The organism is Bradyrhizobium oropedii (assembly GCF_020889685.1).
Lineage (GTDB): Bacteria > Pseudomonadota > Alphaproteobacteria > Rhizobiales > Xanthobacteraceae > Bradyrhizobium > Bradyrhizobium oropedii.
Genome location: NZ_JACMYO010000017.1, coordinates 1 through 57,671 on the forward strand (window position 1 = coordinate 1; position 57,671 = coordinate 57,671).

Annotated in this window: 43 protein-coding genes (1 of these 43 running past the window's edge); 10 read left to right on the forward strand and 33 right to left on the reverse strand. The window is 64.5% G+C overall.

The features are described from left to right. Positions 1-1,362, reverse strand: a 1,362-nt coding sequence (locus H8A95_RS07380) for a DUF5801 repeats-in-toxin domain-containing protein (protein WP_229182565.1), incomplete at its 3' end; no start/stop codon positions are given. An 88-nt stretch (positions 1,363-1,450) separates the two neighbouring features. On the opposite strand from H8A95_RS07380, the gene H8A95_RS07385 reads away from it, so the two are divergent. Further along, complete coding sequence (locus H8A95_RS07385; protein WP_229182566.1) at positions 1,451-2,038, forward strand: hypothetical protein; 588 nt, start codon at positions 1,451-1,453, stop codon at positions 2,036-2,038. Positions 2,039-2,110: 72 nt separating this feature from the next. Here the strand turns inward: H8A95_RS07385 and H8A95_RS07390 are convergent, their stop codons facing one another. Together H8A95_RS07390 and H8A95_RS07395 are read right to left on the reverse strand one after the other, a co-directional pair. Further along, on the reverse strand, positions 2,111-2,701 hold the full coding sequence (locus H8A95_RS07390) for a DUF3617 domain-containing protein (protein ID WP_229182567.1): 591 nt from the start codon (positions 2,699-2,701) through the stop codon (positions 2,111-2,113). Positions 2,702-2,920: 219 nt separating this feature from the next. Further along, complete coding sequence (locus H8A95_RS07395; protein WP_229182568.1) at positions 2,921-3,472, reverse strand: DUF3617 domain-containing protein; 552 nt, start codon at positions 3,470-3,472, stop codon at positions 2,921-2,923. 304 nt (positions 3,473-3,776) lie between these two features. Between H8A95_RS07395 and H8A95_RS07400 the strand changes: the two genes are divergently transcribed. After that, positions 3,777-4,151, forward strand: a complete 375-nt coding sequence (locus H8A95_RS07400) for a hypothetical protein (protein WP_229182569.1) — start codon at positions 3,777-3,779, stop codon at positions 4,149-4,151. Between the two features lie 62 nt (positions 4,152-4,213). On the opposite strand, the gene H8A95_RS07405 is transcribed toward H8A95_RS07400, so the two are convergent. The 5 genes from H8A95_RS07405 to H8A95_RS07425 form a co-directional block, all read right to left on the reverse strand. Then, positions 4,214-4,477 carry a hypothetical protein gene (locus H8A95_RS07405; protein WP_229182570.1) on the reverse strand — a complete coding sequence of 88 codons (264 nt, stop codon included), beginning with the start codon at positions 4,475-4,477 and terminating at the stop codon, positions 4,214-4,216. A gap of 196 nt (positions 4,478-4,673) precedes the next feature. Next, positions 4,674-5,444 carry an SDR family NAD(P)-dependent oxidoreductase gene (locus H8A95_RS07410; RefSeq protein WP_229182571.1) on the reverse strand — a complete coding sequence of 257 codons (771 nt, stop codon included), beginning with the start codon at positions 5,442-5,444 and terminating at the stop codon, positions 4,674-4,676. A gap of 53 nt (positions 5,445-5,497) precedes the next feature. Then, entirely contained in the window at positions 5,498-6,295 is a 798-nt protein-coding gene (locus H8A95_RS07415; protein ID WP_229182572.1) for an SDR family oxidoreductase, read from the reverse strand. Then, entirely contained in the window at positions 6,295-7,683 is a 1,389-nt protein-coding gene (locus H8A95_RS07420; protein WP_229182573.1) for a transaminase, read from the reverse strand. The genes H8A95_RS07415 and H8A95_RS07420 overlap by 1 nt, the downstream gene beginning before the upstream one ends. Further along, on the reverse strand, positions 7,680-9,164 hold the full coding sequence (locus H8A95_RS07425) for an aldehyde dehydrogenase (protein WP_229182574.1): 1,485 nt from the start codon (positions 9,162-9,164) through the stop codon (positions 7,680-7,682). The genes H8A95_RS07420 and H8A95_RS07425 overlap by 4 nt, the downstream gene beginning before the upstream one ends. A 224-nt stretch (positions 9,165-9,388) precedes the next feature. On the opposite strand from H8A95_RS07425, the gene H8A95_RS07430 reads away from it, so the two are divergent. From H8A95_RS07430 to H8A95_RS07440, 3 genes are all read left to right on the forward strand, one after another. After that, positions 9,389-10,651 carry a Tm-1-like ATP-binding domain-containing protein gene (locus tag H8A95_RS07430; protein WP_229182575.1) on the forward strand — a complete coding sequence of 421 codons (1,263 nt, stop codon included), beginning with the start codon at positions 9,389-9,391 and terminating at the stop codon, positions 10,649-10,651. Further along, positions 10,648-11,313: an HAD family hydrolase gene (locus H8A95_RS07435; RefSeq protein WP_229182576.1), complete on the forward strand. Its 666-nt coding sequence runs from the start codon at positions 10,648-10,650 to the stop codon at positions 11,311-11,313. Before H8A95_RS07430 ends, H8A95_RS07435 begins: the two co-directional genes overlap by 4 nt. Before the next feature lie 119 nt (positions 11,314-11,432). Further along, positions 11,433-12,785: an aminotransferase class III-fold pyridoxal phosphate-dependent enzyme gene (locus H8A95_RS07440; RefSeq protein WP_229182577.1), complete on the forward strand. Its 1,353-nt coding sequence runs from the start codon at positions 11,433-11,435 to the stop codon at positions 12,783-12,785. Here H8A95_RS07440 and H8A95_RS07445 read toward each other — a convergent pair. The 10 genes from H8A95_RS07445 to H8A95_RS07490 form a co-directional block, all read right to left on the reverse strand. Next, positions 12,771-13,055 (reverse strand): hypothetical protein, encoded by a 285-nt coding sequence (locus H8A95_RS07445; RefSeq protein ID WP_229182578.1) that lies wholly within the window; start codon positions 13,053-13,055, stop codon positions 12,771-12,773. The genes H8A95_RS07440 and H8A95_RS07445 overlap by 15 nt on opposite strands. A gap of 26 nt (positions 13,056-13,081) precedes the next feature. Beyond that, positions 13,082-15,094 (reverse strand): copper amine oxidase, encoded by a 2,013-nt coding sequence (locus H8A95_RS07450; protein ID WP_229182579.1) that lies wholly within the window; start codon positions 15,092-15,094, stop codon positions 13,082-13,084. A 65-nt stretch (positions 15,095-15,159) separates the two neighbouring features. After that, positions 15,160-16,158 (reverse strand): branched-chain amino acid ABC transporter permease, encoded by a 999-nt coding sequence (locus tag H8A95_RS07455; RefSeq protein ID WP_229182580.1) that lies wholly within the window; start codon positions 16,156-16,158, stop codon positions 15,160-15,162. A gap of 26 nt (positions 16,159-16,184) precedes the next feature. After that, on the reverse strand, positions 16,185-17,051 hold the full coding sequence (locus tag H8A95_RS07460) for a branched-chain amino acid ABC transporter permease (RefSeq protein WP_229182581.1): 867 nt from the start codon (positions 17,049-17,051) through the stop codon (positions 16,185-16,187). A gap of 16 nt (positions 17,052-17,067) precedes the next feature. Beyond that, the gene (locus tag H8A95_RS07465; protein ID WP_229182582.1) at positions 17,068-17,766 is read right to left on the reverse strand and encodes an ABC transporter ATP-binding protein; all 699 of its coding nucleotides are present in this window, start codon (positions 17,764-17,766) and stop codon (positions 17,068-17,070) included. Beyond that, positions 17,753-18,484, reverse strand: coding sequence for an ABC transporter ATP-binding protein (locus H8A95_RS07470; protein ID WP_229182583.1), 732 nt, complete (start codon positions 18,482-18,484; stop codon positions 17,753-17,755). Before H8A95_RS07470 ends, H8A95_RS07465 begins: the two co-directional genes overlap by 14 nt. A gap of 1 nt (position 18,485) precedes the next feature. Continuing rightward, on the reverse strand, positions 18,486-19,799 hold the full coding sequence (locus tag H8A95_RS07475; protein ID WP_229182584.1) for an ABC transporter substrate-binding protein: 1,314 nt from the start codon (positions 19,797-19,799) through the stop codon (positions 18,486-18,488). Between the two features lie 45 nt (positions 19,800-19,844). After that, positions 19,845-20,933, reverse strand: a complete 1,089-nt coding sequence (locus H8A95_RS07480; RefSeq protein ID WP_229182613.1) for a CobW family GTP-binding protein — start codon at positions 20,931-20,933, stop codon at positions 19,845-19,847. Next, a complete protein-coding gene (locus H8A95_RS07485) occupies positions 20,933-22,600 on the reverse strand; it encodes an amidohydrolase (protein ID WP_229182585.1) in 1,668 nt (555 codons plus the stop codon). The genes H8A95_RS07480 and H8A95_RS07485 overlap by 1 nt, the downstream gene beginning before the upstream one ends. A gap of 320 nt (positions 22,601-22,920) precedes the next feature. After that, positions 22,921-24,498: a gamma-glutamyltransferase family protein gene (locus tag H8A95_RS07490; RefSeq protein ID WP_229182614.1), complete on the reverse strand. Its 1,578-nt coding sequence runs from the start codon at positions 24,496-24,498 to the stop codon at positions 22,921-22,923. Positions 24,499-25,000: 502 nt separating this feature from the next. Between H8A95_RS07490 and H8A95_RS07495 the strand changes: the two genes are divergently transcribed. Continuing rightward, positions 25,001-25,930, forward strand: a complete 930-nt coding sequence (locus H8A95_RS07495; protein ID WP_229182586.1) for a D-alanyl-D-alanine carboxypeptidase family protein — start codon at positions 25,001-25,003, stop codon at positions 25,928-25,930. Positions 25,931-26,574: 644 nt separating this feature from the next. Here H8A95_RS07495 and H8A95_RS07500 read toward each other — a convergent pair. Beyond that, complete coding sequence (locus H8A95_RS07500; RefSeq protein ID WP_229182587.1) at positions 26,575-27,249, reverse strand: helix-turn-helix transcriptional regulator; 675 nt, start codon at positions 27,247-27,249, stop codon at positions 26,575-26,577. A gap of 223 nt (positions 27,250-27,472) precedes the next feature. On the opposite strand from H8A95_RS07500, the gene H8A95_RS07505 reads away from it, so the two are divergent. Together H8A95_RS07505 and H8A95_RS07510 are read left to right on the forward strand one after the other, a co-directional pair. Beyond that, entirely contained in the window at positions 27,473-28,675 is a 1,203-nt protein-coding gene (locus tag H8A95_RS07505) for a serine hydrolase domain-containing protein (RefSeq protein WP_229182588.1), read from the forward strand. Positions 28,676-28,697: 22 nt separating this feature from the next. Continuing rightward, positions 28,698-30,287 (forward strand): ABC transporter substrate-binding protein, encoded by a 1,590-nt coding sequence (locus H8A95_RS07510; protein ID WP_229182589.1) that lies wholly within the window; start codon positions 28,698-28,700, stop codon positions 30,285-30,287. A 108-nt stretch (positions 30,288-30,395) separates the two neighbouring features. Here H8A95_RS07510 and H8A95_RS07515 read toward each other — a convergent pair whose 3' ends face one another. From H8A95_RS07515 to H8A95_RS07555, 9 genes are all read right to left on the reverse strand, one after another. Further along, positions 30,396-31,799, reverse strand: coding sequence for an amidase (locus H8A95_RS07515; RefSeq protein WP_229182590.1), 1,404 nt, complete (start codon positions 31,797-31,799; stop codon positions 30,396-30,398). A 16-nt stretch (positions 31,800-31,815) separates the two neighbouring features. Beyond that, positions 31,816-32,577 (reverse strand): SDR family NAD(P)-dependent oxidoreductase, encoded by a 762-nt coding sequence (locus H8A95_RS07520; RefSeq protein WP_229182591.1) that lies wholly within the window; start codon positions 32,575-32,577, stop codon positions 31,816-31,818. Positions 32,578-32,640: 63 nt separating this feature from the next. Beyond that, a complete protein-coding gene (locus tag H8A95_RS07525; protein ID WP_229182592.1) occupies positions 32,641-33,351 on the reverse strand; it encodes an ABC transporter ATP-binding protein in 711 nt (236 codons plus the stop codon). Then, complete coding sequence (locus tag H8A95_RS07530; RefSeq protein ID WP_229182593.1) at positions 33,341-34,060, reverse strand: ABC transporter ATP-binding protein; 720 nt, start codon at positions 34,058-34,060, stop codon at positions 33,341-33,343. Before H8A95_RS07530 ends, H8A95_RS07525 begins: the two co-directional genes overlap by 11 nt. A gap of 3 nt (positions 34,061-34,063) precedes the next feature. Continuing rightward, positions 34,064-35,137: a branched-chain amino acid ABC transporter permease gene (locus H8A95_RS07535; RefSeq protein WP_229182594.1), complete on the reverse strand. Its 1,074-nt coding sequence runs from the start codon at positions 35,135-35,137 to the stop codon at positions 34,064-34,066. Between the two features lie 13 nt (positions 35,138-35,150). Continuing rightward, a complete protein-coding gene (locus tag H8A95_RS07540; protein WP_229182595.1) occupies positions 35,151-36,017 on the reverse strand; it encodes an ABC transporter permease subunit in 867 nt (288 codons plus the stop codon). Between the two features lie 94 nt (positions 36,018-36,111). Then, positions 36,112-37,326 carry an urea ABC transporter substrate-binding protein gene (locus H8A95_RS07545; RefSeq protein WP_229182596.1) on the reverse strand — a complete coding sequence of 405 codons (1,215 nt, stop codon included), beginning with the start codon at positions 37,324-37,326 and terminating at the stop codon, positions 36,112-36,114. A gap of 57 nt (positions 37,327-37,383) precedes the next feature. Further along, positions 37,384-38,379 carry an acetamidase/formamidase family protein gene (locus tag H8A95_RS07550; RefSeq protein WP_229182597.1) on the reverse strand — a complete coding sequence of 332 codons (996 nt, stop codon included), beginning with the start codon at positions 38,377-38,379 and terminating at the stop codon, positions 37,384-37,386. Positions 38,380-38,396: 17 nt separating this feature from the next. Beyond that, a complete protein-coding gene (locus H8A95_RS07555; RefSeq protein ID WP_229182598.1) occupies positions 38,397-39,797 on the reverse strand; it encodes an amidase in 1,401 nt (466 codons plus the stop codon). A gap of 420 nt (positions 39,798-40,217) precedes the next feature. Between H8A95_RS07555 and H8A95_RS07560 the strand changes: the two genes are divergently transcribed. Together H8A95_RS07560 and H8A95_RS07565 are read left to right on the forward strand one after the other, a co-directional pair. Next, the gene (locus H8A95_RS07560) at positions 40,218-41,381 is read left to right on the forward strand and encodes a transporter substrate-binding domain-containing protein (RefSeq protein WP_229182599.1); all 1,164 of its coding nucleotides are present in this window, start codon (positions 40,218-40,220) and stop codon (positions 41,379-41,381) included. After that, positions 41,378-41,965 (forward strand): ANTAR domain-containing response regulator, encoded by a 588-nt coding sequence (locus tag H8A95_RS07565; protein WP_229182600.1) that lies wholly within the window; start codon positions 41,378-41,380, stop codon positions 41,963-41,965. Before H8A95_RS07560 ends, H8A95_RS07565 begins: the two co-directional genes overlap by 4 nt. 55 nt (positions 41,966-42,020) lie before the next feature. Here the strand turns inward: H8A95_RS07565 and H8A95_RS07570 are convergent, their stop codons facing one another. The 5 genes from H8A95_RS07570 to H8A95_RS44105 form a co-directional block, all read right to left on the reverse strand. Then, positions 42,021-53,819 (reverse strand): filamentous haemagglutinin family protein, encoded by an 11,799-nt coding sequence (locus H8A95_RS07570; protein ID WP_229182601.1) that lies wholly within the window; start codon positions 53,817-53,819, stop codon positions 42,021-42,023. A gap of 296 nt (positions 53,820-54,115) precedes the next feature. Further along, positions 54,116-55,111 carry a FecR family protein gene (locus H8A95_RS07575; RefSeq protein ID WP_229182602.1) on the reverse strand — a complete coding sequence of 332 codons (996 nt, stop codon included), beginning with the start codon at positions 55,109-55,111 and terminating at the stop codon, positions 54,116-54,118. A 94-nt stretch (positions 55,112-55,205) separates the two neighbouring features. Next, positions 55,206-55,709 (reverse strand): RNA polymerase sigma factor, encoded by a 504-nt coding sequence (locus H8A95_RS07580; RefSeq protein WP_229182603.1) that lies wholly within the window; start codon positions 55,707-55,709, stop codon positions 55,206-55,208. Positions 55,710-55,719: 10 nt separating this feature from the next. Then, positions 55,720-56,391 carry a TonB C-terminal domain-containing protein gene (locus H8A95_RS07585; protein WP_229182604.1) on the reverse strand — a complete coding sequence of 224 codons (672 nt, stop codon included), beginning with the start codon at positions 56,389-56,391 and terminating at the stop codon, positions 55,720-55,722. Between the two features lie 213 nt (positions 56,392-56,604). Beyond that, on the reverse strand, positions 56,605-57,671 hold the 3' end of the coding sequence (locus tag H8A95_RS44105) for a nitric oxide reductase activation protein NorD (protein ID WP_229182605.1). The gene runs 1,222 nt beyond the window's last position; only the last 1,067 of its 2,289 coding nucleotides appear in the window; its start codon lies off the right edge, out of view; the stop codon is at positions 56,605-56,607.

Consider the following 57,671-nt stretch of genomic DNA (forward strand, 5'->3'; position numbering starts at 1 on the left):
GGTCACATAGCCTGAGATCGTGTTGCCGCTCTGGTCCAGCACGACGCCGAGACCGGAGGCGCTGTCGATCAGATTGGTCGCGGTGCCGTTGGCGGCGATGCTCAGCGCATAGGCCGTCGTTCCGCCGTCGGCACCGGTCACCACATTGAACGCGCCGGCGAAGTTTTCCTTGCCCAGCGTATGCCCCTGCGTCGGCGACGCATCGGGCGTCGAGCCGTTGACGCCGGCGTTGGTCGCGGCCGACAGATAGGCTTCGAACGTGTTCAACGAGCTCGTCGTCCCGCTCAACGAGATCGCCGGACCATCGTCCAGGAACGTCAGATGCGGACCGACATCGGCGGTCGCGGTACCGGTGTGGTTGTTGTTATCCGTCACCGTCGCCGTCAGCGTGACCATCCCGGCGGGCAAATGCACGCCTTCGTTGATGTCACCTCCGACCTCGCCGGTACCCTCGTGCATCGAGCGCAGATCGGTGAGCGTGATATGGCCGGTCGCGTCCACGGAGATCGTGAAGTTGGCGAGGCCGTTCTGACCTCCTTCCCTGCCGACGACCTGTCCGTTCTCCAGGAACAGGAACACATGGTTGCCGGTCTGCGAGTCGATCAAACCGGAATCGACGCCTGGCGCGCTGATCGACAGCGCGAAGGTCAGCGACTTCTCGCCACCGGGCACGGTGATCGAGAACGGGATCAGCCCCGTCGCCACGGTCGAACCTGCGGGTCCGAGCCCGGAGCCAGCGATCCCGTTGGTCGCAACGGTCAGGAAGCTCTCGTCCACGGCCAGATCCGGCGCAGCGCCCAGGGAAATGGTGGGGGCAGCAGGAGTAGACGACTGCGGGAGGTTGGTACCGGTCGGCGGCGTGTCGGTGAAATTCGGCAGCGTTTCCGGCCCAGCCAGAACGTTGGTGGGAACGGGACCGAGATCATCCACCGCAAACGGACGGAAGTTCGCGCCGCTCGCCTGCGCGTTGCCGGTCGCGCCACCATTGTCGGCCGCCGGCAACACGGACGAATCCGTGCCGATCGGAAACAGGCCTGCAAACTCCTGGACCGAGACGTCGCGACCGGGCGCCATCTCAATCGTAACGTTGCTCTGCCCATCCGCACGGGAGTCGAAGAACGGCTCAACCGTGACGGTCGACTGGTTGTCGAACAGGATGATCAGCTTTTCGCCGATATGAACCAGCGTGATCTTTTCATTGGCGATCGACGAGAAGTCGACCTTCGCTTTCTGGTCGTATCCAAGATTGACGACGACCGCCTGATCGGTCAGCGGCTTGGTCAGCTTGTAAATTCGTACGGGAGCCGAATTGGTGGAATTGCCGGTGCCGGTAGCCTGAGCGACCTGAAACGAACCCTGCATTATCGACTCCGCAAAAAATGCGATTAGAGGAAAAATTGTAGAAAAATTTACTTTTAGGCTATTGTTAACCCTCCCCTCCGGTCAAGAAATGTATTTGGTTAATCAATGCTTTCCCTGCGAGTGTGGTAAAGATCGAACAGGTCGGGGCTGCAAGAACAATGGTTTAGCCCGCCTGACTTGGTCGAAAGGCAGTATTTGCCCGGCCCTGTTCGTCCTTGCCGGCGATTTGGAGCGGTCGATGCGGGTGATTCTACGGGGATGCGCCGCGGTTTTGCTTTGGGGCTCGATCGGCGCGGCATCCGCACAAGCCCCAACACCGGTCCCGCAGCAAACCACGGTCGAACGCCAAGTTCGCGCCCTGGCCAACCGGGAGACTCAAACCGGCATCTATCTCAACGTGTTACCTGATTGCACGTCGGGGCCGCTGCCGACCATCCGTCTGGTCACGCCACCAGCCGCCGGAAAGGTCGTGGTGAAGACAGCGAACGCCAAGACGACCAATTACAAGGCCTGCCTGGCGCTCGAGGTGCCGGCCTATGTCGCCTTCTACAAGGCGCCACCCGAATTTCTCGGCGACGACGCGCTGACCATCGAGGTCAAGTATCAGGGCGGCCGCACCGAAATTCAGAAGATCACAGTCAAGGTGAGCGGACCTGGCGGCCAGCAAAAGATCTAACGCGACGCGCGACCTTGCCCACGCTCTCACGGGCGCATCCATGTCCAGCCGTTCCGGGCCTGAAACTCCGCCTCAGAGCGGATCGCCTTCAGCCGTCTCCTGCTCCAGTTCGCGCGAGACCTCGCTCGGTGCTGCGGCTGGCTGGCCAAGCGAAGCCTTATCCTCGTGGCAATCGCTGATCCGACGGGCGACCACCCGGTCCATCCTCGGCGCCTGCCCGTGAACTTCATTGACCTCGGTGTAGGCCTCGTCGCTCAAAACCGTGATGACGGTGCTGACCGGCCCCATATAGTCGCAGCGGTTGGAGAAGACGTATTTGTTGCTGATCTTCTCCGGCCTCGAAGAATGGCAATTTCCGATCGATGGGGACGAGAACGTCGCCTTCATCGCCTGGGTCGGGTCAACACAGCGGGTCATTTCGCGCTCGAGCAGCTTTTGCCGCACGTTCGACGGCGACACGAGCTCCATCGTCCGCACGAAGCGCCACATGCCTTTCCGGAATGTCGGTCCGTTGAAGCCGTCGTCGGCCACCGCGCCATGGGAGGCAAGCAAGGATACGGAAAGCGCGATCACGACGCCAAGCATGCATGCGAAGACCTTCGACTGCCCGAAGCCCTCACGCGAAGTCATTTGTTGAATCCTTATCGACCGCATGATGCGCATCGCGTGCCTATTACTTGAAGCACGCCCAACCTCACTTCATTCCAGAACACTTCGCGTTAAGGTCGAGTAAATACTCGCCCTTTTGGTTGAGGTTCTCCGCTGTGGGATGCACGTCGCCATGAGCCGGTCCAGGCCGGTCGCAAATCAAGCCCGCAGCTCAGCCGCTCACGAGCTGATGCAGGCAAGCTTGCCTGCCAGCTTCCCTGGCTGATCGCCAACCTAGTGCTGCAAACGCGCCGGAGCCGACTTTTCGGAGTTGGCTGCACCTCCGTCATCGCAGTCGCCGATCCTCGTCGCGACGACCGTGTCGGTCTTGGGATGTTCTCCGGTGCTGACCTCGTTCAGCTCGGTATAGGCCTCGTCGCTGCGTACGGTAATGACGGTGGTGACCGCGCCCATGTAATCGCATCGGCGCCCGAAGGTGTACTGATTGCCGACTTTTTCGGGCTTGTCCGAGACGCAGTTTCCGACCGGATCCGGCGAAAAGGTCGCCTTCATCGCGAAGGTCGGGTCGACACAGCGCGTCGTCTCCGCGTTGACCACGCGATACTTGAAATTCTTGTTGGCGGTCCTGACGACGTCGAGCGTTCGGATAAAGCGCCACAAGCCCTTGCGGAAGCTGGGGCCGGAGAAGGGTTGAGAGGGCTGGGCCGCTGCGTCCCCGCCGCTCGCCGGTTGGGGAGATGGTGCCTGTGCATGCGCCGTCAGCGACGACGCCGGGATAAACATCAGGGTGAGCAACGAAACTGCAATGGCACCACGGAAGTTCATTCCCACCCCCGATGTTCGTCCGAAACCCGTTCGCGATGCGATCCGGTCAGGCTCGCGAAGCAGTCCCACGAAACGACTTAACTGCCCCACCACTTGCAGGCCAATTGTGGCCAGTAAAGGCACGTTGTCGCAGCACGACGGCCCTCAACCTAATTCCGCTCCATTGCAGCAAACTTGCAACACTCGGCGCTCGAACCCTGTGCCTACCGCTGCCGCAGGTTTGACCTTGGAGACTTTTTTTGCTCATTTGGCACGAGATATTTTTTCTCAATTACTTTGCCTATCGCTGGACGAGGGGGCGCAGATGCGTATTCGAATTGGCTACATGGTCGCGGGCATTTTGGCTTTGGGCGCAGCGCTGTCGGGCACTTCCCGGCAAGCGACTGCCGCGGATCTCGGCCTGGTCACGAAGGCACCAGTCGGCACCTGCACCGAGATCGTGTTCACCTGCGAGAACGGCCATCAGTATCCGCTGTGCCCGCGCGCTGTGTCGGTCGAGGGCGAAGTGGTCACCGCCTCACTGCTCACCGGCCGCGGCGGCATCCATGTGCGGCACGTGCCGATGGGCGTCGGCTATCGCTATGCCGGCCGTGGCGTCTGGCTGGATGGCTTCCGGGAAAATGCGCTGCTCAACTTCGGCAAGCACCACCAGGTGGCGTGCAGCATCGCGCACTCATGAGTGTGCGCTCTGCGTCGCTCCAATTGGCGTGACGCAGAGCACTTCAAGCAGCTGAGCGCTCTTCACCCCTTGGTGTGGAGCACGACGCGCGATGAGCGCGAGAACATGTAAGCCTTCGGATAGACGTAGACCGGGCAGTGGTCCTGCCACTGGTACAGCTGCCAATTCCATTTCCAGCAGCCCGATTCGATCTGAGGCTCCTGCACGTAGTCCAGCCGGTACGGCGGATCGCCAAATGGGTAAATCTCGCCAGATCGCGCCGCCGTCGATGACAGGACGACGATTGAAGCGGCCGCCGCAATGATCACAGAAAACGACTTGTTCATAACGCCCCTCGATCGAATGACGTGACGGCACAAGAGTGCCAAATCCACCGGTCCCTATCAAGGTGCCGGCCGCCACACTCCGGCGCCAATCGACCGTTCCAGAGCGTTTTCGAGCGAAGTGGGTCCCGGTTCGCATGAAGAAAACGCGTCAGAACAAAAATCTGGAGCCTCGTTCCGATTTAATCGGAAGGAGGTTCTAGACCGCGCGATTCTGTGTCGGCGAGCGGCCGCCGCCGTCGGCGACCAGCACCGCACCGGTCACGAAGGACGCCTCGTCGGAGGCCAGAAACAGGCAGCACGCCGCGATCTCGGCCGGCTCGGCCATCCGTCCCAACGCGATCCGCCGTTCGACGCCGCGAAACTCGGCATCGGGTGTGGTGCCGTTCTGGTCTGCGAGCAATTGCATTTCATAGGCGCTCATCGGCGTACGCACCCAGCCGGGCGCGACCGCGTTGGCGCGGATGCCGTCGGCGCCGTGTGCGTAAGCCAGCGAACGCGTATAGGCGACCACGGCCGCCTTGCTCGCAGCGTAACTTGCGCTATCCGGGCTGGCATTGAACGCGGCAACGGAGGCGACGTTCACGATCGCTCCCCCGCGCTGCCGCAGCAGCGGCAAGGATGCGCGACAGACCCGCATGGTGCCGGTGAGGTTGACATCAAGCGTCCTGGCCCAGACCTCGTCGGAGACGGTCGCGGGCTGATCCGGCACAATCAGGCCGGCCGCGTTGACGACGATGTCGAGCCACGCGCCGCAGGCGTTGACGGCCCTGGCGACGTCGTCCGGCCGGGTGACATCACCATGGAACGCCTGCCCGCCGCACTCGGCCGCAGCGGCCTGAAGCGCAGCGTCGCCGAGGCCGAACAGCACGACGCGCGCGCCGCTCAACGCCAGCAGCGCAGCCGTGGCCCGGCCGATCCCGGTGGCTGCGCCGGTCACCAGCGCCGTCTTTCCGTCCAGCCGCGGCATCAGAGCGTGATCCGGAAAAGTGGAAACCGGTCTTCCGAAAAGCTCATGCTCATCTAGACTCCCCACTGCCGTTCGACGGCAAATCCGGTCTCCGGCAGCGTCGAGCCGCCGTCGACGACGATGGTTTGCCCGGTGACATATCTGGCTTCGGCGGAGGCGAGATAGAGCATCGCGCAGCCGATGTCGTCGGCACTCCCCATGTGTCCCATCGGAATGAAGCGTTCGAGTTTCGCCTTGCTCTCAGGCGCACTCATGGTGCCGCAGCCCGGCTTCTCGATGAAGCCCGCCTCGACGCCGTTGACCGTGATGCCGTCGCGCGCGAGCTCGAACGCGGCGCCACGGATGAATGCATTGACGCCGGCCTTTGCTGCCGAGTAATGCGCGCCGCCGCCCATTGCGACACGCGCGGATACCGAGGACGTTATGAGAATGCGCCCGAACCTGGCGGCGCGCATATGCGGAGCTGCGGCCTGCGCGAGCCAGATGCTGGCGTTCAGGTTCAGCGCCAGCGTCTCGTCGAGCTTGGCTTCATCAAGCTCCTCGAGCGAAGCCCACGGGCAACCGCCGGCGTTGTGCACGACAATATCGAGTCGGCTGTATTTGGCTGCGACACCGTCAACCATCGCACGCAAGCTACTCCGGTCGAGCCGGTCGAACGGGATGCAATGCACCGACCGTCCATCGGCCGCCAGTTCACGCGCCAGCGCCTCGGCCACATCGAGCGTCCGGTTGGCGATCACCACGGTCGCGCCGGCCTGCGCAAGCCTCGTCACGATGGCTGCGCCGATCCCCCTGCCGCCGCCGGTGACGATGGCAACCCGGCCGTCAAGATTGAACGGAGGCGCCTGCATCAGATTGCTCCCGCCCCTTTCACGAGATCGATGAACTGCGCGAACACCGCCGTGTGCTTGTCCACGTCCCGGGCCGACGTCGCCGGACACATCAGCAGCATGGTATGAAACGGCGTCACCAGAATGCCTTCGTTCATGTAGAACGCATGCAGCAAGGTCTCGAGATCGGGTTGTCTCCCGGCAATGACGTCGGCGCCGCTGCGCGGCGGCTTCGGCATGAACATGATCTCGGCGCGCGCGCCGATCTGGGTGACGTGCCAGGGCAGACCGGCCGCTTCGATCAACCGGCGCGCTTCCTGCGCGAGCCACGTTGCGGTTCCGATCATCCGCTCGTAATTCGCAGAGGTCAGCACCTTCTCCAGCACCGCGCGCATGGTGGCAACCGTCAAGGCGTTGCCGGCGAGCGTGCCGCCGAATCCAAGATGCGCGGACTGCCGCTGGCGCGGATTAACATGGGGAACGAGCTTCCAGAGCCGCTCGGCGATCTCCTCGTTGAGGCCGAAGACGCCGGCCGGGATGCCGCCCGCGATCGCTTTGCCCGCGACGAGAATGTCGGACTCGAGTCCATACGCCTGGCTATAACCTCCCGGTCCACAGGACAGCGTATGGGTCTCGTCGATGATCAGGACAGTGCCGGCGCGCCGGGTCAGGTCGCGCAACGCCTGGTGAAAACCAGGATCGACCGGGATCATGCCGAAATTCGTCATCAGCGGCTCGGTCAGCACGCAGGCGACGTCGCCATGCGCAAGCGCCGCCTCGAGCGCGGCAACATCATTGAACTCGACGACCCGGCTCACGGCATCATGGTCGATGCCGTTAGGATGGATCATGTTGCGCAGGCCGACCCGACCGTCGCGGATCTCGACATGCGCTTCCTCGACGCCGCCATGATAGCAGCCGGAGAACACCAGCACCTTGCGCCGGCCGGTGATCATGCGCGAGATACGGATCGCAGCGCGGTTGGCGTCGGTCGCCGACGTCGTCAGCGTCCAGTATTTCGGACCGAAACGGCGCGACAGCTCCGCACCGACCCAGATACTGTCCTCTGTCGGCAGCATCATGGTCGCACCACGCTTGAGCTGAGCGAGCGCAGCCTCCGTCACCGCCTCGGGCGCGTGCCCGCACATGCCGCCGGTGTCGCCGAGACAGAAATCGATATAGTCGCGTCCGTCGATGTCCCTGATATGCGCGCCATTCGCTTGCTCGGCATAGACCGGAAAGCCACCGGCCCAGCGCCGCATCCAGTGCGATGGGCCGCCATACAGGTAATGCTGCCTGCCTTCCTGCCACGCCGCTGCCGATCGCGGATGCAGCGCCCGAAAGCGCTCCTGCTCGGCGTCGAGCAATCGATTCAGAGTGCCGGTGCGTTCAGCGGTTGCAGATGTCATAGCGCGATCCAGGCGGTCTTGAGGTCGGTATATGCGTCGAGGGCGTGGAGCGACTTGTCGCGTCCAAAGCCGGATTGCTTGAAGCCGCCGAGCGGCACCGTGATGTCGGCGCCGCCATAGGCGTTGACGTGCACGACACCGGCCTTGATGGCGCGCACCATACGATGCGCGGTCGAGAGGCTTCCGGTCCACACCGCCGATGCAAGTCCATAGGGCGTCGCATTGGCAAGCGCTGTGGCATCGTCCTCGCTGTCGAACCGCGTGACTGACAGCACCGGGCCGAACACCTCCTCGCGCCAGACCTCCATCGCCGGCGTCACCTCGGTGAGGATCGCCGGCGCCATGAAGTTGCCGCCGGTCTCGACGCGGATCTGCTCGCCGCCCGTCATCCGCTTCGCGCCCTGCGCTTCAGCGCGGGCAACGGCGTCCAGATTCTTGCGCAACTGCACCTTGCTCGAAATGGCGCCGATATCCGAGGTCAGTTCGAGGGGATCGCCGACCCTGAGTTTCGCGGTCGCGTCGAGCAATTCATCCATGAAACGATCATAGATCGCGGACTGCACCAGCAGCCGCGAGCCGGCGACGCAAACCTGACCGGAGTTGCGGAAGATGCCGTTGGCCGAGACCTTGGCCGCATGTTTGATGTCGGGCACATCGGCGAACACGATGTTGGGCGACTTGCCGCCGAGCTCGAGATGCACGCGCTTCAGGTTCGATCGCGCCGAGCCTTCCAGCAGACGCCGGCCGACCGCACCCGAGCCGGTGAAGGCAAGCACGTCGACATCCATATGCAGCGCCAGCGCCTCGCCGGCTGATGCGCCGCGGCCGGTGACGACGTTGAGCACACCGTCCGGCAGACCCGCCTCCGTCGCGAGCTCAGCAAGCCGCAGCAGCGTGAGCGACGCAAGCTCCGGCGGCTTGACCACGACCGAGTTTCCGGCGGCAAGCGCAGGACCGATCTTCCACGCACCGATCATCAGCGGGAAGTTCCACGGCACGATCACGCCGACGACGCCGAGCGGTTCGCGATGCACGAGCCCGAGCACGTCGCCTGAGGTCGGTGCGATCTCGCCATACACCTTGTCGATCGCTTCGGCGTAGTAGCGGATCGTGCCCGCCGCCGACAGCGGCTCGGCCTTGTAGGCCATGCTGATCTCGGTGCCGTTGTCGCGCACACCGAGCACCGCGATCTCGAGCGCGTGCTGCTCGATGAGATCGGCGAACCGCAGCAGCACCTTCCTGCGTTGCGCCGGCGCCGCGCGGGACCAGCTTCCCTGCTCGAAGACCCGTCGCGCTTGCCTCACCGCAAGGTCGACGTCGGCCGCATCGCCGTCGGCAATGCTCGTCAACAGCCTGCCGTCGATCGGCGACACGACATCGAGCCGTGCCTCGCTGACCGCCTGCGCGGTGCGGCCGCCGATGAAGAGCTGTTGGGCCGGAATGACGGCCGAGCGATATCGATCGATCTGGGCTTGCTGCATGCGAGATCATTGTGACGATGACAAAATGCGGCTCCCGACCGGGACCGCGGGCATGGTGCAATCCTCGCCAAATCAAGGCTTTGACAGCAATCAACCGATAGGTGGATGTCACCGCAGCCGGCGCGCTCATAGCGTGATTGCACGATGGCCGAACGTCCTGCACGCTCGGTGCAACGCCCGTCGCCCACCATCATTCACGCCTGCCGGCGAACACTGACAAGGTCATGCCTGAGATTACGCAGCCCCGCATTCTCCTGATCGGAACGGGAGACACCAAGGCCGACGAACTGCTGTTCATGGGCGAGTGCATCGCCCGGGCCGGCGGCAGGACGATCATGATGGACATCAGCGTGCTCGGCGATCCGCCGTACCAGCCGGCGCATGACAAGCACGCGGTGGCCGCCGCAGCGCAGACCACGATCGAGGCGATTGCATCAAGCGGCGACGAGAACTCCGCGATGTCGCTGATGGCGATCGGCGCCGCAAACCTGGCCCGCGAGCTCGCTGACAGCGATGCCATCGACGGCGTGATCGCCATCGGCGGCACGATGGGAACTGACCTTGCGCTCGACGTCGCGCAGGCGCTGCCGCTCGGCCTGCCGAAGCTGATCGTCTCGACCGTCGCATTCTCGCATCTGATCCCGCCGGAGCGCGTCGCGGCCGATTTGATGATGATCCTGTGGGCCGGCGGCCTCTATGGCCTCAACGGCACCTGCATGGCCGTGCTGTCGCAAGCCTGCGGCGCGATCGTCGGCGCAGCCAGGAGCGCGATCAAGCCTAACCGGGACCGGCCGGTCGTTGCGATCACGTCGCTTGGCAAGAGCTGCCTGCACTACATGGTCGAGCTCAAGCCGCAGCTCGAGCGCCGCGGCTATGAGGTGGTCGTCTTCCACACCACCGGCATGGGCGGACGTGCGATGGAGTCGATCGCGGCCCAAGGCGGCTTTGCCGCGGTGCTGGACCTCAGCCTGCAGGAAGTCGCCAATCAGCTCACCGGCTCGGTGGTCAATTCCGGTGCCGACCGGCTGGAGAATGCCGGCAGAGCGGGCATTCCCCAGATCGTCGCGCCCGGGGCGATCGATATGGTCGACTTCCCGGCATGGCTTGGCGTTCCAAAGGAGCTGTCGGATCGCCCGTTCCACGCGCATAACCGGCTGCTTGCGTCGGCCACTTCAGGCGCCGCCGATCGCCAGCGGATCGCGCGCGCGATTGCCGAGAAGCTGGCCCAAGCCAGCGCGCCGGTTGCCTTCGTGCTGCCCACGGGTGGCATCCAGCAATGGGACCGCGAGGGCGAGGCTCTGCACGATCCCGACGCCCTCGCCGCCTTTGTCGACGCGATGCGCTCGGCGGTCCAGCCACCGGTCGAGCTGCACGAGATCAGGGATCACATCAATAGCGCGGCATTCAATGAAACGGTGCTCGGTATCTTCGACCGATGGGTCGCAGCCGGCATTGTCCGCCCCGGCCGCACCACGGCGGCCGCATGACCCGTCCGCTCGCCCAGGCGCTGGTGCTCGACTTCGGCGGCGTGATCTCGAAGACGCTGTTCGAGACCCATGACCTGACCGAGCGCACGCTCGGGCTCGCACCGTGCACGTTGAAATGGCTCGGACCGTTCGCCCCCGACAGCGATCCGCTCTGGATGTCGATGCAGCGTGGCGAGATTTCCGAACGCGACTACTGGCTGACCCGCAGCCGCGAGGTCGGCCGCATGCTCGGTGAAGACTGGCGCGACATGGAGACTTTCGTGAAACGCGCGCGCGGTGCCGACCCCGAAACCGTGATCCGCCCCGAAGCGGAGCGTGCGATCACTCTCGCCGCCGACGCCGGGTTCCGGCTCGCCATCCTCTCGAACGAGCTCGACCTGTTCTACGGCGCCGACTTCCGCACCCGTCTGCCCATCCTCAAGCGCTTCGAGACCATCGTCGACGCGACCCATACCGGGATCCTGAAACCCGATCGGCGCGCCTATCAAAGCGTGCTGGACGAACTGCGGCTGGAGGCAGAAGATTGCGTCTTCGTCGACGACCAGCGCCGCAACATCACGGGCGCCGCTGCGTGCAACATGCGCACGGTGCTGTTCGACGTGCGAAACCCGGCGGCGTCCTACAGCGAGGCGCTGCGGCATTTCGGGCTGCAATTCGACTAAAGCGTTTTCGAGCGAAGTGGGTACCGGTTCGCGTGAAGAAAACGCGTTAAAGCTAGAATCTGGAGCCCCGTTCCGATTCCATCGGAACGGAAAAGGCTCCAGCCGGACAGAGAGCAATCATGCGCGACAGAAACTTCCTGGTTGAGAACAACGCCAAGCCGATCTGGCACCCGATGGCCCATCCCGCCGAGATGCGGACGCAGCCGCCGCGGATCGTGATGAAGGGCGAAGGCGTCCAGGTCACCGACATCGACGGCAAGACCGTGATCGATGCGGTCGGCGGCCTCTGGAACGTCAATCTCGGCTACAGCTGCGATCCGATCAAGATGGCGATCGCAGACCAGCTCAGCGCGTTGCCCTATTATTCGGGCTTCCGCGGCACCTCGAACGGTCCCTCGATCGAGCTCGCCTACGAGCTCACCGAATGGTTCAAGCCCGAGGACATGGTCCGCGCCTTCTTCACCTCAGGCGGCTCGGACTCGGTCGAGACCGCGCTGCGGCTGGCCCGGCAATACTGGAAGATCAAGGGCCAGGCCGACCGCACCAAGTTCCTGGCGCTGAAGAAAGGCTATCACGGCACCCATTTCGGCGGCGCCTCTGTCAACGGCAACGCCAATTTCCGCCGCAACTACGAGCCGATGCTGCCCGGCGTCTTCCATATCCCGGCGCCGTCGACCTATCGCAATCCGTTCAACGAGACCGATCCAGCCAAGCTCGCGCAGCTCTGTGCGGCGGCGATGGAAGAGGAGATCGCATTTCAGGGCGCCGACACTATCGCCGCCTTCATCATGGAGCCGGTGCTAGGCGCCGGCGGCGTGATCGTGCCGCCGGACAGCTTCATGAAGCTCGTGCGCGAGATCTGCGACCGTCACGGCATCCTGATGATCGCGGACGAGGTCGTCACCGGCTTCGGACGCACCGGCGCATGGTCGGGCTCGCGGCTCTGGGGCGTGAAGCCCGACATGATGACGATGGCCAAGGCGATCACCTCCGGCTATTTCCCGCTCGGTGCGACGCTGATCGGCGAGCAGGTCGCGGAAGCCTTCGAGGCCGATACCACGACGTTCGGCTCGATCGGCCATGGCTATACCTATTCGGGCCATCCGGTCGGCTGTGCCGCGGGCCTTGCGGCGCTCGCGGAGACCCGCCGCCTCAAGCTTGACGAGAATGCCACCGCGCGCGGCAAGGACCTCGCGCAGGCGCTGGCCGCGCTCAAGGCGAAGCATCCGCTGGTCGGCGACGTCAGGGGCAAGGGCCTGATGGCAGCGCTTGAGCTCGTCGCCGATCGCGACAGCAAGAAGCCTGCCGACAAGAAGACGATGGCAAAGGTCGCAGATGTCGCCTACGAGGCCGGCGTGATGCTGCGCGTCTCCGGCAACAACCTGATCCTGTCACCGCCCTTGATCCTCACGTCAGCCGACGTGAAGCGGATCGCCGAAGGGATCGACGCCGGCCTCTCAGCGGCCGGCTGACAGTGCGCTGACGCAGGCCATGGCGCGCTCGAACGGCGCGCCATCCACCGCGTTGCGGTCGAGGCAGTCGGCCAGCGATGCGGCCGACATCGTCTGAACAGTGCAAAAGATCCGCATGAAGTCGGCCGCGAGCGCGACCTTGCGCGGCGTCGTCTGCCGGTCCCAGTCGCTGCTGCTCAAATAGAGCAAGGACGCATCGTCAGCGCTTTCGACCGCGGCGCCAAGCGCGGCCGGCCCTGTCGCCAGCAACGTCAGCAGCGCGCCGGCCACCGCTCCAGCGCGATGCGCGCGGCCCCTCATTTGGTGTCCCTGGCATTCACCATCGGCGGCACATCGAGCGCGGGATTGCGATCGAAGAAGTTGAACGGACGCAGCCGGAAGCCGTGCCACAGGCCGGGCATCACAGGCCAATCCTCGGCGCGCGGCACGTGGCGGAAACCGACCGTGTACCAGAGCACCAGGTCGCGGTCCTCGATCGGCCGCTTCGCCGCGGTCCATTTCGGCAGGCCGTCGACCTCAGGGTTCTCATTCGGATACATGCCCGCGGCGTAGCGCTCGTCCCTGGCGTAGGCCGAGGTCCACAGCGTGTAGGCGCTGAAGCCGGCGCGCAGCTGGATCGGATCGTCCTTGGCGAGCAAGGAGACGTCGGAGTGGCCGGGCATGATCTGATAGCTCGTGCGGTAGCCCTGCTTGTTGGTCTTGCCCGTGCTCTCGATCCTGAATTGCGCCGCGCTCAGCGGCGTCGTGACCGGTCCTTCGGTCGCGACCGGCCTGGTGTCGACCTGCCACAGGCTCTTGCGCTGGCCCTGCTCCAGCCGGCGGACGCTGAAGCGATCCTCGACCAGCCGGTTCGAGGCGCCGTCGACGTCCATGTCGATCCGGAACGTCATGTAGTGATCGTGATTGACCGCAAGCAGCCGCTCGTCGACCAGCGTTCCGTAGGCGGTATCCTGCGCGGCCGTCGGGTCGCTCAGTGTCCGACTTGCGACGCCCTTGGTCGCATCGATGCCGTAGGCGCCGAGCCGCACATCGATATTGCCGGCGCGGTCGAACACGTAGTCCACCAGATAATCGTAATTGCCGACCACCGGGGCCATTCGAACCACCAGCTCGTTGTTCGGCCGCACCTCGGCGGTGTTGTTGAGCAATTCGCTATGGCGCCAGATCGGATCGCCGGTCGGCCGCTCGAAGATGCAGACCGCGCCCTTGGAGACGACCGGATTGCCCTTGGTGTCCGAGATCGTCAGATCGAGATAATGCGCGCCTTCGGGACAATCCACGCCGCGCTGCAACTCGCTGGACAGCACGCCAAAGCCGTACTCGCCGATATCCATATAGGCGCGGAACGACCAGGTCGGCGCCGGATCCATATAGGGCACGAACATCTCGCTTGCGGACATCTGATAGGCGACGTCGCGGAGCGTGCCGTGGTCGTCGTAGCGGATCAGCGACAGCACGGCGCCGACGCGCGGCTCGAGGCGGACATGGAACGACCAATTGTCCCAGCGGACCTGGCCGCCCTCCACCTTCACATTGCTTCCCTCGGGTGCGGCGATCTCGATCGGCTTCGGCGGCCTGCGGTATTTTCCGGAGTCGGCATAGGCGTGTGACGGCGTCTGCGCCGGCGGCGGCACCACGCCGAGATCGGTCACCGACAGCACCGTCCTGCTCTTGAGATCGACCTGGGCGACCAGGTTCTCGATCGGCTTGCCCCAGAGATTGTTGGCGGCGCCCGTGGTGTCGACGCAGGGCACGTTGAGCAGGCGACGGCCTTTCAGGGCCGGATCGGTCACCGGCCCGACCGTCAGCGGCAGGCACAGCACATTATGGAAATCGGTGATGCCACGCTTGGCCATCGCAGCGATCCAGCGCGGGTCCTGCTTCGGCAAATCGCCGGCCGACATCAGCTCGTCGATGGTCAGCGCGGCCTCGTGATCCCTGATCTCATCCCAGCCGGCGAGGCTGCGCGCGGCGAGATCGATATGCGCCTCGTAGAGATGGCCTCCGCTCAACAGCGTCACGTTGGCACGGCGCGCGAAGGGCTGTCCGGGCTTCCATGCCCGCACCTCGTCCTTGGGGTCTTCGTCGACCGTCATGGAGACGACCCGCGCCGCATCGTCGAGCTTGCCGGCGCCGCGGAGGATTTCGGAGACCGAACGAATCTCGTCCGTGGTCAGCCCATCCATCGGGTGCGTTGCGGCCGCCTGCGGCCACATCCTGCGCTCGGCCTGCACCGGCAGCGGCGCCGCCAGTGTCGCTGCAACCAGGCCGGCCAATGCCAATCCACCATGCCGGGAAATCAGAGCCATCACGCCCTCCACTCAAAGCCAGAACTGTCAGAATACAAGCAAAGGTGACGGCGTGAAGGCCTGCCTCATCCGGTAACCCGTTCCGACGTCGTCGGCGGGATCGCGGCCACGGCCGGGCGCGGCGCTGCGCGGTGGACATCGAGCAGCCGGACGCCGAGGCGATCGCGCAAGGCGGGCCAGATGCCGCGCGGCGCCACGATCATCACGACGACCGCGATGATACCGAGCCCAACCAGATACCAGCCGCCGGACAGGCCGAGCGGCCCGGTCATCAACTCGCGCAGGCCGAAGAAGATGAAGACGCCGAGGATCGGACCTTCCAACGTTCCGATGCCGCCGATGATCACGATGAACATCATGTAGACTGACCAGTTGACGTCGAACGCCGCCAGCGGCGCGATGAACAGATTGCCCATGAAGCTCAACGCACCGGCAAGCCCGCATCCCGCCGCCGACAGCACGAAGGCGATGAAGCGATTGTGCCGGACATCGACGCCGACGCTCATCGCGGCGAGATCATTGTCGCGCACGCTCATCAGCCCGAGCCCGAAGCTCGAGGTCATCATCTTGTACAATGCCGCGATGGTGACCAGCGTCAGGCCGCCTGCGAGCCAGAACATGGTCGGCTCGAACCAGTCGAAATCGATCAGCTTGCTGGTGGCGAGCGGCACACCCGACGTGCCGCCGACCGCCTGCGATTTCATCGTGAAGGCGCCGATGATCTCGGCGAACACCCACATCGCGATCGAGAAATAGGCGTCGCGCAAACGAAACAGCGGAAAGGCGATGATCGCAGCGACCGCCGCCGCCACGAGCGGCGCGACCGGCAACACCCAGATCGGAGTGACCTCGAGCCAGCCGGAGGTCAGGAACAGCGCATAGGCGCCGAAAGCGATGAAGACCTGATGGCCGAGCGAGACCAGTCCGGCATAGCCCGCCAGCAGGTTCCACATCTGCGCCATCGTCAGCAGCAGCAGGCACTCGGTCGCAAGCCGCAGAAAACCTTCGTTCAGCACGAAGGGCGCGCCGGCGATGACCGCGACGAGCACGATGGCAGAAGCCATGAGAATTGTTCGTGTCGGCATCGGCGTCACACCCTGCTCGACACGAGACCCGACGGGCGGATCAGCAGCATGATGAAGAACAAGAGATGCGCGTAGAGCAGCCCGGCATTCGGATCGATCTTCAGCCCGATCAGCTGCGCCATGCCGAGCGCGATGCCGCCGAGCAGCGCGCCCCAGAACGAGCCGAGCCCGCCGAGCACGACGACCTCGAAGGCGATCAAGAGCCGCTCGGCGCCCGAGAACGGCGTGAAGCTCGACCGCACCGCAAGCAGCACGCCGCCGATCGCGCCGAGTGCGAGCGACAGGCCCATGACGTAGTTATAGACCCGGTCAGGCTTGACCCCGGACAGCCGGACGATGTCGCGGCGGTCGGCGGTGGCGCGCACGATCCGCCCGAACTCGGTATGGCGCAGCACGAGCTGCAGCGCCATGAACAGCAATGCGGCGAGCACCAAGGTCAGCAGCGGCATGATGCCGATGTTGAGGCCGGCAACCTCGAGGCTGGCGCGCGACAGCTCGCCGACCTGGAGGCTGCGCACGTCGGCGCCGAATATCTCGACCATGACGTTGCGCAGGATCACCGAGACGCCGAAGGTCAAAAGCAACGGCGACAGCGGATCGGGCGACGTCACCACGCGGTTGACGATAAGCGCCTGGTACAGCCAGCCGACCGCGAACGACAACGCGATCACCGGGATCAGCATCAACAGCGGCGAGACCTGGGGAAACAGGTTGGACAGCAGCACAGCGCAGAACGCGCTCAGCACCATGAACTCGCCATGCGCGATGTTGACGACGCGCATCACGCCGAACACCAAAGCAAGCCCGATGCCGAGCAGGCCATAGAGCCCGCCCAGCAGGGCCCCGTTGATCAATGTCTCAACCCAGATCATGTCATGCCAATCCTGGCTAGTTTCCGAAATAAGCGTGCGTCAGCTGTTCCGGCTGCAAGCCTTGCGCCGGGCCGCTCAGCGACACCCGCCCCTTCAACAGGCAATAGATCCGCTCCGACGTCGCGAGCGCGCGCTTGACATCCTGCTCGACCAGTACGACGGCGGTGCCCTCGCGGCGGATGTCGGCAAAGGAGCGGTAGATCTGCTCAACCACGACCGGCGCCAGCCCGAGCGAAATCTCGTCGCACAGCAGCAGCCGCGGGTTCGACATCAGCGCGCGGCCGATCGCCGCCATCTGCTGCTGGCCGCCGGAGAGCTGCCCGGGAAACATCCGCCGCCGCTCTTCAAGGATCGGAAACAGGTCGAACACCCGCCGCAGCGTCCAGCTGCCCTTGCGCCGGTTGACGCTGCCCATCAGCAGGTTCTCCTCGATGGTTAGCGAATCGAACAGCAGCCGGCCTTCAGGCACCATGATTAGCCCGAGCCGCGAGACGTCCTCCGCCGGCATCTGCGAGATGTCGATGCCGTCGAAATGCACCGCCCCGCGCCGCTCCTCGTTGAGCCCGACCAGCGCCTTCAGGAAGGTCGACTTGCCGGCGCCGTTGGCGCCGACCAGCGCCACCGCCTCGCCGTCCGCGACGGTGAAATTCATGTCGAACACGGCCTGGAGATCGCCGTAGAAGATCTGCAGGCCGTTCACATCAAGCAACGCCATCGGCCTTCAATCCCATATAGATCTCGCGCACCACGGCGCTGTCCATCACCTCGGCCGGCGGCCCTTCCAGCACCTTGCGGCCGAAATCGAGCACCAGGATGCGATCCGACACTGCGCGCAAGGCGTGCGGAATGTGCTCGATCCAGATCATGGCGTGATCTGCTTTCACCGACTTGATGATCGCAACGAGGCGCTCGACTTCGGGCTCCGTCAGCCCGGCCGCGATCTCGTCGAGCAGGATCAGCTTGGGCTTCGAGGCCAACGCCTTGGCGAATTCCAGCCGCTTGCGATCGATCAGCGGCAAGGCGCCCGCGAGCTTGTCCGCCTTGGCGTCGAGCCCGGTGCGCTGCAACACCTCCATGGTCCAGCTGGTTGCCGCCTCGCCGTACAGGCCCGCGCCGTAGGACGCGGCGACCAGCGCGTTCTCATAAACCGAGAGATGCGGAAACGGCTGCGGGATCTGGAACGCCCGCCCGAGCCCCATCCGTGCCCGGCGATGCGGCGGCAGGCCGGTGATCTCCTTGTCGTCGAGCATGATCGAACCGCCGTCGGCCGTGAGCAGGCCGACGATCAGGTTCAACAGCGAGCTCTTGCCGGCGCCGTTCGGGCCGATCACGCCGAGGCATTCGCCGCGCGCCAGCTCGAAGCTGACATTGTCGGCCACCACGATCTCGCCGAAGCGCTTGCAGAGCCCGCTGACGCGCAGAAGCGGTGCCATCTCAGGCCAGCTTGGAGAGCAGCTGGAGATCGGCCTGCTTCGGGATGAAAGGCGCGGTGCCGTTGTGCACGATCAGGAGCTCGTATTTCGACTTGCCGCCCTTGCTCTTGCGCCATTGCCCGCCCGACAGCGACGTCACCGCGACGTTCTTGATCGGCGTCCCCTTGAACTTCACGGGTCCGACCACCGTCTCCATGTCGAGCCCCGCGATGGCATCGCGCAACGAGTTCTTGTCCTTCGGGTCGCTGTTCTGCAAAGCGGCAAGCGCAACCTCCCATAGAGCGTGCGCGTAGCCGATCGGCTGGGTCCATTGCTTGCCGGTGGTCTTCTCCCATTCCGCGGCGAGTTCGGCGGCGCTCTGTCCGGTCAGCGACGACTTGAACGGATAGGCCGGCGTCCACCACACCTCGGTCGACATGCCGTCGCCGCGATCGCCGAGCGCGTTCACCGCACTGGGGAACAGGAAAGCCGCCGCCACCGTGCAGATCTGCGGCTTGAAGCCGGCCTGCGCCGCCTGGTTCCACAGTGTCACCCAGTGATTGCCGTAGGTGAAGCCGGACACGATATCGACGCCGTTGCTCTTGAACGACGACACCTGGTTGGTGAAGTCGTCGGTCGCGATCTGGAATTTTCCGGCGGAGAATTCCTGATAGCCGGCCCCCGCAATGCCGCCGGGCAGACCGACCTTCGGATCGGAGAACGCCTGACCTGCGGGATTGTCGATGTAGAGCGTACCGACCTTCTTGTTGGTCTCGACCGACTGCCACATGCCGAGGAAATTCTTCACGACATCATCGGCGCCCCAGAAGAAGTGATAGCTGTAGGGGAAGCCCTTGTCGGGCGTCGACTTGCGCGGGAACATCCAGCCCTGCCACGGCACCATGGTCGAAATCGACGGAATGCCGCGGGCATCGGCGAGCTCCTGCACCGGAGCCTGCGCGTCGCCATCCTCGATCAGGATCAGGTCGCATTTCTCGCGCAGCACCAGCTCGCTCGCCACCACCGACGAGCGGTTCGGGTCGGACTGATTGTCCTTGAAGATGAACTCGACCTGCCAGGTCTTGCCGCCGATCTTCAGGCCGTCCTTGAGCCGGGCCTTGATACGTTCATGGATCCAGGTGTCGGGCTCGGCAAACGGCGCGCGGACGCCGGAGAGACAACCGACCCAGCCGATCTTGATGGTATTGCCGGCGGCCCGCGCGACGTTCACCAGCGGCACGTTCATCGCGGAAGCGAGGCCGGTGGCACCGGCCGCCTTCAGCAGCGTACGCCGGTCGAGCCGGCCGGACGCCGAATTGTTCTTTGTCTCAGTCATGTCCTCTCCCTCCACAACTAATGATGAAATTGCTTGACCGCGGGCTCACGCCGCCGATCGCCGGATCGCGGCACGGCTCACCGCCGCAAATTTGCACAATGTGTTCTCGATAATCTGGCGCGGGATGCCGCGCACGATGAAGACCAGACGCGAGCGCCGGTCCGCCGACGGCCAGCCCTGCAGCGTGATCGGCGGATGGAAGACGTGCTGCACGCCATGCACCACGACGGGCGCATCGGGTTGCTCGGCGACATGCACGATCGCCTTGAAGCGCAGCAGGTCTTCACCTTTGAGCGCTGCGACGTAGTCGAGCCAGCGCGCGAACGCCTCGCGTTGGATCGGCTCGTCGATGATCAGGCTGTAGGACGACACGTCCGTGTTGTGCGCGTGGTGGCTGTGATGGCCACAATCCTCGTCGTCGCAATGGTGCTCCACGTGATGATGCGGCGCGTTCGCGGCCTGCGCTGCCAGATCGAACCAGCGCACGACATCGGCAGAGTGGGCCGCCGGATCAAACAGCCCGGCATCAAGGACTTTGGCCGGATCGACGATCCCATTCCGGACGTGATGGCGAGCCGCGACCGGATTGATCGCTGCGAGCCGCACGTCGAGCCGTGACAGTTCATCATCGGCGGCAACATCGGTCTTGGTCACGAGCAGCCGGTCGGCGACGGCAATCTGCCTGACGGCTTCGCTGTGGGCCGCGAGGGTGCGCGCGCCGTTGACGGCATCGACGGTCGCGACCACGCCGTCGATCCGGTAGCGACTGAGGACATCGGGCGCCGTCATCAGCGTGTGCAGCACCGGCACGGGATCGGCGAGCCCGGTGGTCTCGACCAGCACGCGGTGGAACGGCGGGATCGTCCCTGCCGCACGGCGTGACGCAAGGTCAGCCAGCGTCTCGATCAGGTCTTCGCGCACCGAGCAGCAGATGCAGCCATTGTCGAGCAGCGCCAGGCGATCCTCGCTGCTCTCGACCAGGAGATGATCGAGCGCCACCTCGCCGAACTCGTTGATGATAGCGACGACGCCGTTGAGCTCCGGCTGGCGCAGCAAATGGTTCAGCACGGTGGTCTTGCCGCTGCCGAGAAAACCGGTGAGCACTGTGACCGGGATCTGGTCCACCGCTGCCATCACGCGCCCCGCTCGTAGACCTTGCGGCCCTCGAAGAAGGTCATCTCGACCCGCGTATCGGCAAGCTGATCCTGCGGGATGTCGAAGATCATCTGGTCGAGCACGATCAGATCGGCCGATTTGCCGACCTCGATCGAGCCGATCGATTGGCCGAGGCCCGCCGCACGCGCGGCGTCGATGGTGTAGATGTCGATCACCGTGGCGAGATCGAGCGCCTGCTCGGCCCACAGCGACTTGCCGGGAAAATCCCCGGTGGGATTTTGCCTGGTCACCATGCCCTCGATACCCTGCCAGGGATCGGGGATCGGAATCACCGGCCAGTCCGAGCCGCCGGCCATCAGCGCGCCGGCCTCCTTCAGATCCTTGTTCGGCCAGAAGCGCTGCGCGCGCTCCTCGCCCATCGCCGCCTTGTGCGCCTCGAGGAAGACGGTCGGATACCAGATGATCGGTGACAGATCGGCCGCGACGCCGAGCTCGGCGAAGCGCTTGATGTCGTCGGGCGCGATGTAGCTCGCATGCGCGATCTGATGCACCAGATGCGTCGAGCCGTTGAAGCTGCGCACAACGTCGATGGCGTCGAGCGCCTGGGTCACCGCGGCATCTCCCGCGCAATGGATCTTCGCGGCCAAGCCGAGCTTCTCGCAGCGCCCGAGCCAGCGGATCAGGTCGGGCACCGTCAGCATGGTGGCGCCGCGGAAGCAGCAGCCGCGCACGGGATCGGCGACATAGGGCTCGTGGAAGGCCGCGGTCTTGGCGCCCGGCACGCCGTCGAGGAACACTTTCACATAGTCAGGCTTCACATGCGCGCCGCGATAGTCCTCGCGCAGCGCAAACAGCTCCTCACCGGCCTTGCCGAACATGAAGCCCGGCTCGACCACTGGCATCGCGCAGACCGCCCAGGCGGTCAGCTCGCCGCGGTCGTCGAGCCCCTTCAGCGCCGCCAGGATCGGCTGCATGCTGGCGGCATCGATGAAGGCGGTGACGCCATAGGTGTTCAGGACCCCGATCGAGCGCGCCACCGCGGCACGGTCCATCTCGGGCGTATAGTGTCCGGAGGCCGCGAGCGCCCGCTCCACCAGACCCGAGGCGGCTTCGATCATGATCCCGGTCAGCGTCCCGGTCTTGAGGTCGCGGCCGATCTCGCCATCGGTCGGATCGGGGGTATCGGCCTGTACGCCGGCCAGCCGCAGTGCCGCCGAGCTCGCCCAGCGATTGTGATAGGTGTCGTCGCGCAGCACGACTGGGTGTCCGAGGCACGCCGCGTCCAGCAGCGCACAGGACTCCGCGGTGTTCATCTCGTTCAGCAGATTGTTGCCGAACTGCCCACCGACGATCCAGGCGCCGGGCTTAGCCGCTGAGGCGGCCTTGTGCAGGGTCTCGGCGATCCTCGGCACGCTGTCGGCGTTGGAGAAGCGCAACTCGTAGAGATCGGCCTGCCCGCCCATCATGATGTGATTGTGGATGTCGACGATCCCCGGCATCGCCATCCGTCCGCGCAGATCGACGGTCGCAGTGCGCTCGCCGACGAGCGAAGCGACGTCGCGCTCCTCGCCGACGGCGATGAACCGGCCGGCCTTGACCGCCGCGCACGCCGCCCAGGGCTGCGCCCGGTTCGACGTGTAGATCCGACCGTTCCGGAAGACCGTGTCGGCGAATGTCCTGTTCATACGGATCAACTTCTCGATTGGGAAAGCCTGGGGCGCTCACTGTGCGGTGCACAGCGGTCGAACCGCGCACGACACCAGCGTGACGCCAAACGTTCGGCATGTCGGCATTTGGAACAATCCACCGTCCGGTGGATGCTTCGCCGCCTCCCTGCAGGCGCAGGGCTTTTGCGCATTGCCTGCCTCCGCAGGGGCGCACTGCAAAATATCGAAAACAACCCCATGCAAAGTAGCCGACGGCGTGCCAGCATTCGACATGGCGACTTGACATGTCGGGCAAATCAGCGATTTAATTCTATTAATCCGAAGTCTTGCGGTGCACGTCAGAATCCCAGCGCCAACCCGTCCTTGCGGTGGTCGGAGGCGCCGAACAGGACACCGCGCGCATGGTCGATGCGGATCGCTTGGCAGCCGCCGATCGGCTCCTCGGAGAAGCGCGCTTCGTGACCGCGGGCGCGCAGGTCGTCGCGGATATCAGGCGATATCGTCGTCTCCAGCGACAGCGCGCCATCGAAGGCAAAGGAGCGCGGTGCCTCGGCGGCCGCCTGGATGTCCATCTTCAAATCGAAGATGTTCGAGATCAGGTTGGCATGGCCGGCGGCCTGGTAATGTCCGCCCATCACGCCGAACGACATCACCGTCCTGCCGTCCTTGCGCAGCAGGCCCGGAATGATCGTGTGCATCGGGCGCTTGCGCCGCCCGAGCGAATTCAGGTGTCCCGGCCTGGCGCGAAAGCTCCAGCCGCGGTTGTGCAGCAGAATGCCCGACTTCGGCGCGTAGATGCCGCTGCCGAACGGATAGAACAACGAGTTGATCAGCGAGACGGCGTTGAGGTCACGGTCAACCACCGTGACATAGACGGTGTCGCGGTGCTCGATATCGTCCCAGGCCGCGGGTGCGGAGGCGCGGCCCATGTCGATCTTGCTGCGGATCCTGCCGATATAGTCTTCGGCCAGGAATGCAGCCGGATCGACCTTGCTGGTCGTTGGATCGCAGAAGAAGGCGTCGCGCGCGCGGTAAGCGGCCTTGGTCGCTTCGGCCAGCAGATGGATCCGATCGGCCTGCGCGAGTGCTGCGACATCGAAGCCGGCAAGCGTCCGCAGGATCATCAGCGCAGCCAGACCCTGCCCGTTCGGCGGACACTCGACCACGTCGTGATCATGGTAACGCGCCGAGATCGGCCGCACGTAATCCGAGCTCTGCGCCGCGAAATCATCGGTGCTATGGGCTCCGCCCAGGGCGCGCAGGACGTCCACCATCTCATCGGCGGCCTCGCCCGCATAAAACGCCTCGCGCCCGTGCTGCGCGATCCGGCGAAGGGTGCGGCCAAGCGCAGGTTGGGTCCGGATGTCGCCGACGTCGGGCACCTTGCCGCCGGGAAGGAACTGCGCCGCCGCATTGGGATCGATCTCGATCCGGGCCCGGAAACGGCGCCAGTCCTCGGCGACGCGCGGCGTCACGCAAAAGCCCTGCTCGGCGGCCGCTATCGCCGGCCGGAAGATCTCGTCCAACGACTTGCTGCCGTGATCGGCGACCAGCCGGCACCACGCGTCGATCGCGCCGGGCATAGTCACCGCCTCCGGCGCGGTCGGCGGAATGTCGCGCGCCCCGCTTGCGGAATATTTCTCGACATCGGTACCGGCCGGCGTGCGGCCGGAGCCGTTCAGCGCGATCGGCTCGCCGGCATCAGGCGAATACAGCGCAAAGCAGTCGCCGCCGATCCCGGTCATCTGCGGCTCGACCACGCCCTGCACCGCGACCGCAGCCACCGCGGCATCGACGGCATTGCCACCGGCCTTCAGCATCTCGACCGCGGCGAGCGTCGCCTGCGGGTGCGAGGTTGCGGCCATGCCACGCTCGGCAACCGCCACCGAGCGGCCGATGGCCATGAAATCACGCATGTCGAATCCTCTGATATTGCGAGCGGCGGCCGCCCGCCAACATTGTCGAATACGACACCGGTCCTTGGCGGACTCTCGGTTGGCGGCGCGGCGTGCGGCAATCCACCTAACGGTGGATCGGCCAAACGGCATCGAAACTTGTCCCGCAAGGTGCTTCCCGGACGCGGCAAACAACCCGAAGGACAACCCAAACAAAACCCGTCGAACCTCCGCGCGAAGCATGCTGCGGCCTATCTAGCTAGTTGCGCGCACGTCCGTATTTCCCCGGTGGGTAACTGGTTGCCAGGCTCGGGGCGCGATGGCACGCTGTCATGATCGATTTGGCTCACGTTGAATTCCAATGCCGATGTCCTCTCGCAAAGAGTTTCATGGCGCCAGGCGAAGTCGTTCCGGTTGCGGGGCTGGATGGTCACGCATTGCCGCGTCTCTGGTCTCACTGTCATACGGCGTCGTCGTTCACGATGTGCATGCAGCGTCGCCCGCGGAGGTGCCGAGCCGACAGGTGACCGCATCCGAACCATCGGCTCAGGCCGACGCCAACGGGAGTGTGCTGCCAGGCGCGGACCGGGCGTCGCCCGAAGCTTTGCCAAGGGCGCCAAGCGAGCAGCAATCCGAACAGTCATCTCATCCGGCGAGCGTCGTCGAATCGCCCAGCACCGGTCCGGACAACATGGATTCAGTCCTGATCCTGGACGAATGCTTTGTTGCCGAGGCGTGCATCGACCGGTTCCTCGGAGCGCTTTACACGCGAGCGCCGAAGACCGACTGGATCGTCGTGTACGAGAAAAAGGACGTGACGATCAAACGGAAGCGTAAACTGATCACCGTCACCCGCAGCATCGCGAAACGGGTCGAAGACGACTTTGGATGGAAGGACCCCAAAGCAGCAGACAAGGCCGGCATGCCCTTGATGGATTACGTGATCGGAGGGATGGATCGAGCCTTCAAGCAAAAGCTGTTCTATATGCTGCATGCAGCAGAACAGGCCGGACTGGCACCCGGGATCACAAGCGGATTCCGGGATGACTATCGCCAATCCATTGCGAGCGGGCTGAAGGCCGCGAACGACAAATCTTATCACGGTGGCAGTTCGCGTGGAGGCTATGGTCACGGGCTCGCCGTGGACGTCGTCAGCATGAATGGCACGAGCAAGGACGAGCGTGCGACCGAGACCAAGAAGCTATGGAAGTGGATCGACGAGCATGAAAAGCAGTTCGGAGTCGGACGACCATATTTAAACGGAGACCCGGCGCATCTCGCACCGGTCGATGGTCAGGAATACGCGGCTCATCGTACGGCATCAACGCACGCCAAGTTGGCCGGCAAGCGACACACCCGGGTTGCAGCTTCTTCCAGACATGGCGTGACGACGCGCGCAAAGTCCAAGGCAGCGACGAAGTCGGCGACAACGAAAGTCAGCTCGCGCCTCTGATAGGCCCTTCGCCTGCGCTTTGAATGTGTGTTCCAGCGCGCCTCGGCTCAGGGGGTGAGCTGGGGCTAACGGCGGCTTGGGAGGCCGTAGCGGTCAGCCTCCACCCATGACGTTACGTCCCTTTCCTGAGCTTCATCCACTGGGAACCGCAATTGGTGCGCCGCGCTACTACTTTTGCGTCGTCGGGTCTGTACGGCAGCAAGTCTATCACTCGGGGGCTAGTTCAGAATGGCAATTGTCGCGTGCAATTGTCGATCTACGATGTCCCCAGTCGTGCGGATTGGCCGACGTCAACCCCAAACCCCGACCATGCACATCGCGCGATCAGGGATCGCCGCTTCGGCCCACGAAGCGACGGTCCCGCCCATTAGCGGATGCGACCAAACAGCCCGACGGGCAACTCAGCAATCGGTCCCGTGCGATTTGTCGCGGGAATGCCGATGTTTGGCCTTCCGACGCTGTCCAGAATTCGGTGTCGTCCCTGCCTAGTGCGCAATTGCGCACGGGAGCAGGGACCCATAACCACAGCCAGTCATTGCTGCGCGATTGTGGAACGACGAGTCCCGTCCACAACATGCGCCACGAAGTATGGGTCCCTGCTTTCGCAGGGACGACGTGTGGAAAGGGCCGTGATAGTCGCCCGCCTAATGCGGCCGCGACATCAGCGCCACGACGGCGGAGCGCGTCTCGACGCCGAGCTTTTCGAAGATGTGGATCAAATGCGTCTTCACCGTCGCGAGACCGATGCTCAGGCACTCGCCGATCTCGCGGTTGGTCCGGCCGCAGCACAACAGCTCGACGACCTCCATCTCGCGCGAGGTCAGGCCGTAGCGCGGCGGTTCGTCGGCGCTCGGGGACAGGCGGCTGGTCAGGTTGAATTCGAGATAGTCGTGGATCTTCTCGGCAATGTGCATGCTGCCGTCGGGAATCGCGCAGCCCGGCGCCCACAGCACGCTCATTCCGGCCACGATCCGGTCATTGCGGCGGAAGAAGAATTCGATCATGTCGGCAACGCCGCATTGACCGGCGAAGGCACGATAGGTCGCCGCCTCCTGGGTCGCGCATTGACTGAGCGCGACGCTCAGCCGGGCAATCGGCCGGTTGCTCGCCGAGCGCGGATGCAGCGGATCGAGCCGGTTCATGCCGGCGAGATACTGGTCGTGGAAGCTCGGCGGGACGTTGCTGCTGAGCACGAACCGGTTGAGGGTCAAATTGCCGTCCACCTCGTAGAACGCGGTCGCCGAGCCTTCGAGAATTCCTCGCGCGAACTGAATGGCTTGCGTGGTTGCCGGATCCGGTCGGCCCAGAAGCGCGATCATGACCTACCTCCCGATGTTTCCCGATGGCGAACGTCTGCGCGTCGCATGCCTGTCACGCTGGGGCAGCCGCAGGCCATAGTCAAGCAAATTGCGGGCCAAGCGCACATCCTGAAACGGTTACGCCGAAGTAACCCGGCGCCCCTCTCCACCATCCGGTTGATTGCGAGTGACACGGCGCATGCGGAACTTTTGCACGTCCCCCAATGGCATTGCTGGAACAAGAATGAATTCGCGTCGCATCATGGCCGCCTTCCCGTCAACGGCCGACGAACAGGTCACGCTCGCCAACTGGCGTCAGCATCCCTTCAACGAATGGGCATTCCGCAATGTCCGCGAACTGCTGCCCACTGCGAACATCGCACGCGCCGCGACGCCGGCACAGCTGTCCTTTGCGCCGCGCTATCTCGACGACGTCAGCTTCGCCAACCCACGCGGCGAGACGGTCCGCGTCGCCGAGGCCCTGCGCACGAGCCACACCGATGGCATCGTCGTGTCGCATCGCGGAGAGGTCGCGTTCGAATGGTATGCCCACGGCCTGACCCCGGACACGCCGCATCTGATCTTCTCGGTCAGCAAATCGGTCGCCGGCACGCTCGGCGGCATCCTGGCCGATCACGGCAAGCTCGAACCCGACGCGCCGGTGACGCGCTATATCCCGGAGATGGAAGGATCGGTCTATGGCGGCAGCTGCACGGTGCGGCATCTGCTCGACATGAGCGTCGGCATCCGCTTCGACGAGGACTACATGGCGCGCGACGGCGACGTCATGAACTACCGGCGCTCGACCGGTTGGGAGCTACCGGATCCGGCCGTCCCGCCGAACAATCTGCGCGATTATCTGCGCACGCTGCGGCCAAACGGCGCGCCGCACGGCGAGACTTTCCACTACGTCTCGACCAACACCGACGTGCTCGGCTGGATCTACGAGCGCGCCTGCGGCATGTCCTATGCGAAGATCCTCTCGCACTATCTGTGGCAGCCGATGGGCGCCGAGCACGACGCTTACATCACCGTCGACTCGCGCGGCGCGGCCCGCGTCGCCGGCGGCATCTGCGCGACGCTGCGCGACCTCGCCCGGTTCGGCGAGATGATGCGCAATCACGGCATCAGCAACGGACGACAGGTCGTGCCCACCTGGTGGGTCGACGACATCAGGCAGAACGGCAATGCCGAGGCGTGGTCGCGCGGCGATCTCACCAAGGTGTTCCCGAACGGCAATTACCGCAACAAGTGGTACACGCTCGACCGGCGCGAAACGCCGTTTGCGGCCGTCGGCATCCATGGCCAGTGGATCTACGTCGATCCGTCCAGCGAGACCGTGATCGCGCGCGTCTCCTCGCAGCCGCTGCCGATGGATCTCGATCTCGATCACATGTGGATGCGCGGCTACCGCGCGATCGCCGCCAGACTTAGCGGCAAGGCCTGAACGGTTGCGGCGGGGGGACATCATGGGACCATCGATCAACCGGCGCCGCCTGTTGCAGATCGGCGCAGGCGCAGGCCTCGGCGTTGCGATGCCGCGCATCGCCCGCGCCGGCTCGAAGACGATCACGGCCGTGATGCACGCGCCACTGCGCGCCACCGATCCGATCATGACGACGGCGTGGACCGCGCGTAACCACGGCTACATGATCTACGACACGCTGTTCTCGACCAATTCGAAGTTCGAGATCAAGCCGCAGATGGTCGAGGCCTGGGAGGTCTCTTCAGACAATCTGACCTACACGTTCCGCCTGCGGCCCGGGCTCAAATTCCATGACGGCAGCGCGGTGACGTCGGCCGACGTGATCCCCTCGCTGCAGCGCTGGGCCAGGCGCGACTCGATGGGCCAGAAGCTGTTTGAATTCGTCGCCGAGCTGAAGGCGGCCGACGAGCGCACCTTCCGCATGGTGCTGAAGGAGCCCTGCGGCTTCGTGCTGGCGGCACTCGGCAAGCCGACCGCCAACGTGCCCTTCATCGTGCCGGCGCGGATAGCCGCGACGCCCGCCGACCAGGCCATCACGGATCATCTCGGCTCCGGGCCATTCCGCTTCGTGACCGCGGAATTCCAGCCGGGCGTGAAGGCCGCCTACGAGAGGAATCCGGATTACGTTTCGCGAGACGAGCCGTCCGACGGGACCGGCGGCGGCAAGGTCGTCAAGATCGGCCGCTACGAATGGATCAGCGTGCCGGACTTCCAGATCGCGACCAACGCGCTGATCAACGACGAGATCGACTACTTCGAGGTGCCGCCGCACGATCACCACGCGATCCTCGCGCGCGCCGCGAATGTCGAGCTGACCGATTACAACACGCTCGGCTTCTCCGGCATGTGCCGGATGAACTGGCTGGCGCCGCCGTTCGACCGGCCCGAGATCCGCCAGGCTGTGCTGCACGCGGTGAACCAGAAGGACTGGCTCGACACCCAGATCGGCAATCCTGATTACTACAAGATCACACCGGCGATCTTCATCGCCGGCACGCCGTTCGAAAGCGCGGTCGGCTGGTCGACCAAGGCGGATACCGCGAAAGCCAAGGAGCTGCTCAAGCAGGGCGGCTACGAGGGCGAGCCGATCACGATCCTGCACGCGACCGATGCTCCGATCATCACTGCGCTCGGCACAGTCACGGCCGAAGCGCTGCGTTCGATCGGGATGAACGTCAACCTGCTCGCCATGGACTGGGGCTCGGTGGTGGCACGGCGTGCCAAGCAGTCGGCGCCGGCCGAGGGCGGCTGGTCGCTCTATCACTCGACCTGGGCCAGCGCCGACCTCGTCAATCCGATCGGCAATGCCTGCGTCAACGGCAAGGGCAGGAACGGCGGCTTCTTCGGCTGGGTCGAAGACGCCGAGCTGGAGCGGCTGCGCGATGGCTTCGCCCGCGCAGCGGCACTGCCGGAACAGAAGGCGCTGGCCGACAAGATCCAGGCACGCGCCTATGAGGTGGTCACCCACGTCCCGACCGGGCAGTACAACCAGCCGGCTGCGACGCGGAAGGCGCTGAAGGACATCGTCCGTGCGCCGGTGCCGCTGTTCTGGAACGTCGACAAGACCGCCTGACGGCGCGCTAAAGCGCGATGAGATTCGGTTGAACCGTCATCGCGCTTTAGCTTGTTGCTTAAGCATGATCTTTTCGGAAAACCGCTTCGCACTTTTCCGGATCATGCTCTAATCGATCGGCGGCCGCCGCGTATGCCAGTCCGTGACCGACTGGAACGCGGCGCCGGCGCGGACCAGCACGTCTTCCGAGAGATGCGGGCCGACCAGCTGCATGCTGAGCGGCATCTGGTCCGACGCCATGCCCATCGGCAAGGTGATGGTCGGGCTGCCCGAGAAGTCGAACACCGCCGTGAAGCGCAGGATGTTCAAGAGCACGTTGGGGTCGGCGCCGTACTCGCTCATCTTCGTCAACGTCGGGATCGGCATCGGCATCGTCGGGATCAGCAGCAAATCGATATCCTCGAACATCGCAGCCAGGCTGCCGCTGAACTTCAGCCGCTCGTGATGGATCGCGGCAATGTCGACGCCGCTCGTCACCCTGCCCTGCTCGATCAACTGTGCGAGATCAGGTCCGTATTCCGACTTCCGCGACGGATAAGTGTCCAGATGCGCCTCCGCCGTCTCCACCGAGCACATCGCAATCCATTGGCTGACGAGCTTCTGGTAGGGCGGGAAATGCACCTCGCGGATGTCGGCACCGAGATCGGCGAGCGTGCGCTCGGCTTGCACCAGGGCGGTCACAACCTGCCGGTCTATACCCTCCTGGGTGTATCTGCGATCTACGCCGATCCTCAAACCCCGGATGCTCTCACCAACGCCGGCCAGATAGTTCGGCACCGGCGCCTGCAAGGCGGTCGGGTCGTTGGCATCTGCGCCTGCGATGACGCCGAGCATCGCCGCGGCGTCCGCAGCGCTGCGGCACATCGGTCCGACGTGATCGAGCGAGTCCGCCAGCGGGAAGACGCCGTACCGGCTGACGCGTCCCCAGGTCGGCTTGATCCCGGTCAGGCCGCAGGTCGCCGACGGAAACCGGATCGAGCCTCCGGTATCGCTGCCGATCGACCCGTAGCAAAGACCTGCCGATGTCGCGACACCCGACCCGCTCGACGACGAGCCGACCCAATAGTTCACATTCCAGGGATTGAGCGGCGCCTGAACTGACGGATGGTGGCTGGTATAGGCGCCCTCCGTCATCTTGAGCTTGCCGAGCGTCACCGCGCCGGCGAGTTCGAGCCGGTCCACGATCGTGGCGTTGAAGGACGGCACGAACCTGGCGTGGATCGCGGTGCCGCCCGCGGTCGGCGCGAACGTCGTGTAGCAGAGGTCCTTCAGCCCGATCGGAACACCATGCAGCGGGCCGCGCCAGATGCCCCTGGCGATCTCCGCGTCGTGCTGCTTCGCCTGGGCCATGGCCCGCTCCGCAAGCACATGCGCGTAGCCGTGAAACTGGCCGTCCAGCTTCGCGATCCGGCCGAGGATTGCCTCCGTGATCTCCGAGGATTTCGCCTCGCCGCGGCGAATGAGCCCGGAGATCTCGGAGATCGACTTGTAGTGCAATGGATCCGCTGACATGTCGATGTGGCCCCGCCTAGAACTGCACGCCGCGCGTCAAGGCGCCGTCGACGACGAGGTTGGTCCCCGTGATGAAGCTCGCCGCCTTGCTCGCCAGGAACACCGCTGCGTTCGCCATCTCCTGCGGCGTGCCCATCCGGCCGGTCGGGTTGAGCGCCAGCGCGGTCTTGTACAGTTCGGGATTGCCGTCCTTGATCATGTTCCAGACGCCGCCCTCGAAATAGGTGTTGCCCGGCGACACCGAGTTGGCCCGAATGCCCTTGGCCGCGAGCTGGTAAGCAAGGCCCTGCGTATAGTGGATGATCGCCGCCTTGAAGGTCCCGTAGGGACCGCTGGCAAAATCGACCTCGCGCCCCGACACGCTGGAGATGGTGACGATCGCCGCCGCGGCGCTCTTCTCGAGATACGGCATCGCGGCGTTGACGAGCCGTACCGTCCCCATCATGTCGGTGGAGAATTCCTTCTCCCAGCTCTCCTCGTCCTGCCCGATCGAGAGCGCACTGACATTGGCGACCACGACGTCGATGCCGCCGAGCTTCGACGCCATGTCGGCGACCCAGGCCTTCAGCGCCGGTCCGTTCGAGACGTCGACGGCGTCACCGAACGCGGCAACGCCCTTGGTCTTGATCGCGGTGACCGCGGCGTCGACGTCACCCTGGTTACGCGCGCAGATGCCGACATTGGCGCCCTCGGCCGCAAACGTGTCGGCGATTGCCCTGCCGATCCCCCTGGTGCTGCCGGTGACGAGTACCTTTGCTCCCTTGAGTCCCAGGTCCATGTCCATTCCCTCCGTTGTTATCGATTATGGAACGCGTACTTCCTCACCACGTGGCGCGGCCGATCAAAGCAGCAGCTGTGCGCGCACATTGTCGGCGTTGACCTCCTCGCCGGCCAGCGATCGCGTGATTTTGCCCTTTTCCATGATGTAGCAGCGCTGGGCGATCTCCAGGATGGTGTCGAGGTTCTGCTCGACGAACACGATCGTTGTGCCAAGCTCGGTGCGGAACGACTTCAGCGCCTCGCAAATGTGCTGCACGATCGACGGCTGGATGCCCTCGGACGGCTCGTCGAGGATCATCAGCGCCGGATTGCCGATCAGCGCGCGGCCGATCGCAAGCTGCTGCTGCTCGCCGCCCGACATGGTGCCTGCGATCTGCCGTCGGCGCTCCTTCAGGCGCGGAAAATACTCGTACACGAGCTCCGGCAGCTTCTTGCCGTCGGGCCCACCGATCAACTCTCCGACCTGCAGATTCTCCTCGACGCTCATCTGCGGAAACACGTCGCGGCCCTGCGGGATGTAGCCGAAGCCGGCGCGCGCTCGCGCATCGGCCTCGAGCTGGGTGACGTCCTGATCCATGAAGCTGATGGTGCCGCGCCAGGTTTGCAGCAGCCCGATCAAACAGCGCATCAGGGTCGATTTGCCGACGCCGTTGCGGCCGATCACGCCGACGATCTCGCCGCGCGAGACCTGCATGCTGACGCCCTGCAGGATCGGCGTTGCGCCGTAGCCCGCCCAGAGTCCCGATACGTCCAGAATGCGATCAGTGGGCATGGGTCTTACCCAGGTAGATTTCCGCGACCTTCTCGTCTTCCAGGATCGCCTCGAGGCTGCCGCGCGCGAAGATCTTGCCAAGATGCAGAACGGTGACGCGCTGCGCGACCTGACGGACGAACGCCATGTCATGCTCGACCACCAGCACCGTCATGCCCTCGGCATTGAACGACTTGATCAGTTCGCCGGTCTTGTAGGTCTCCTCCGGCGACATGCCCGCGGTCGGCTCGTCGAGCAGCAGAAGCTGCGGCTGCAAGGCCAGCGCCATCCCGATCTCCAGCCATTGCTGCTGGCCGTGCGACAGCGCGCCGGCGAGCTTGCCGCTTTCCTCGGCCAGATTGAGCAGCGACAGCAGCCGTTCCTCTTCAGCAACGCGTTCAGCGCCCGAAAGGCGTTCCTGCAGCGCGACCTGGATGTTCTGCCGCACCGGGAGTTCCTTGAAGACGCTCGGCGCCTGCATCTTGATGCTCATGCCCCGCTGCACCCGCGCGTAGGGCCGCTCCGCGGTGATATCGATGGAGTCGAAAAAGATGCTGCCCGAGGTCGGCGGATAGAGGCCTACGATCAGCTTGAACAGCGTGCTCTTCCCGGCCCCGTTGGGCCCGATCAGGCAATGGACCTCGCCGGCATTGACCGTCAGGTCGACATCGGAGACCGCGGTCAAACCGCCGAAACGCTTCGATACACCTTTGACATCGACCAGTGCCATGGATCAGGTCTCATCCGATTGCAGACGGCCGGTATCGGCCAGCGCCGGGCTCTCGTCGCGCAGACGGCGCCTGGTCCACCAATCGACCACGAGCTTGCCGATGCCGAGCACAAAGCCCTGCGGCGCCAGCATCACGGTGGCGAGCAGAAGCACGCCCATCAGCACCAGCGCCGCCTGCTGGCTGTAGACCGTGATGGTCTGGAAGCCGAACAGCAGCAGGAACGAGCCGACCAGCGTCGCGGTCAGATCGTTGCGTCCGGAGAACGCGACCCACACGATCGGCATCGCCGCCGCCGGCAGGCCGATGCTCGACGGCGTGATGAACTGCCCCCAGGACGTGTACAGCGCACCGCTGAGGCCGGCGAGGCCGCTGCCGATCACGAATGTCAGGAGCTGATACTTTCGGACGTCATAGCCGAGCATTTCGGCGCGTTGCGGATTTTCACGCGTCGCCACGATCACATTTCCAACGCTCGAGTTCACCAGCATCCGCAGCGCGATGTAGACGATCACGATCAGCGCGATCATGAGGTAGTAGAGCGCCGATCCCTCGATATCGAAGCTGCCGACGGTGAGCGGGTCCATTCCCTTCATGCCGTTGAAACCGTTCAGGCGCGCCGGACCGATATGCCATTCGGGTCCGGCGGTCTGCCCGAGGAAGAACGCAAGCACCAGCGTCGCCGACAACGTCACGATGCCGAAAAAGATGCCGCTGATCCCACCCCAGATCATGAAATAACCGAGGATCCCCGCCGCGATCATCGCGACGATAACCGAGAGGACGAGCGCTGCGATCGTCGCCGTCCCTCCGCCCATGTTGATGGCGAGCACGCCATAACCGTAGCCGGCGATGCCGAAGAAGAAGGTCTGGCCGAACGACAGCATGCCGCCGTACCCCCACATCAGGCACAGCCCAAGCGCCATGAAGATCCAGATCAGGAAGTAAGCGAAATTGCCGACATCATAGGAATCGGCCAACAGCGGGTAGATCAGCGCGCCCGCCAGCACGGCAAGGAAGCACGACCAGAATATCTTGCCCCGTCCGAGCGTCTGCGGGCCGTCGAGCAGCTTCAACATCAGAAATTCCCGTCTAGCGCCCACGACGAACCAGGACGCTGGATAGCCCTTCAGGCAGCACACGAATGATCAGGATGACGGCAAACAGCATGCCGATCTGACCGATGATCTGTCCGTAGCTCGCATTCAGCGCCATCCTGATCATCGCCAGGAACACGGCAGCCGGCGCGGTTCCGAGCAAGACATTGGCGCCGCCGATCACCACGGTGACAAAGCTCTCGACCACGAAGGTCGCGCCCATGGTCGGGATCAGCGTCATGGTCGGCGCGTAGAGCGCGCCACAGAGTCCCGCGAGCGCTGTGCCGATCCCGAAGCTGATGGAATAGATGCGGCCGGTGCGCGCGCCGAGCGCCTTCGCCATGGCGGCGTTCTGCATCGTTGCCCGCGCGATCACGCCGAAGCGTGTCTTCATGAAGATGATGTAGAGCCCGGCCAGCACCGCCACCGCGCAGCCGAACAGAACGAGGCGGTAGGTCGAGAACGTGTAGCCGCCGATCGCAAAGCTTCCCTCCGGCGTGCCGATGCCGCGCACCGCGGAGCCGACGATCAGCAGCATCGACTGCGTCACGATCAGGCTGAGGCCCCAAGTGGCGAGCAGCGAGTCGAGCGGACGCTTGTAGAACCGCCGCACGACCAGGAACTCGACGATCATGCCGATGATCCCCGCGGTCAGCGCCGCCAGGATCTGGGCGATCGGGAGCGGCACGCCGAGATTGACGAGGCCTACGGTGACATAGGCTCCGCACATGATGAACTCGCCATGCGCCATGTTGATGACGCCCATCATGCCGAACACGATGGCAAGGCCCGCCGCGGACAGGATCAGGAACGCGAACACGTCGGCGAACTGATAGAATACCGAGAAGAGTTCAGCCGACATTCCGCTCTCCGTGATCACGGCGCCGCATCATTGCGGCGCCGGTTCGCTTGGAAGTCATGACGCACGACGCGAGCAAGATTCGTGCCCGCGTGCGTCACGATTTACTGGGAAGATGACTCGGCGTGTACTGATCCTTGTCGTTCTTCTTGGTGAGATCGCAGCCGATCTCGCCCAACCAATATGGCTGGATCGTCCCGTAGTCCTTCTCGACGGTCACCTCATGCTTGGGCCCGACCGAGATCAGGCGCATGCGGTGAGACGTATGCTGGCTCTTCGGATCGATGCAGACCTTGCCTTCCGGAGCGTCGATACAGGCATCGCCTGACGCGATCACCTTGCGCACGTCATCGAGCTTGGTCGACTTCGCCTTCTCGACCAGCGCCTTGTACATGTAGAGCGCGTTATAGGCGTTGTAGCCCATATCGTTGATGTAGAGCTCGTCGGGGAACTTGGCGTGCCAGCGCTTCTTGAAGTCGTTGGCTTCGGGGGTGTCGATCTCCTCGAACCAGTTCGCAGTTGCATGCATGTTGTTGAGCGCCGGCGGCTTGAACCGCTTGTGCTCGAAGCCAAGCATGACCTTGATCGACGACCCCATCGGCAGGTTGAGATTGGCGGCAGCCGCCTGTTCGAAGAACGAATCCTGCGCGGCGCCGACATTGATCGTCAGCAACCAGTCCGGCTTCGCCTTCTGGATGTTCTGGATCGTCTGCGCGAACTGCGACACACCGAGCGGGATGAATTCCTCGCCCACCACCTCACCGCCGAGGTCCTTCATGATCTTCCGATTCCACTCTGCGGAGATCTGACCAAAATTATAGTCGGCGGCGATCACATAGACTTTCTTGCCGAACTTCTCGACCATCCAGGGAATCAGGGTCGAGAACTGCTGCTCCGGCACCGCGCCCATGCTGATCATGCTGGCGTCGCAGACGCCGCCTTCATACTGGTTCGTATAGAAGTACGGCGTGGTGGTGCGATCGACGATCGGACGCAACGCCTCACGCGAGGCCGACGTGATGCCGCCGATCAGAACGTCAACCTTGTCGCGATTGAGCAACCGCCGGCCGAATTCCTGATAGCGAGCGTTGTCGCCTTGCGGATCGAGATGGATCAGCTCGATCTGCCGGCCGAGAATGCCGCCGCTCTTGTTGATCTCCTCGACCGCCAGCTGCGAGCCGTGCAGCTTCGGCATGCCCATGAACGCGAGGTCGCCGGAGACGTCCTCCAGCAAGCCGACCTTCAGCGGCGGTTCTGCCGCCTGCGCGCTACCTATTGCCGCCGTTCCGAGCACGGCGGCAAGCAAAGCCATTTCGACTATACGCCCCGAATTCATCGCAATGTTCCTTGTCGTTGAGGATGTTGGAAGTCACGCCTTGAGGTAATTCTTCAGGATCGACGCACCCATCGTGTATTTGGGGTCGACCATGTTGCCGAGCCGCATGCGGCCGGCCTGACTGAGCAGCATGTAGGCGTCGATCTCATCGAAGCCGTATTCGGCGCTCATCCACCGCACCAGCTCGCGATAGGCGATCCGCGCCGCGTCCTCGAGCGGTCGCGCGCTGCCGATCGTCATGATGAAGTCGCGCGTTTCGAGCCGCGGCCAGGCAAAGCTCCAATTCTTGATCAGGTCGATCTGCAGCGTCACGGTCGCGCGCTGCTCGAGCGCAACGCCCGAGAGCTCGCCATCACCCTGGGTGGCGTGGCAGTCGCCGACATAGAGCAGCCCACCCTCGCTGTGCACCGGAAAATAGATGATCGCGCCGGGAGCGACGTCGGGCAGATCCATGTTGCCGCCGTGATAATCGGGCTGCAGCGAGGAGATCGCCTCGATCTCGGGCGACACGCCGATGGTGCCGATGAACGGCTCGTAGGGCAGCGTGATCTTGTCGTTCCAGCGCACACCGTTGCGGTCGACATGCAGCTTCTTGACGCGTTCGGGCAACGGCGGATTAAGCAGCGCCGTCGACGCGGTCCCGACCAGGCCGCCGAACTCCGGAATGATGCAGGTGGTCCCGGCGGGCTGCGCGCCACGGGTCTCGACGTCGCGGATATAGACGGCGAGACAATCGCCCTTCCTGGCGCCCTTCACCGCGATCGGCCCGCATTGCGGGTTCAAATAAGGGAAGTTGAGCTTCGCGGTGGGGCTGTCGCTTTCGCTGGTCAGCACGCCGCCGAAGGCATCTTCAGTCTCGACGACGACCACGCCGCCCGGATCAATCGCCAGGGTCGGCTTGGCATAGGGTCCATAGACGTAATGGAAGCCGCCCTGTTGCTCGATCGTAAGACTATGGGTCGTGCCGGTCGTCCCCTTGGCGACGGCGCGCTTGGCCATGATGGAACTCTTCAACCAATCTTCGGTCATGCGAACGGCTCCTCAACTCAGATCGCGGGATGGCGCTTGTGCCAGTCGGTGACGCGCTGGAAGGCATCGCCCGCGCGGACGAGGCTTGCTTCGTCGAAGTGCCGTCCGACGAACTGGAAGGCGACGGGACCGCCGTTCGGCGCGAAGCCGCCGGGAAGCGTCACGGTCGGGCTCCCCGTCATGTCGAGCGGACAGGTGAAGCGCAGCAGCCCGGTGATCAGTGACGGGTCCTCACCCAGTGCCGCCATCTTGGCCAATGTCGGCGCAGCGAAGGCCTGGGCCGGAACCGCGATCAGATCGACCGTCTCGAACAGCAGCCGCACCGCGCCGCGAAACGCTTCGCGCCGCAGCACGATCTTCTGATAGTCCATGCCGGACTGCGCCCGACCGAGATCGAGCAAGCCTGCAAGCGCCGGACCGTATTCGTCCTTGCGTGCGGGATAGGTCGCTTCGTGCGCAACCGCCACCTCGATGCCGCACAGTGGGAACCAGTCCTCGATCACGGCCTTCGGATCGGGAAATGTGATGTCCTTGATTGTCGCGCCGAGATCGGCCGCGACACGCAGGCCCTCACTGAGCACCTTGCCGGCAGGCTCATCGGTGCCCTCGCTGGTCCAGCGCCGATCGACCCCGATCGTCACGCCGCGCAAATCTCCGGTCAGGCCGGCGAGATAATCGGGCACGGGCAGCGGCACGGACGTGGTGTCGTTCGGATCCCGGCCCGCGATCACGGCGAGGATCGCACCGCAATCGGCCGCGCTGCGCGCCATCGGTCCGATGTGATCCAACGTGGCGGCGAGTTCGAAAGCACCGTAACGGCTGACGCGGCCCCAGGTCGGCTTCAGCCCGGTGATGCCATTGGCGGCCGAGGGAAACCGGATCGAACCGCCCGTGTCGGTTCCCAGTGAGCCGAAGCAGAGCCCCGCCGCGGTGGCGACGCCGGAACCGCTCGAAGACGCGCCGGACCACAGATCGGCATTCCACGGATTCTTCGGCGGATCGATCTTCGGGTGATGATCCGCATAGGCACCTTCGGTCTGCTGCAGCTTGCCGAGGATAACAGCACCGGCCTCCTTCAGCCGCGCGACGACCGTGGCGTCCTCGCTCGGACGAAAGTCCCGATGAATGGTCATGCCGTGCGCGGCCGGCGCGCCCTTGGCCCAGCACAAATCCTTGACGGCGATCGGCACGCCGTGCAGCGGCCCCTTGATCTTGCCGGATGCGATCTCCTTCTCGGCTGCGGCGGCTTCGGAAAGCGCTGCATCACCCATCACATAGGCGTAGCTCTTGAGCTGGCTGTCGAGCTGCTCGATCCGCCCGAGCATCGCCTTGGTCACCTCGACCGGCGAGAGCTTCCTTGACTGGATTTGCTGCCCGACCTCGATGAGCCCGAGATAGTGAAGATCCGTCGTCGACATCGTTTCTCATCCCCGCACTTGGCACGACGCAAGCGCAGGCACTGCCCACCACCGCGCATGCGCCTCCGGCTTGGCGACACGGGTGTGTCGCCAATTTATTTGGCGGCAAAAGCAAAAAGCCACCCGCCCCTCCAAAACGAAGGTGACGAATGGCCCAAATGCCGCGGCTATGATCTATCGCTAGGGTCCGGGATCGAACGGAGCACTCTGCGCGGCGATCGGGACGTCATCGGCCAAATCGACGCACGCAAGGTTCGACAGGAAGCCCTGTAGGAGAAAATTCTAAGGAGGTGTGCAGCGCGTTGTCAACGAGGCTGGCTGCACAAATTTCGCAACGTGCATGCGCAGCAAAACGGCATGACCTCTTGCACCGACCTCTGCGAAGATGGTTTCCTTCGAGAGTTGCACTGAAAGTCGTCGATGACAAAGCCGTCCATTCCCGTTGGCATCATCTGCTCGCAGCACGGGCCTTATCAGGCCATGGGGCGCGAGATCCTCAAGAGCGCCATGATGGCGGTCGACGAAATCAACAGCCAGGACGAGTTCGACTTCGCGATATCTGCGCATGTCCGCGATCCCCGCGGAATCATTTCGGAATACCACACGGTCTGCGACGACCTCATTCGCAACGTCGGGGTCGAGCACATCATCGGCTGCTACACTTCGGCGTCCCGCAAGCAGGTGCTTCCGATCGTCGAGCGCACCGACCGCCTGCTCTGGTATCCGGCGCGCTACGAGGGCTTCGAATGCTCCGACAACGTCATCTATGTCGGTGCCTCGCCCAATCACAACGTACTGCCGCTGGTGCGCTACGTGCTCGACAATCTGTCGCGCGAGATCTTCTGCGTCGGCTCAAACTATGTCTGGACCTGGGAAACCAATCGCGTCACCCGCGAGCTGGTGACGGCGGCGCAGGGACGTATTCTCGCCGAGCGCCTGCTCGAACTCGGCGAAAGCGCAGTCACGCACATCGTCGACGAGATCGTGCGGCGCCGGCCGCCGGTCGTGTTCAACACGCTGGTCGGCAGTTCGAGCTATGACTTCATCCGCGCCTTTCATGCCGCAACCGCCGCGGCAGGCCTCGACATCCCGATGCTGAGCTGCAGCCTGTGCGAGCCCGAGCTCAAGATCGCGGGCCCGGCATCGGCCGGCTGCATCACCTCGTCGGCCTATTTCGAAAGCATTCGCCTGCCCGAAAACCGGGCCTTCGTCGCGCGCTGGAAGGCGCGTTACGGCGAACACAGCAGCCCATCCGTGGACGGGCAATCCGCCTATGTCGCGGTCTATCTGCTGGCCCGCGCACTACAGCGCGCCGGCACATCCGACATCGGCGAGGTGCGGCGCGCTGCAGCCGGCCATCGCTACAATTCGCCGCAAGGTCCAGTCTGGATCGACGGCAGCAACAATCACTGCGTCCTGACGCCGCGGCTCGCCGTCTCCAACGCCGATGGACAGTTCGACATCTTCTGGGAAGCTGAAGCTCCGGTTAAGCCGGATCCCTATCTGACGCAGCTCGACATCGCCGCCAGCCCCGCAAGGGATGGAACGCTGCCGAATGCGCCGCACTTGCGGGTTGTGAAATGAGCAAACCGTCTTCATTCTCATTGCGCGGGCGCAAGGCGCTCATTGCCATCAAGGACGAGCGCGACGCCACGATCGTCAGGCGGCAGTTCGAGCGTCTCGGGATCGACATCGTCACATGGGATGGTGGCGCCAATATCGACTGTCGACCGGATGTGACGCTGATCGACGACGAGTTCCTGCCGCTCACCTCGCCGGCCCAACGCGCGGCGCTTGGACGAAGCCCGGTCATCGCCCTGCTCGGCACCGAGACGCCGAGCCGCCTGAAGCTGGTGCTCGACCTCGATCCGGCCTCGTTCCTGGTCAAGCCGCTGCGCTCGGCCGGTATCTATGCTGCGCTCGTGCTGGCCTTCGAACGAAGCGAACGCACCAGCGAGCTGAAACAGCAGGTGGTGAAACTCGAACAGCGGCTTCGATCCCGTCGCGTCGTGCTCGCCGCAGTTCTCCAGGTCATGCACACCCATGCGCTGGCCGAGCCGGCCGCCTTTGCGCTGATCCGGCGGGCCGCCATGGAGCAGCGCAAGACGATCGAGGAACTCTCGGCCGAGATCACGGCAAACGGCTCCCTGCCCCGGGCAACCGGATAGACCGGCATCGCCGTTCTCTCCACGCGCACCGGTCACCGCTTCGCCCGAAGGCGATCTAGTTCACAACCTGCCGGCGTTCATCCGGCGTCAACTTCTTCAACTGCTCCGCGTTCAATTGGCCGTCGCCGATCAACTGGAAGGCGCTGTTCGGATCGTATTGGCTTTGCTTGTCGTTGCCGCGCCGCTTTTGGTCATCGCCACCGTCGTCGCCGCCGTAGCCGAGCACTTCGACGATGATGACGGAGGGCTGCTCGTTGGTCCGCGGCGGCGGCATGGCGGCTTGCTGGGCGGCTGCGCCCGCCGTGTTCGAGGCTTCGCTCAGGGCGCCCATGTTGGGCGCCTGGACCTGCGGCACGCCGATGACGCCACCCTGCGCCTGAATGTTGGCGGCGTTGACAATATGCAGCGCAGCGATGTTGACGAAACTCGACGCGCGGATACCCGCCTCGCCGGCATCGACGGTGCCGAGCGGAGCGATCAGATCGACCGTTCCGCGCGGTACGTCCGGAATCGGTTGCAGCGTCGCGATGCCGGCACCGCTCGACGGCACCACCGGCGATATCGTGATGTTGCCGTAGCTGTCGTAAGTGCGCTTGGGCGGCGTATAGATCACGGTGGTCTTGGCGCCGCGGCCGGCGTTGATGTCGCCCTCCGCCGACCAGATGACGATGTTGCCGCCGAACGTCGTCATGATGCGCGACAGGCCCATCAGCACGCTGTTCTGCGAATAGAGCTGGATGTTGCCCGCGCCTTGCGTGATGAGGCCCGCGTCGGCGCCGGGCACCAGCCCTTCGGTCCCGATCGTGACCCCTCCGCCCGGCGTGAGGAACTGGATGTCGCCGCCGAAATCGGTGTGAACGAAGCCACTTTGAATGGCGTAATTCGGCTGGCCCGGCGTACCGATCGTCGCGGTGAACATCGTGATGTCGCCACGGTAAGCGGCATCATTCGGGAACAGCGCGGCGATCGCTTCGCGCCCGCGCAGATAGGAGCCGGCGCGCGGGCCGCCGATCTCGTTGTATTCGCGCCCGCCCGCGGTCAGCTCGGCGTAGTAAACCTGCCGCAGGAAGATGTGCCGCTGCGCATCGGGCAACGCGAGGAAATAGCTGAGCGCATCGGCCTTGGCCCCGCCATAGCCGAAGCGATCCTTGAGCCAAGCGCAGAGCTCGTCTCCATAGGTCTTGGCCACCTTGCCAGGTTGGTCAGCGATCGGCCCCGCGCCTGCGAGATTGTTCGGATCGAGATAAAGCCTGGCAAAGCCGGACCAGTCGACCTGGCCAACGCCGACCTCGCCTGCACCAACGCCGGCCTGCATGACGACACCAGCGCCGAGCCGCTTGTCGCCGGCAACGAGCGCGCCGATGCTTTCGACGGTCGCCTTTGATCCCTGATAGATGTTCCCGGCCGCCGTGATTTCGAACGTACCCGGGCCGGCGATCGCCCAGCCTCCCTTCGCGTTGGGTTGAGATCCCGGCCAGCCTGCATAGATGATGTTGCCGCCGGCCGCGATGGTCGACACATCGTTCTGACCGCTATGCAGGATGAGGCCCAACGTATCGACGATGTCACCGCCCGCGAGCATCTGTAGCGGCCTGGCGGCCTGATAGTAGACGCTATTGACGGTACCACCCGCGGTGGTCTGGCTCTTCGTCAGGATCCAACCATACGTGACGTTCGTGATATCGCCGTTCACTGCATAGATGCGCGACAGATCGCTTTGGGCTGGCACAGCCCGATCCTTCACCGTGTTTGCATCGAACACGAAGGGCTGCCCGCCGCTACCGTAGGAGTAAACGGGTAGCGCGCCGCTTGGTTGATCGTCCACAGCGGTATAGTCGCCCCAATAGTTGGAGGCAGTGATCGTGATTCCATTCGTCAAGCTCGCCCAGCCGGGCCTGAACGGCGTTGCCAGGCCCGACGCCGGTGTCATCAACAGCCCCGTCTCGTGCGCGTTACCAAAGATCGATCCCTGCGCCAGCACCTCGAGCGTGCCGCTCGATGACGGCAGCAGCATTCCCCCGCCAAGGCCATAAATGTTTCCGTTCGTGGCAACCGCCCGTACGATCGAGGGCAGGAAGTGGGAAGCGGTCGCGCCGCTGCCGGGCGACAGCGAACCACCTGCGGCCATCATGTTGACTGCGGTTGTCCCGGTCCACAGCGTGAACCAGCTCGCGCCCTCGTCGCCATTGTCGGCAGCGGTCAGGCCGGTCGTGCCGACACGCCCCGGATCGAGAATAGTTCCCACCGCCAGATCGCCGCGCGCACGGATATCGATCACGCTGTCGCCCGGTGCAAAATCTCCACCGCCGAGCGTGGTCATCGAATAGGGCGTCAACGGATTGATCGGCCGCGGATCTATCCCGATATTGCGGTCGTTGCCGGCGACGAGGCTGCCGAAGTCTCCCGTCGCGATATCCATGCGTCCCCGGAGATTGACGAACTGATTGCCGCCGGTGCCGATACCACCCGCCTTCACCGACAGCGAGCCACCGCCGGTCTGCATAAGGCTGCCATCGGCCATCACACGCCCACTGCCGCCGACGGCGATGACGAGGCCACGGCCAGCGTCACCCATCATGCCGCCCGCCTGCACCGTGACATTGCCGCCGCCGAGCGTGCCAAGGCCGGAGAAGGCCGAGAGATTCAAGGCCAGCGTGCCATTGTTGAACGCCGGATCATATGTATAGCTACCGAAATTGATGCCCCAGGCGGTCCGCTGGCCGATCTCCGAACCACCCTGGCGCCATAACCATGACCCGATCTCAGTCGCGCGATTCGTCAGCATGCCTTTGACGTCGCCTTGCGCGACCAGCAGGAAGTCCCCGCCATGCTCGGGGTAATACATCCGCTCCGAGCCGAGCGTCGCTTGATAGCTGGCGTTCGCCGACCCCAATACCGTGCGGTCGGTCAATACGCCCCGGTCGAGGTTGTAAGGATCATTCGCCGCCGTTCCCGTCTCCTTGATCGCGGTGCCAGCGGTGTAGACCCCGAACGGCGATTGCTGGTCGTAGCTGCCGCCCGCGAGAATCTCGAGATCGCCCGTACCGGTGCGTACGACGCTGACTCCGGTCGTCGTCGGCTTGTTGATGGTGACACTAAACGGATCGTTCAGCACCACGTTGCCTGAACCTGCCAGCGCGTTCGCGGTCTGCAACATGCGGCTGTCGGCGCCGGCAAGATCGGCGCCGCCGACCAGCCGCATTGACCAGGATTGCGTTTCGGGAGCGAGCATCGGCGAGATCGCCCAGACCTGGCGATCACCAGGTCCCGTCAGCATGCTGACGGTCGTTCCCTCAGGCAGCACGAAGCCGACCGGCAGATTGACGTCTTGGCGGAAGGTAAAACCTCTGAAGAGAGTCAGATCCGAGTTGGGGGGAAGCTTCATCGGTTGAAAGATGACTCCCGCGCTCAGGAATCTGTTCGCACCTGGACCATCGAAATAGATACCCGCGCTGAGCTTGGTGCCAGGCTGCCAGTTCACCGTACCCTGGATCAGATCGCCTGCCTTATAGAGGACACTGCCGTCCGGGGCGTAGATGTTCCCACCTCTTAACGTTGGCTTGAGGGATACGGGCAGGGTTAGCCTGAACGGTTGTTCCAGTAGGAAATCGACGGGCAGCGGATGGGCGCTGCTGGGAGTGGCGCCGAGCCTGCGATCGATGCCCGGACCGGTAGCCGTAAACTCCAGCCACAGGTTCACACGAGCCGTTGCCGGGAGCTTCGATCCCGTCCCGAGCGTCGTTCCTCCGAATTGGACAATGTAGCCACCGGCCCCCACCGTGGCGTCCTGCATCAATGTTACGACCGAGTCAGGCGACGCCGGCGGCGGCGCGAAGCCATCGGTGATACTGCCGTTGATCTTGAGATCGGTGGCGGCGCGGATGACGAGCACGCCCGGTTCGCCGGAGCCGCGCACCGCCGGATCGGCTTTTGGCCCGTAGCGATAGCCGGAGAGATCGAGATCGCCCTTCGTCGACAGACCACCGCTCGAGGTGATGGCAACGCCGGGCCGCAGATGGAACACGGAGCCATAGGCCGCAAGCCCTGCCAGGCGGCTCTGCAAGTCACCATTCTGGAGCGCCGCGTTGATGAATGCCGTGCTGTCATTGTGCAGAGCGTCGAGATAGGCCTGATCGATGATACTGCCGCCCGGAAGATCGTAGGTGCGGAAGCCGTTCATCGCGATGCTGCCGGCACCGCGAATATTGAGCGGCCCACGCGCGTCAACAGCGATATCGTTGGCGCCCGCGCCGTCTCCGCCGGTGCCGCCGCGGCGCGGCGCGTTGAGCTCGAGCCTGCCGCGCGTCACGCCATCCGGCGAGCTCATGTCGATGGTCGCCCCTGCCGCCAGCGTCATGGTGCCGTGCGTGGTGGTGAGCTCGACATGTGCGGTGTTGCCGGCTTCGACCGGCGCGCCGTAGCTGTCGGTTTGCAGCACATTGCCATGGGCATCGAGCACGGCATTCGCCGTGAGCCTGAGATCGTCGCGTGCGGACAACCGGATGGTGCCGGGCTTGGCGCCGCTCGCGTCGATCCTGCCGTTGACCGTGAGGCTGCCCTGATCGACCGCAACCGTCACGGTGCGCGCCTTGACACCGTCGCCGATGACGAGGCTGCCCTGCCGCAGATCGAAGCTGCGGCCGCCGAAGAAACCGGCGTCGTTGAGCTTGGCATTCAACGCGCCGAAATCGCCGAAATTCTGCGCCGCGACCGTGAACTGCCCGCTGTCGTAATCGCCGGTCGACGATCCCCTGAGCGTGCCGGCGAACGAGACCTGCCCATGCGCCGCGTCGATCGCCTTGGCCGTGATCGAGCCCGCGGCATTGTAGGCGGCCGAGACATCGATCACCGAACCCGCATTCTGGATGATGTTGCCGTTGGTAGAGCTCAGGATGAGATCGCCGCCCCAGCTGAACTTGGTGACGTCGAAGAAGGCGATGCCGCGGCCCGACAGGTCGACGGTCGCGCTTGCGCCGAGCACGACGTCGTGCGTCGCATTCAGCGTCAGCTTGCCGGACGGCAAGGCGAATGCGGTGTCGGCAAATACACTGTCTCCGGTGAAGGAGAGCGTGCCGCCGAGATCCGTCACGCCACGCGTGTCGGCGGGCGCGGCCCCCGCTGGCGCGACCAGACGCAAGGCTGCGCCCGCGCTGACATCGAGCGTAGCCCCGCCGCTCGCCGTGATCTGCGGGGTCGCGATGGTGAGCGCGCCGCCCTGCAACGCGCCGGTGCCGTCCTGGCTGAGCCCCACCTTCAGCGTGCCGTTGCTGTTCGCGGTGATGCGTTTCGTAGCCGTCAGCGTGACATCGGAGAAGCCAAGCGCAATGCGGTTCAACGTTGCGCCATCGGTCGGCTTGGTCAGTGAAGCGTCGTAGCCGAACAGAATCTCGCTAGCCGTGATGGCAAGATGACCCGATCCCGTGCCGGGCCCGCCGGGAAGAACAGCGCCGGGCGCCTGGCTGCCGTAAGGGATGGTCCCGCCGTTGCCCGTGCGAATGCCATTCCAGACCAGCGTGTCGGCGGTGATGCCGGCGGTATCGCCCGCGGCGCCGAGACCATAAATGGCCGGCGCATTGAGAACGAATTTGAGAGCATCGGAGGAGGCTCCGCCCTGACGCGTGGTGTCGAGGTTGACGCTGCCGATCAGATTGAAGGCGCCGCTTGCCGTGATGATGAGTTGCTCAAGCACGGGGCTGCCGGCAGTCGTCGACGGCCGCAGCAGCTTGTCGAGCACGCTTTGGGTGAGATTCCAGCCCGTTGGCAGTTGGCCTGCGGCCTGCGCCGCTGCAAGCGCGGCCTCGGTGCCGACATTGACCTGCTCCTGCGTGACGTTGAGGTAACGCGCACCGAAATTGACGTCACCCATGGTGAGTCCACCCGGCGCAGCAAGCACCACGCTGCCATCGCTGAGCAGCGAAGCACCGCTCGCGATACTGATCGTTCCGGGCCCAACGGCATCCAGAAATTGGAACCGGCCGTTGGCGACCGCGAGCACAGCCGGACTATAGGCAGGGTTTGCAGTCGAGTCAGAGGTTATGTTGGCGTAGAAATAACCCAGCGTGGAATCAACCGCGTTGCTGCTCAGTCCGCGCGTGTCGATGGTCGCGCCGCCCGCCATGTTGACCGTCTTGCCGATCAGGAACACCTGGCCCGCGCGAATCGTAGCGCCGTCGAGCAGGTTGACGGCCGTGGTCGAGCTCCCATCAAAGTAAATGTTGGCGCCGGCCCCGGGATTGTCAGTCTCGGAGTACACGCTGGCGCCACCCAGCAGCACCGTCGATGCCTTGAAGGCATTGATGTCGTCGCTCGAAATTGACGTATGACCCGCTATCGGTGCGGTTCCCGGCGCAGTGATGTCGAGCACGCCGTCACCCGATGAGGCGAGCCGCGGCCTGATCACCAGCGTGCCGTCGACGCCGCCTTTGGCGCCGTCGAACAGCGCGGTGCCGGCGAACGACAGCGATTTCGCATTATCCGGCGACGCAAAGAGATTGAAAACGAGAATCTTGCCGTCTTCGGGCAGGCGATACCGGAAGCCGCCGAACTGGGCTGCCTGTGCGCGCTCGAAATCGGCATAGCCGGTCTCGTTATACTGCGAATAGAGCCGCGTGGTCTGGCCTGCGGTCAGGATCACCCGTGTCGGCAGCGTGTCCCTCATTCCAGTGTTGGCAACGCCGAGATAGCCTGAGGTGACCACTGAGCCGTTGCCCGCGGTCACGGGCGCCATCATCGTCGTTCCGGTCGCGCCCAGCTCGACGCGGTAACCGCCGGGCAACAGGGCATAGCTCGAAGGGAGCAGCGTATAGGTGCCCGCGGGCAATCCCGGCACACCCGAAGGAAGCGTGATCTGCTGGCCGATCACGGGATCACCGGCACCATTGGTTGCGATCACCGGCGCGTAGTCGGCTGCGCTGCCCGGCACGATCGCATAGACCTTGTTGCCCGCGGCGCTGTAGCTGTTGACCGGATTGGCATTGACGAGTGCGGTCTTCAACACATCGACCGAACCGCCACGACCGGAGATGAAGCCTGCGCCGGTGAGCGTGCCGCCGCCGGAGAGATCGAGCACCGAGCCCGGCTCACCCACGACAGATACGGCATTGACCGAGATGCCGCTGCCGATCTTCAGATTGCTCGAATGATCGTCATAAAATGCGCTCGCCAGGTTGTGCAGCGTGCCGTCCGCGCCCTGATAGGTGATGCCATCCGACGTGCCGCCAAACGGCATGATCAAGCCGGCTGCGCTTGCGGAGGTGATGCTTCCGCTGCGGAAGGTGATCCGTGCCCCGGCATCGCTGTTGAACGAGATGCGCCCCAGTGGCGCGCGAAGAACACCCCCCTGGTCGATATTGGCGGCAACAAGAGTTAGATCGCCGAACACCGCAGCCGGTACCGCCGGTGTCTGGTCGTCGTTGCGGCGGATCACGAGACGGGCGTCGGGATCATAGGCGGCACTTATTCCATTCGGACGGAGCCCAACCGCGATCGTGGCGACCGCGCCGCTCAAGGGATAGATCTGGTCCGCGGTGAGCGCGAGATTTTCAACATCGAGGCCGCCATTGCCGAACCGGATATCACCGCTGCTCTGCAACGCGACTTGATGAAAGCCGCGGGCATCGAATGGAATGCTGACCGGACGTCCGGGACCGAAATCGACCGCCCCACTGCCCTGCACGCCGGTGGCTCCGAACAGGACGGAGCCGTAGACATCGATCAAGTTGCCTGCGACGGAGAAACTTCCGCCCGCCGCCGGATTGCGGACGTGGAGATTGTTGATCCCGGGCGCATATCCCATCGACGTCTGCGCATCTGCTTCGTTGTAGACGCCATCGAGCCGGACATAGGGCGCCGACAAGCGAACTGTGCTGTTCGGGGTGTCAGGCGCCGCGGCGATGACGCCGCTCGAAAGCCGGAGGCTGCGCGACAGGCTGAGATCCACATTGCCGTCGAAGATGAGAAGATCGCGGGTAAAGAGCGCGAGCGAGCCGAAGCCGCCCTTCTGGACCTGATTGATGCCAATCACGGCGCGCCCGAATTGCAAAGCCGGATCGGCCTGACCGGGCGACAGATCATCGCTCAGGCCACTCCCCGCAGCGTTTTGCACGAGCGTGATGTCGCGCGACCTCTGGAACGCCTCAGGCAAATCGCCGCTGGCATAGGGCGCGTTTGCATTCGGCTGTCCGACGATGTAGCCACGCCACGACATGGTCAGGTTAAGCGCGCCGCCGGACGCGCCGCTGCCGCCGGCCGCCGCGCGCAAGGTGCCATCAAGCGCCATACCGAAACTCGAAGAGAGCGAGATCGAGCCACCATCGCTAGCGGCAGGCGTCGGGATATAGCTGTCGCCGTTCAGGACATCGACCAGCGCGGAGGTGCCCGACGCGTCGATCAGCGCACCCGGGCGAACGATCACGAAGGCATCGCTGACGGCAGCCGCGGCCCCTATGCCGCCGATGCGGATCGTGCCGCCGTCCGGCACAGAAGCATAGGAGATCCCGCGCTCATCGCGTCCCACCGCATCACGCGCGGAAACATCCAGCACCGCGTCGTCGCCGATCCAGAACGAGCGTGTCAGCCCGAACTCGCCGTAACCGGAATTGTAGTTGGTGTTGCTGGAGGTGTCCTGCAGACTCGTGATCAGGATATTGCCGGCGGGCGCCGTGATCGCGCCGTCGATGACAGTCTGGCGATTGGCGAAGATCGAGACTGAACGCCCCGGATCGACGTTGATGGACGCGCCCTTGGCCAGCGTGAAATCATGCAGGCTCCAGAACGTCACATCGGCGCCGACGCGCTGCGTGGTACTGCGCTTGAAGGAATCGATCGTGAACCTCTGTGGCGTCCACAGCTCCGCGGCATCCGAAACGAGGCTGCCGCTGGGCGCGGTGTAGCTGTGCTGCGTGAAACGATAGATCGGCACCTCTGCATCCACGCGCGTGCCTTCGCCGATCTCGATGCCTGTGTTGCTGCCGATGTTGTAGGCGGTGAAACCGGACCGGAATATCGCGGGGTCGAGCACCAGCGCATCGGCCACCGCTTCGCCGATCGCAATCTCCTGGCCTGCGTTCAGCGTCAGCGTGCCGCCGCCGCCGAATCCGTACGCGCGAATGGTGCCATCAAGGATGAGCGGGTTGGTGAAGAACTGCGTCCAGGCCAGATGCGAATAGTCATTGGCCACGAGGCTGACATTGCCGCCCTTGCCGCCCTGCGTCTTGCCGGTTCTCAGGATGGCGCCACCTGACGACACATCGATGAGCGATCCGCTCGCAAGCGTGATGCCGCCGGTCGTCGAAACAATGAAGTTGCCGCCATCCAGATGCGCCCGGCCCGATCCATCCGTTCCGGTCTGTTCGTTGCTCCATAGCCCGCTGAGATCGACGGCGACGTTCTGGCCGACCGTAACCTGCGACTTGCCGTTCGCGCCGTTCAGCGCCCACCATTGCTCATTCTGGTTCTGGCCGAACACGGCGTGCATGAGGTTGGTCAGCGTCACACTGCCACCATGCGCCGTGACGTTTGCGCCGAGTTCGACGTGCGGCGCCGCGAAGATCACCTGCGCGCCAGGCGCAAGCTCAAGCGGCGCCTCGACCAGAATTTCCCTGCTGCTCGCAAAGTTGAGACCGCCCAGCTTGGCGGCATTGAGCGCGTCGGAATTGAAGAATGCAGTCCCGATGCGATCGTCGGGCAAGATCGACGTGGCGTTCAGCGCCTCGGTGATCCCGGGCGTCTGGCCGAAGACGACGCGCGCGGCGGATGCAGCGGTGAGGCCAAGCCCGGAATAGCCGCCCAGCGCGAGCTTGCCCTGGAGCGGCGCAACATACTGCGACAGCTTGTAGCCATCGGTGACGCAGTCCGGCCGAGCCGTCGTCTGGCGTGAGCCGGTGACGACGTCGGCAACGATGTTGGCCTCGAACACCGCCGTCGGCGTCGACAGAATCAGAGAGCCGGCGTCGCGGCCGATGGTGTAGCCATCCTCCCAGCGGCTCGTCACGCGGCCCTTGCCGAACGGGCTGATCCAGATTTCAGTCAGATTCGACGCAACCTTGCCGCCGAGCTTGTGCTCGTGAACAAAGCCGCCGCCGAAGCCGTAGAACTGCACGTCGGCGCGCGCCTGCCCGACACCGTAGACACGGCCGTCCGCCCCAAGGAAATTGGTGGTGCGGATATAGCCGCCTTGATAGCTCACCGAGCCGCCGGAGACGTCGAACACCGCCCCCTTCTGCGCTACGACTTCCTGTGCCGACAGCGTGACGGTGCCGCCGAGCGCGGCCCATTCGCCGATCCGGTGGGCGGTATTGGCGAGATATCCCGAGACCTCGAGCAGGCCGCCTGGTGTATAATCTCGGTCGGTCGCATAACCGCCGGTGCCTGCCGGCACCAACACCAGGTCGCGCGCGTCGATCCAGACATCCGCGTTCTTCAGATAGCCCTGATCACGATTGGCGGGCGAGTCGCGCAGCTCATTGCCTTGCACGTTGATCAGCAGATTATTGGTCGACATCGGCAGCAGCACGCCGCGCACGCCCGAGACGTCGATGATGGATCCACTCTCGGCGAAGACGCGGTGGCTGGCGTTGACCGCCACCTGGCCGCCTTGCGCCTGCGTGGTCGAGCTGTCCTTGAAGTTGACGGTGCCGCCGCTGACGATCTCGATACGTCCCTGGTCGAGCCGGTCGGCGAGCTGTGACAGGTTATCGAACTGGGCGTTGGCGACCGGGGCGTGGGTGAAAGCCTTGGAATCGGCGACCAGCTGGCTGCGCTGGCTGTCGAGCGCGGTGTCGCTGCTGGCGAGTTCGGGCAGGATTGCGGTCAGGCTGCCGCTGCCGAGCGTGATGGTGCCGGCAGCATCGGAGGCCGAGTTCAGCAGGTGGATGGTACCGCGGGTGTTGACCGAGGTCGTGGCGACAAGCAGCCCGCCCTGGGTGATGCTGCGGCCCGCGAGCGTGATGTCGCCTTGCTGGGTGAAGATCAACCCGGAGTTGCCGACAGCCGCGATCGCGTCGCGGACGATCGGCGAGATTTCGTTGCCGCGCGTGGTCGAGGCCTGGTTGGCGTCGGTGCTGTAGCCCGGGCGAAGCAGGAAGTCGTCGCCGGCGGCGAGTTGCACCTGGCCGCGCGGCGCGCTGATCGAGCCGGCGTTGTTGACCTCGGTTCCCATCAGCAGGACGAAGCCGCCGCCCTGTGTCACCGAGGATGGCGCGTTGGTCGTGATCAGCGCGCCGGCCTCGACCGTCACGGCACCGCGGGCCCCGGTGAAGCCCGGCACATATTGGCCGCCGGCTTGCTGCGCGTAGATGCCGTTGGTGAGGAACTGGGTATCGGCGATGTTTGCAGTCGAGGCGATCAGTGAGCCGACATTCACCTGGCTCGCGCCGCCGAAGATGATGCCGTTCTGGTTGATCACATAGACCGAGCCGTCGGCCTTGATATTGCCGAGGATCTGGCTCGGCGCCATGCTGCCGACCACGCGGTTGAGCGCCACCCAATTCGCATTGCCTTGCTGGTCGAAGGTCAGCGTGGTGCGTGCGCCGACGTTGAACGAATTCCAGTTGAGGATCGCCTGCGCCCTGGTCTGCCGGATGCCGACCTGGGTCTGGCCGGCGGCATCGACCGCCTGCGTCGGCGCATTGGCACCCTGCCATCCCGGCGCCGCCTGCAGGCCACCGGGCGTGAGACCGTTGGGTACGGCAACCTGCGGCAGCGTCGCCGAGCGCTGCGAGGCCTGCGCTGAGCTCCGCGCCGCATTCTGCAAGGCCTGCATCGCCTGGATGGCGCGTGTGGCCCGCGCCATCGCATCCTGACCTTGCTTGGCCGCTGCTGCCGCATCCTGCGCAGCCGATTGCGAAGCTGCCATCGCCGCGGCCGATGGTGATGCTGTCCAGGCCGATCCAAACGGGCGGGCGGCGACCGGCGCATTGGCAAGAAGTGCCGCGACGCTGACGCTGCCAAACAATGCAGCGCGAACGGTTGCGCTGGATAGAGACCTGGAGAAGCGGGGAACCATGGAATCGCTTTCTTGCGCGGGGCGATGTCGAACCGAACATTCGTGTCCCGGCGCCGGTACCGAGACCCTTGCGGCTGTGACGATCCCGAACGGGTCGACCCGCACGCCGGACTCGAACTTTTTTCGCAACCCCGTTGGCCGCCTCCTCAGCTCAGCAGCACAATGCCGCCGGGAAGTGTTTTCGCTTTCACGCCAAAGGCTTGCTCGAGCTGCACGAGAACCTCGTCGATCCGATCGATATGGAAGCGCCCGTTGATCAGATGCGCGTTCAGCTCGGCATTGACGATGAAGATCCGGCCCGATCGGTACCGGTTCACCTCTTCCACCACCTTGGGCAGCGGCGTGTAACGGAAGATGAGCAAGCCCTCTTGCCAGGCCGCTTCGACCGCCGGATCGATTGCGACGATGTCGCTTAAACGCCTCTCGTCATAAGCGATCTGCTGCCTCTCACGAACAGTGCGGGCATTCCCCTGATGCTCGACGCGAACCTCGCCCCCCAGACAGGTGACACGCACCTCGACGCCGAGGTAACGCACGTCGAACGAGGCTTGCGTCGCAACCGTTTGACCACTGAACGCGATCACAGTCACGGGTCTCGACAGCTGCGGGGTTGTCGCGATCGATGCCTGTCCGGTGATCAACTCGATCCTGCTGGTGTCGCCGTGGTCCGGCCGCAGCGCGATGCTGGTTCGCGAGTCCAGGTTGATCGAGACGCTGTCGCTCAAGGCAAGCTTGCGCTGCTCTCCCGCCCCCGTCCGGTAATCTGCCGCAAGCTCGGACCATGACGGCCAGAGCTCGAGCGGGGGACGCAGCGCGACTGCCCCGGCAGCTACGGCCGCGGTCGCAAGTCCGCCGCGAAGGACCAGCCTGCGGGTCATCACGCGCCTTGCTTCGCCATCAAGCAACGCGCCGAGCGATGCTGGGTCGTACCGGAGGTTATGACCGGCGTTGCCAACCGTCTCCCAAAGCTTGCTTGCGTTCGCAAAAGCAATTGCGTGGGCTGCGCTCTGCTGGCGCCACAGCTGGAATGCATCGGCGTCCTCGACCGTCGCGTCTCCGGACGTCAAGCGCCTCACCCAGGCGTGTGCTTCCCGCTCCATTGCGCCGAGCCCCATGGTCGATTTGCTGCCCTCGCTGGTCATTCGGACTTGCCTCGCAGCGCACGCCATCGGCGGCCTCCGCAGCCGGATCGTCCGCTTGTCCATTTGACGTTCGCCATAGCCACAAACCGCACAACTATTTTCCCAGCCTCAACGCGCAGTGTTCCTGGGCGAGGCGGAGCTCCTTCTCGACCAGACGCAACGAGACCCCAAGCCGGCTGGCGATTTCCCTCTGCGGCATCCCCTGAAGCCGCGCCGCCAACAGGATGACCCGACGCCGCGGCGTCAGTTCCGCAATCGCCTTCTCCAAGGCCTCGATCTCGAAGCGGGCCTCCGCAATCTGACCCGGCCCCGGCGCTTCGTCCACGATATGCAGCAGATCCTGGACCTCGTTGCGGGCCAGGCGCCGCTTCTCTGCCCGCTGCCGATCGATTGCGACATTGAAGGCCATGCGGAACAGATACGCGGCCGGGCTTTGGACCGAACCCGCCACCTCCGCACGTCCGAGACGCACATAGGTGTCCTGCAACGCATCACTGGCCAGCTCCGCCGATCCCAGACGACGGCTAAGCCGCAGCTTGAGATCATCGTAACGGGCAGCCAGGAAGCTGCGGAGCATGGTCCGGGTTGCGTCACTCATTGCGGCACGCTCAGTTCGCTTGGCCGCTGGTACGGATTGCGTCGATGCCGGCGCAATCCTGCGCCTGTTCCGACGGGCGCGGCGCAACAACCATTGTGAGGGGCTGCGAGATGCCCGGCGGGGGCACCTCCTTCATTCTCAATCTGCGAAGCGTGGTCTCGATCGCGCTATCGACGCGTCCATCGCCGGTCTTGCTCAGAAGCCTGGTCTGCTGGACGGTTCCGGTTGGAGCGATCCAGAACTGCACGGCGATCCGATACCGGCCGGGCCGCAGCACTGTATCCCGGCAGAATGCGTCCCTCACGCGCTCCTGCACCACGGCATAGTAACGGGCGCGAATGACTGGATCGCCCTTTAGCGCTTCGGCGTCGGGCGTCGTCCGCTGCCCGGCAGCCGGAGACGAGGGCACAATCACCACTGCATTCTCGGACGTCAGACGGCCGACAAGGCCGGTCCCATCGAGCAGGATCTGCAAGGCTTCAGATGGCGCGAAGACTCCCCGCACCTCGCCCGAGAGCCGGCCGGTCGCAAGCCGCGCGTCGTAAAGCACCTCGCGCTTCGATGTGGCGCCATAGCTTTCCAGCGCGGACGTCAGGGGTTGCGAGGGAATATCGAACGTGATGCGCGTTGCAGAGGCGCCCGGCCCCTCTTGTCCCACGGCGACATCGGTGCCGGCGCCCAACATGCAAAGGCAGATCAAGACGCACAATCGACGAGGAGCGTCTGAGGGGCCTCCCGCCAAGCCCCTCGAAAGATATCGAATGCTCATCGTATCCGCGTCGATTGTTTCCCAAGCGGGCCGCTGTGTCCAATCTGCAACGTTAGCGCCGAAGTGTGACAGCGGTGCGTAGGCTCGCGGAGGAGGATCTGAACCGTCCCGGGACGGCAGCACCCTCTATTTCTTCAGTTCGCCGTAGAGCTGCATCACCCGTTGCGGCAACACCTCGATCCGCGGCACTCGGAGGGCACAGCGTTCACCGAAAATGCGATCGAGCTGGGGAAACCTGTCCTCGCCGATACCAAAGGCGAAAATATCGGTGCCGCGCCGCCGCAGCTGCTGCGCGGCACGGCGTGCATCCTCGACGAGATATTGCGGATCGGGCACATCGACATCGGAGGGCTCGCCGTCGGTGAGGACCAGCAGCACCTTCCGGAACGCGCGCCGGCCTGCGAGGTAGCCGCCGGCATGGCGCAACGCCGCCCCAAGCCGGGTGGAATGGCTGCTGCCAAGCCCCGCGAGCCGCGCACGAACGACGGCGTCCATCGGCTCCTCAAAGCCCTTGATGCGCAGATAGCGGACGCGCTCGCGGCCGTCGGAGCTGAAGCCATGCACCGCGATCGCGTCATTGGCGGCGTCGACCGCCGTCGCCATGATCGCGGCCGCCTTGCGCTCGACATCGAGAACCGTCCGGCCACGGCGATCACGATCGGCGGTCGATTGCGACAGGTCCAACAGCAGCAGAATCGCGAGATCGCGCGGTCCCGGCGCATCACGCTGGTAGACCCTGGGCTCGCTGATGCTGCCGGCGCGACGCTCGATCGTCAGTGCGATCGCCGCGTCGATGTCGAGCGCATCGCCATCACGCTGGCCTTTATGCCTGATACGGCGGCCGATCGACGCGTCGCGGGTCAGCTCGGTGATCCAGCGCATCGCCTCGGTGTCCGTCGAAGGATCGAACGGCTGCGCGGAAACGTCGGCATCGGCTTCCAGAATCGTGGTCCAGTCCGCCCGTTCGGTACGCGCCGCATAATCCCATTCCGGGTAGGTCGCGACTGGAAATCCGTCCAGCAGCGTCACCGCGCTGGCCTTCGCGCGCAGCGTCTCGTCCGGTTTGGCGCTGTTATCGATTGATTGACCGCTCGGATCGTCACGTCGTTCGATCCGTACCGAATCGATCGCAAGTTCGATCGTCTCGGTCGGGCTGTCCGGCTGGTCGCCAAAATCCCACAGTGCCAGATTGT

Excerpts from the sequence above, each read along its gene's own strand:
- H8A95_RS07465 (WP_229182582.1), bottom strand. The coding sequence starts at position 17,766 with ATGGCGTTGCTTGATGTGAACGGCCTGCAGATCTTCTACGGCGATCTC.
- H8A95_RS07405 (WP_229182570.1), bottom strand. The coding sequence starts at position 4,477 with ATGAACAAGTCGTTTTCTGTGATCATTGCGGCGGCCGCTTCAATCGTC.
- H8A95_RS07435 (WP_229182576.1), top strand. The coding sequence starts at position 10,648 with ATGACCCGTCCGCTCGCCCAGGCGCTGGTGCTCGACTTCGGCGGCGTG.
- H8A95_RS07505 (WP_229182588.1), top strand. The coding sequence starts at position 27,473 with ATGAATTCGCGTCGCATCATGGCCGCCTTCCCGTCAACGGCCGACGAA.
- H8A95_RS07575 (WP_229182602.1), bottom strand. The coding sequence starts at position 55,111 with ATGACCAGCGAGGGCAGCAAATCGACCATGGGGCTCGGCGCAATGGAG.
- H8A95_RS07515 (WP_229182590.1), bottom strand. The coding sequence starts at position 31,799 with ATGTCAGCGGATCCATTGCACTACAAGTCGATCTCCGAGATCTCCGGG.
- H8A95_RS07525 (WP_229182592.1), bottom strand. The coding sequence starts at position 33,351 with ATGCCCACTGATCGCATTCTGGACGTATCGGGACTCTGGGCGGGCTAC.
- H8A95_RS07555 (WP_229182598.1), bottom strand. The coding sequence starts at position 39,797 with ATGTCGACGACGGATCTTCACTATCTCGGGCTCATCGAGGTCGGGCAG.
- H8A95_RS07490 (WP_229182614.1), bottom strand. The coding sequence starts at position 24,498 with ATGCGTGATTTCATGGCCATCGGCCGCTCGGTGGCGGTTGCCGAGCGT.
- H8A95_RS07545 (WP_229182596.1), bottom strand. The coding sequence starts at position 37,326 with ATGGCTTTGCTTGCCGCCGTGCTCGGAACGGCGGCAATAGGTAGCGCG.
- H8A95_RS07450 (WP_229182579.1), bottom strand. The coding sequence starts at position 15,094 with ATGGCTCTGATTTCCCGGCATGGTGGATTGGCATTGGCCGGCCTGGTT.
- H8A95_RS07460 (WP_229182581.1), bottom strand. The coding sequence starts at position 17,051 with ATGATCTGGGTTGAGACATTGATCAACGGGGCCCTGCTGGGCGGGCTC.
- H8A95_RS07560 (WP_229182599.1), top strand. The coding sequence starts at position 40,218 with ATGACAAAGCCGTCCATTCCCGTTGGCATCATCTGCTCGCAGCACGGG.
- H8A95_RS07475 (WP_229182584.1), bottom strand. The coding sequence starts at position 19,799 with ATGACTGAGACAAAGAACAATTCGGCGTCCGGCCGGCTCGACCGGCGT.
- H8A95_RS07540 (WP_229182595.1), bottom strand. The coding sequence starts at position 36,017 with ATGTCGGCTGAACTCTTCTCGGTATTCTATCAGTTCGCCGACGTGTTC.
- H8A95_RS07430 (WP_229182575.1), top strand. The coding sequence starts at position 9,389 with ATGCCTGAGATTACGCAGCCCCGCATTCTCCTGATCGGAACGGGAGAC.
- H8A95_RS07500 (WP_229182587.1), bottom strand. The coding sequence starts at position 27,249 with ATGATCGCGCTTCTGGGCCGACCGGATCCGGCAACCACGCAAGCCATT.
- H8A95_RS07395 (WP_229182568.1), bottom strand. The coding sequence starts at position 3,472 with ATGAACTTCCGTGGTGCCATTGCAGTTTCGTTGCTCACCCTGATGTTT.
- H8A95_RS07400 (WP_229182569.1), top strand. The coding sequence starts at position 3,777 with ATGCGTATTCGAATTGGCTACATGGTCGCGGGCATTTTGGCTTTGGGC.
- H8A95_RS07440 (WP_229182577.1), top strand. The coding sequence starts at position 11,433 with ATGCGCGACAGAAACTTCCTGGTTGAGAACAACGCCAAGCCGATCTGG.
- H8A95_RS07485 (WP_229182585.1), bottom strand. The coding sequence starts at position 22,600 with ATGAACAGGACATTCGCCGACACGGTCTTCCGGAACGGTCGGATCTAC.
- H8A95_RS07520 (WP_229182591.1), bottom strand. The coding sequence starts at position 32,577 with ATGGACCTGGGACTCAAGGGAGCAAAGGTACTCGTCACCGGCAGCACC.
- H8A95_RS07415 (WP_229182572.1), bottom strand. The coding sequence starts at position 6,295 with ATGCAGGCGCCTCCGTTCAATCTTGACGGCCGGGTTGCCATCGTCACC.
- H8A95_RS07530 (WP_229182593.1), bottom strand. The coding sequence starts at position 34,060 with ATGGCACTGGTCGATGTCAAAGGTGTATCGAAGCGTTTCGGCGGTTTG.
- H8A95_RS07535 (WP_229182594.1), bottom strand. The coding sequence starts at position 35,137 with ATGTTGAAGCTGCTCGACGGCCCGCAGACGCTCGGACGGGGCAAGATA.
- H8A95_RS07385 (WP_229182566.1), top strand. The coding sequence starts at position 1,451 with ATGTATTTGGTTAATCAATGCTTTCCCTGCGAGTGTGGTAAAGATCGA.
- H8A95_RS07410 (WP_229182571.1), bottom strand. The coding sequence starts at position 5,444 with ATGCCGCGGCTGGACGGAAAGACGGCGCTGGTGACCGGCGCAGCCACC.
- H8A95_RS07420 (WP_229182573.1), bottom strand. The coding sequence starts at position 7,683 with ATGACATCTGCAACCGCTGAACGCACCGGCACTCTGAATCGATTGCTC.
- H8A95_RS07470 (WP_229182583.1), bottom strand. The coding sequence starts at position 18,484 with ATGGCACCGCTTCTGCGCGTCAGCGGGCTCTGCAAGCGCTTCGGCGAG.
- H8A95_RS07390 (WP_229182567.1), bottom strand. The coding sequence starts at position 2,701 with ATGCGCATCATGCGGTCGATAAGGATTCAACAAATGACTTCGCGTGAG.
- H8A95_RS07580 (WP_229182603.1), bottom strand. The coding sequence starts at position 55,709 with ATGAGTGACGCAACCCGGACCATGCTCCGCAGCTTCCTGGCTGCCCGT.
- H8A95_RS07455 (WP_229182580.1), bottom strand. The coding sequence starts at position 16,158 with ATGGCTTCTGCCATCGTGCTCGTCGCGGTCATCGCCGGCGCGCCCTTC.
- H8A95_RS07550 (WP_229182597.1), bottom strand. The coding sequence starts at position 38,379 with ATGACCGAAGATTGGTTGAAGAGTTCCATCATGGCCAAGCGCGCCGTC.
- H8A95_RS07425 (WP_229182574.1), bottom strand. The coding sequence starts at position 9,164 with ATGCAGCAAGCCCAGATCGATCGATATCGCTCGGCCGTCATTCCGGCC.
- H8A95_RS07570 (WP_229182601.1), bottom strand. The coding sequence starts at position 53,819 with ATGGCAGCTTCGCAATCGGCTGCGCAGGATGCGGCAGCAGCGGCCAAG.
- H8A95_RS07565 (WP_229182600.1), top strand. The coding sequence starts at position 41,378 with ATGAGCAAACCGTCTTCATTCTCATTGCGCGGGCGCAAGGCGCTCATT.
- H8A95_RS07510 (WP_229182589.1), top strand. The coding sequence starts at position 28,698 with ATGGGACCATCGATCAACCGGCGCCGCCTGTTGCAGATCGGCGCAGGC.
- H8A95_RS07480 (WP_229182613.1), bottom strand. The coding sequence starts at position 20,933 with ATGGCAGCGGTGGACCAGATCCCGGTCACAGTGCTCACCGGTTTTCTC.